This is a genomic window from Synergistaceae bacterium (assembly GCA_021372895.1).
In the GTDB taxonomy this organism is placed as follows: domain Bacteria; phylum Synergistota; class Synergistia; order Synergistales; family Synergistaceae; genus JAJFTP01.
The window spans coordinates 1-57671 of the sequence record JAJFTP010000078.1 but is presented as its reverse complement, the minus strand read 5'-3'; the positions used below and the strand labels follow the sequence as shown (position 1 = coordinate 57671).

The window sequence follows — 57671 nt, the reverse complement described above, 5'->3', positions numbered from 1 at the left end:
CATATAGCAGCCAAGCAACATGGACTCCACAGTGATAGTCCCGCTCGCTCCTATCGCACACTTCGCAGCCGCCATCATATCGCGGCCGGGGCCTTCATAGTAGTCGGTCCCATTCTTTTCAAAATGCTCAATCATTTCCTCACGTATACTTGGATCCAGCCCCGGTGCTACGGAAAACACCGGATGCCAGCCATGCGAAGCAAGAACTATAGAAGCTTCTTCCATAATTGGAAGCAGCTTCCTGATTTCACTTGCGCGGCTCCCGGGAAGAAACGCCACCAGACGGCTTTCTTCAGCGAGTTGCGCAGGGACGCCAGCATTACCGCCTTTGGTCCCTGAAAACTCCTCAAGCAGAGGATGCCCCTTCCAGCTGCTTATACATCCGCTTGCCAGCAGATATTCATGCTCAAATCCATACAGCGGCAGACACTCATCGACAAACGCCCTCAGGTCTTTAACTCGGCTGCTCCTCCACGCCCAGACTGTGGGAGGAGAAATATAGAATATTCTGCCTTTATATCCGCGCTTGCGGAGTTTGGCTATGAGACGCATGTGATAGTCGGGGCTGTCCGCGACTATCACTGCCTCTGGGTTATTTTCCAGTATATAAGTTACCACATCACGCATCAGCGCCAATATGGATGGAATTGCAGAAAAAACTTCAGTGAGACCCAAAAGCTGCAGCCGTTCACCGCGCCATTCTATGCGGACACCAGCGTTGCGGGATTCTATCCCGCCCATTCCCCAGAGATCACCGGTGTAGCCCACATTTCTGAGCGCCTCTGCAAGCTTTGCCGTGTAATGGTCGCCTGATGCTTCTCCCGAGCTTAAAAAGAGCGACAAAGTTCTATCCCTATGACCGCAATGTTCACTTTTTCCGCAACAGCCATAAACTCCTCAGGCTCCATTATCAGTGTCCATCCTGCATGAAGTGCAAGACAGTTAAGCTTTGCCTGAGCCATATGCTTCAGGGTATTAGGGCCGACTGTCGGGATATCGTAGCGCTCATCCTGATCAAACCTCATCATTTTGACGACTGTTCCCCCTTTGCAGAGCGAACCTGCGCGAAGCAGCGTCGCATCAGTGCCCTCCATAGCCTCGACAGCAACGACGGAACGTTTATTGACGATTACAGTCTGGCCAAACGAAAGCGGTGCAAGTACCTTACATATCGAAAAACCATACTCCGCATCGTCAAGTTCCTCTTTAGTCGCACGTCGCCCGGCTATGAAGCCTGCCTTCGCAATAAGATCCGGGATTATATCCTTATAGCTGAGGACTTTAAATCCAGCCTTCTCAAGAAAATCAACTACGGCACCTAGAATCGAATGGTCATCGCGAAATATCAGGCCTGCAAGAAATTTCTGTGTTGTAAAATCAAAAAGTGACGGTTTAAAAATCAAAGTTTTAGATACAGTTCCCGCCATAATAATACGCTTGACACCACGCTTTTTCATATCGCTTATCGTATAGCCGAAATCAGGCTTTGTGAGATTTACTATGTCAAGCGAGTATTTGGAAAGTTCTCCGACATTCTCCCTTATGGAATAAACTATCGGCGGGCTTCCCATGTCTGTAAGCCTGCTTGCTATCACAACGGGAAGCGATCCCTCTCCGGCGATCAGAGCAATATGGTCATCCACAAAAAATTCCTCCCCGCGTCAATAGGGCATATCGTAATTTATATAATAATTGTCACGCCGAAAACAGCATTTAGTCTCAGCTGATGAACTGATAACGCAAGAGAAAGTATAACATATTCGCAGTATCGGCCGATGCACGGCAAAACGTCATCTCTTGTACGGACAAATTCCATTGGGTTAAGGCTGAACAGCCTTAACCAAGTGCAACATCAAGGACCATCATCAGGGCAAAACCGACAAGCACACCCATGGTAGCCAGATCTCCGTGCCCGCTGGACTGGGATTCAGGCACAACCTCCTCAACTACAACAAATATCATAGCTCCGGCAGCAAACGACAGTGCATAAGGCAGCAGCGGACGCGCGATCTGCACAAGCAGCGCGCCAAGAAAGGCAAACACCGGCTCCACAACAGCCGAGAGCTGCCCATATTGAAAAGCTCTGCCGGGGCTCAACCCTTCGCGGCGCAAAGGCATGGATACCGCAAGTCCTTCCGGAAAATTCTGTAGGCCTATGCCAAGTGCAAGCGCAAGCGCACTTGCGAGCGTCGCTTCAGGAATCAGTCCTATCGCACCAAAAGCGACCCCGACCGCAAGACCTTCAGGTATATTGTGCAGCGTTATCGCAAGTACCAGAAGAGTTGTCCTCCTCAAAGTTGAAGGTGGGCCTTCGGGAGTTGTCTCCGCCATAGACGGATGAAGATGCGGCATTATCATATCAAGGATCCGAAGACATATCCCTCCGAGAAGGAATCCTATAACCGGAGGCAGCCAGCCCGGATAACCAAGTGATCCGGATATCAGGATAGCCGGGGCAAGAAGCGACCAGAAACTGGCGGCGATCATAACTCCCGCAGCAAAGCCGAGCATCACATCAAGGACCTTCTGGTTAGGTTTTGCGGCGAGAAAAACCCCCGAAGCACCGAACGCAGTCACACTCCAGGTAAAAATACCTGCTATGAGCGCCTGGGCCGGCGCGGATAAAGCTGCGAACCACTCCATAATATAATCACCACCGATATTTTCTGATCAAAGCTCTTCCGGATCAAATTTAACGGATCCCGACGTTCGCAGAGTGATATAATTTTCTCTGTTGCAGGGAGGGGACGCCAGTGTTTTCTACTGAAAATGTTACTCAATGGTTTGAAAATTATACAGAGAAATTCAAAATTTCGGGAAAACTTCCGCCAATGCTCGACATGAAAAAAAGTCACAGCCGGCGTGTTTCCGAGTTTTGCACCATGCTCGCCGACGCGATGGAATGGCACGAGGAGGAAGACGCATGGATCGCATATACTATCGGGCTTCTGCACGACGTAGGGCGTTTCCCTCAATATAAAAAATACGGGACCTTTCTGGACAGCGCGAGCATCGACCACGGGGATCTGGCCAAAGAAATACTGGATAAAGAATTCTGCTGGAATAACCTGCCGGATAAGACGAAGTGCTGCATCCTGACATCAGTCAAATATCACAACAAAAAAGACGTACCGGCAAGCATTTCTCTTATGGCATACCGTTGGTGTTCGCTTATCCGCGATGCGGATAAGATGGACATATTCCATATGGTGCAGGACCGCATCGACAACGGCACGATATTCGAAATGCTTCCGAGACACAAACCCGCCGATGGACTCTCTCCATCTCTTATTGAAGAGATATCGCAAACCGGCAAAGGGTCATACTCTAACGCACACTCACTGCAGGACTACAGGCTCATACAGCTCACATGGGGCTGCGATCTCAACTTTCAGGTATCGGTAGCAACACTGCTGGAGGAGGGCATTTTTGACAGGATCGTCAAAGACCTTAGGCCGTACGGCATAGATGGCCTGATAGATACCCTGATCCAAAAAATTCACGCTATGCGATGATAAATACACAGAGAGGCTCCGAAGACGTTTTTCATACGCCAGAGAACCTCTCTTAAATGCAGTAAAGTTAAGGAAACGCTCTTTACCGGCCCTTGTCAGGCGCGCAACAGCCGGCGTAATTCTTCGTGCATGCGCATTTAATTATTGAGCGTCCCCTTAATGGTTACTACCGTCCATGTCCGTTTCTACTGAGCTTCGAACATATCCTTGGCCACTCCGCATACCGGGCAGACCCAGTCATCAGGGATCTCTTCAAACGCCGTTCCCGGCGCAACTCCTGAATCGGGATCCCCTGCTGCCGGATCATAAACATAACCGCATACTGTGCAGACATATTTCTTCATTAATTTTCCTCCTTTTTTAATAGGAGCCTGAATTTATGCTCCTTTATATTATATTATCAGGGTCAGCAAACAAACTATACCCGGTAAAAACACTGATAAAGCTTATCTGTCAGTCTTTGTGCTCCCGTCTTAGTGACCAGATAGTCGTCCTCAAGCCTTAGGCCGCCCCAGCCTTCTATATATACTCCCGGTTCTACGGTCACTACGTCTCCGGCTTTAAGTATATCATCGCGCCTCGATGAAAGATACGGGGCTTCGTGAATTTCAAGACCGAATCCGTGGCCGAGCCCGTGCGTAAAATATTGTCCCACGGAAGCTTCTTCAAGAACTTTTAATGCTGCGTTGTGGACATCCGTGCCGCTGGTACCCTCACGAATTTTATCTGCCGCAGTTTTGTGGGTTTTGAGCAGAAGCTCATGAATCTCAGCGGCACGGGCATCAGGCTCTCCTATGGAAAAATTCCTCGTTATGTCGCAGAAGTATCCGTTCCACCTGGCCCCGAAGTCAACGGTCACCCATTCTCCGACGCACATCTTCTTATCGCCGGCACGTCCGTGCGGCATTGCACTGCGTGTTCCGGAGGCAACTATCATATCGAATCCGACCTCTCCTCCAGCAAGTGTTATTTTATAGTTTAGCAGGGCCTCGAATTCTTTTTCCGTCATGCCAGGCTTCACATGTCCCAACGTGTCAAGGAAAGCGGATGCGCCAATCTCGGCGGCCCTGCGGACAGACTCGATCTCCCCCGCGTCTTTTGTGCGGCGCAATTCTTTTATATATTTAGCTCCGTCCCGGCAGTCAATAACGCCGGCAGCCAGTTTTTCCCATGTTGAATGATTTGTTTTTCCCGCTTCGCAAAGTATATGCGTCACTTTGTGCTTCAAGAGCCTCTCTCTGACCTCTTCAACAAGGTCCGTGCGCTGTTCCGTAACAGTGAGGGGGGACTGTTCACGCCCCTGCTGTGCGTAACGCGAGTCCAGCATGAGTTCCGCAGAGTCCTTGAACACTATAAGGGCTCCGGCCGTACCGCGGAAACCGCTCATGTAGTAAAGACTTTCCCAGTTCGAGCCCTCTTCGTTAATTATAACAAACGCACCTGCGCCTTCGGATTCAATTGCGATTCTAAGTTTTTCGGTGCGTTTGAGCGCATCTTCGTTCATTTAACAGCCTCCATCTTCAGCAGACGCCAGAGTTCTTCCTTAGGTTCCGGCAGAGGCCGTTCCAGCTTTTCGCCCATGCATCCCGCAATGACAGATTCAAATCCAGCCTTTGCAAGGACCGCCTGCGCTTTTTCTGCATCCCCCGGCGGAATTACAGCAAGAAGGCTTCCTGATGCGATGAGACGGAGCGGGTCAAACCCGAGATTTTCAGCCGCACGTCTGGTCAGGGGATGCATAGGGATCAAATCACGGTAAAGTTCGGCTGTAAGTCCGCTGAGGGATGAGATCTCATCAACCCCGCCGATAAAACCTCCCTCTGTAGGATCATGCATAAATTTCGCCATGCTTCTCACTTCTTTTGATTCTCCAAGCACTGAGGTCATCTCAGACCACGAAACGATCTCTTGTATCTCCGCATCTGACATGAAGGGTTTCAGAAGGTCCGGCCTGTCCATCGCCAGTATAGACATTCCCTCGATACCTATGTGTTTCGTAACAAGAAGCAGGTCGCCGGGGCTGATGTCGGTCGCCCGCAGCACCATGTCCGCCGTTCCTATAAGAGCACCCATTATTACGGGGCGCTCATATCTGTCGTTAAACTCCGTGTGACCGCCCGCAACAGCAATGCCCTGAGCGAGACACTCTTCGTGTATATCGCTCATGATGCGTGCCGCCCCCTCCTCACCCCATGACGGGGGAAGTATGAGTGTTACGGCAAGATATGCGGGATCACCGCCTTTAGCTGCGATATCGTTTGAGTTTATCCTAACCAGCAGACGTCCGGCGCCCTTATCTGCCCCCACGATCGGGTCGGACGAGAATATCAGGTATTTACCCTCCGGCCATCTGATAACTGCCGCATCCTCCCCTACAGCCGGCCCTATGAGAAGTTCGGGCCTGGGGGATCCGACATGGCTCAGCACATTCCGCCTCAGTGCGTCCGGCGACAGTTTGCCTGATAGGATTATTTTATTTCTCTGTTCCATAGTTCGATGTCCTTTCTGAATAAATACAGCCGCAATAGTTCTGCCTGTATAGTCCAAGCCTCCTGCTCTCGGATACAGAACGCTTGAAACCGTCATTTTTGCGCCACACTCTCTCTATCCATACCAGCCCATGCTGTTCCGATGCTTCTCTGCCAAGCCTGTTAATAAGCACCGGGTCTTTGTGCGGGCTTATCGTAAGCGTTGTAGAGAGATGAGTAAAGCCGTTGTCTCGTGCATATTCCGCCGCTGCTTTCAGCTGCAGGGCAAAACAGACGGCGCATCTTTTGCCGCATTCAGGCTCATCTGCGAACTTTGCTGTCACATCGTGCCAGGATTGCGGGTCATAAGTCTGAATGACCGCCTTCATTGCCAATATTAAGCTGAGTGCTTTGACCGCCTCTGCTCTTTTCAGGAACTCTCCTTCGGGATGTATATTACTGCCATAGAAAAACCCAACAGTAAACCAGCCTTCGTTCTGGAGCTCGCTCCATGGAACGGTGGCATCCGGGGCACAGCATATATGCAGAAGAAGTCTTTCTTCAGTCAATAAAAATCCGCTCCCCAGCGCCGCCATCTACATCTGCCGCCGCGATGTCAACAGCGGATGTCTCTGCAGATCCGGTCTCCGGCAACGGCAGCGTCTTGACAGCGAATATAAGAAAACCGGTGTGTCCTGTCATTATATCCTCGGGCCTTATTCTCTTCGGGTCAGTCTTATAGTAGCGCAGCATCAACTCAACAACCTGCACATCGGCAAACCCAAACTCGGCCAGTTTTTCAAGCGTAGCCGAGACCTGATTCGTCGTCGGCACAAGTATGCCTATATGGTTGCCTGGTGCGAGTGCCTCGTGGGCCTTGCCGATGTAATCCCACGGCGTCGGCACATCAAGGAACACGGCATCTGCATTCCGCTCCTTGAATCCATCGTCAAGAGAGCGGACGTTAAACTCTATCCTGTGTTCAACCCCCCACTTTACAGCGTTCTTTCTTGCCAGCGCAGAGAAATCTTCCCTCCTGTCGTAGGTGCACACCTTTCCGTTATCGCCTACAAAGTGTGCAAAAGTACAGCACAGGCTTCCCGATCCCGTACCGCACTCCACAACAGTGCATCCCGGGTATATGTTGAGGTGTTGGAGTATAAAACCGGCGTCCTTAGGGAATACTATCTGGGTCTGTCTTTTCAGCCGCCGTGTATACTCTGCAAGCGATGGCCGGAGCAGATAGTAGGTTTCACCCTTAGGCGTGGTGATCCCCTCCCCGAATTCATGCTCCATGAGCTCTGTGTGCTTTATCTGTCCGAAATGCGTCCCCTGGGACTGCCCGGGCGTGACCTTTACAAGAAAACTGTCCCCTCTTTTATCCGGATGCCAGATCAAAACAAGATCTCCTGCCTGGATCATCTACTTCAGCAGACCTTTGACAGTTTCGGCTATATCTTCCGGGGTAAGATCCATCTCGGCCATTACATCGCTGCTCGGGCCGGAGCAGCCATAATGAGTAACACCCATGTTCACCATTTTTACCGCCCTCCCCGATCGCGCCGCCATCATAGCTGCAATTGAACCGATGCCGGTGTCTGCGTTGTGATCTTCGCATGTTACGAGCGGCATATCCCCTATAAGGCCAAAGAGATCTTCAGAGTCCATTCCGAGAGGTGCGGCGCAGTGGAGTACTTTCACACTGAGCCCGTCTGCCGCAAGAATATCGCGCGCGGCTACCGCGCGTCCAGCAAAGTGCCCCATAGCAAGGATGGCAGCGTCTTTCCCGTTGCGAAGCACATCTATCGCACCATAGCAAAATTTATAAGCATCACCATAGAACGGTGTGCCGTCTTCCTTGAGGATGACAGGCAGAACGTTTCTCCCCATCGCAAGGCATACATTGCCGGGCTCGGTGAGCATCCAGCGTGTTGCTCTGTCGGTCTGGTTAGGGTCGGCGGGAACAACCACCTTCCAGCCGTAGACGTTGCGCAGAAGCCCGACATAATCGATGCACTGGTGGGTCTTGCCGTCTTCTCCGACATCAAGGCCGACATGGGTGAGTACGGTCTTCGTCCCGGTGCTGTTGATGTCATTGAGTCTCTGCTGGTTATACACCTCGTCACATGCAAAAACACCGAAGTCTGCCCATACCGATACCACACCGGCCACAGACGCGGCACCGGCGACTGTGGCCGTTGCGTGTTCCTGGATACCGGCCTCGATAAAATTATCCGGGCATGCCTTGGCAAAACCGTCTACCTTAACAGATCCTGCCAAGTCACAGTCGAATACGAGTATAGGTGTACGATCTGCTTTTTTATAGTTCAGTGCTCCTATTTCAGCCAGCGCCCTTCCAAAAGCGCTGCGGTTGTCCTTTTTATCGTCTATCGTGTATGTGGCCGGCGTGCCGGGATCCAGTACCGCATGTTCGGCGGCGACATGGCGTCCGGCAGGCAAAGTCCCTGACCTTGCTTCACGGGCCCTTTCGAACATCTCCATACTGCCTCCGAGCTCCTCGAGAGCTTTCGCTATGTCGTCCCCGGATGCCGCCTTACCATGATAGTCGGGAACATTTTCCATGAAGGAAACTCCCTTGCCTATTATAGTCCTGCAGAGAACGACCGACGGGGCACCAAAAAATGCGGACACCTTCATCGCGCGGTATATAGAATTGAAATCATGTCCGTCACACTCTGTCACGTGCCAGCCGTCAGCCTTCCATAGTGCAGGGATATCGACCGGCATAACGTCTTCGAGTCGTCCGCTTATCTGTATGTCATTCCAGTCAACGAGCACCGTAAGGTTCGCAAGTTTTTCCTTTGCTGCGATCCTGCGTGCCTCCGCGACCTGTCCCTTGACCTGTTCTCCGTCGCCGGTGACGACCCAGGTGTGTGCATTTGAACCTCTTGCACGCGCCGCAAGGGCAAATCCGACTCCGGCGGCAAGACCCTGTCCAAGGTTGCCTGTTCCCCAGTCAACCCCAGGGACTTCACGTTCCACGTGACCCTGGAATGGACTGCAGGCACGGCGAAAGTTCGGCATCATCTCCTCCGGCGAGAAGAATCCATAGGCAGCCAGGGCCGAATAAAAGCCCGCTGACGTGTGCCCATGGCTGACTACGATGCGATCCCTGTCAGGACAGTCGGACTTCTCAGGCGAAACGTCCGCAGCACCTAGAAGTGTCATATAGATATCCATTGACGAAAGCGCGCCGCCCGGATGCCCGCTTTTGGCTACAGATGTGGCGATCACGGACCAGATACGACCCATGCGCGCAGCCTCCTTTAATTCCTCGATCCCGGCTGAGCTGATCTTATCCGTCTTGAAACCTCGAATTTCTTCCGTTACTTTCACTGTAAAACTCCTCTCTATGTCAAAAGAAAAAAGGGTATTTTTGCAAGAATGCATACATTGTAATTGTAACCTTAAATTAGCAAATTTGCTAAAATTACAGCGATAAGAAAATTTGTTCTTCTGGCCTATATCTCTTTTTTGTGGTAAAAAGTAACGATACGAGGATAACATTACACAAACGGCTCAGCAGAGGGGGATTTTATTTGCGGATCGCAGTGCTTGTGAAACAGGTACCGGCAGTGGACACGGTAAAAATCGACGAAACAACAGGAACAATGCTCCGCGACGGAGTTGAGGCTGAGCTTAATCCGCTCGACCTTCATGCGGTAGAGGCAGCCATCAGGATAAAGGAAAGCCGCCATGATGGAGAAACTGAGATAACAGCCATCACAATGGGGCCCCCTCAGGCTAAAAAGGCTGCGGAGTATGCTATAGCCATGGGATGTGACCGGGGAGTCCTGTTATCTGATAAAAGGTTCGGAGGAGCCGACACACTCGCAACATCTCGTACGCTTGCAAAAATACTGGAAAAACTAGGCCCGTTCGACCTGATCTTCGCGGGAGAAAGGGCGACTGACGGAGAGACCGGACAGGTCGGACCGGCGACTGCCGAATTTTTAAAAATACCGGCGCTGACATACGTCAGTAAAATAGAAAATATAACAGAAGATACGATAAGAGTGGTCCGTTCCGTAGAAGGCGGGCATGAGACTGTCGGGACATCGCTCCCTGCATTCGTGATCGCAGTAAAAGAGATGAACGTCCCTCGCCTCTGCACACTTGGTGGGAAAATCCGCGCAAAGAATACTGAGATCCCGGTTTTTTCTGCGGATGACGTCGGACTTGCTGCCGGAGAGACCGGACTGAACGGATCTGCGACACAGGTCGTGAACATCATGTATCCAAAGGTAACAAGGCAGGGACGCAGGATCACGGCGGCAGGACACCTTGATGAAGCACTCGATGAAATCATCTCTCTGCTGCAAGAAAAAAACTGCATGGAGGTGTCCGGATGAAAAAAATCACCGGTGAAGTCTGGACACTTGCCGAGATCCGCCGCGGGAAAATCCATCCTGTATCAACGGAGCTGATGGCATGGGGACGCGAGCTTGCCGATGATCTCGGCGCCCCGCTTGCAAGCCTGCTCATAGGAGACGGCATAAAAGAATCCGCCAAAGAACTCATCCGGGCCGGAGCAGACCGAGTTTACGTCCTCGACAGTCCGGAGTTTGACAACTTCCACGCTGACATCATGGTAAATGCCATTGAAAAACTAGTAAATGAGTACCGTCCATCGATACTTATCGCCTCCGCTACGACACGCGGAAGGACAGTTATGCCGATGCTGAGCGCAAGGCTCTGCTGCGGACTGACCGCGGACTGCACCGAGCTATCCATAGACACTGGGACAAGGCGGCTTATACAGACGCGCCCCGCAATCGGGGGCAACGTCATGGCAGATATAAAGACCAGGGGTAACGATCCGCAGATGTGCACCGTGCGGCCGAAGTCTAAACGGCCCCTCACCCCTGACGCGTCGCGATACGGTGATATAATCACTGTCACTGCCCCGGAGGACGGCCTTGTTTCGATGCTTAAATATATAGGATTCGAAAAGGAACGCTCAGTCGGACTTCCGCTCCAGGAAGCGGAGATAATCATATCAGGCGGCAAAGGAATGAAAAATGCTAAGAATTTCGGAAAACTTGAGGAACTTGCACTGCTTCTCGGGGGCACTGTAGGCGCGTCGCGCATGGCAGTCGACCTTGGCTGGGCTCCCTACTCGGCGCAGGTGGGACTCAGCGGCAAATCCGTCACACCGCGCATCTACATGGCATTCGGCATATCCGGCGCCGTGCAGCACATCGCCGGCATGTCCGGTGCAGAGACCATCATAGCTATAAATCAGGATCCTGAAGCTCCGATATTCCGTGTCGCCGACCTCAGCATACAGGGAGATGCTATGGAGATACTGACAAACCTCATAAACACCATAAAAGAACGGAAGGGCATCCGATGATGGAGCCCTACGGAAAACTGACAGGCGAAATCTGCGAAGAGCTTAGGTCAGCTCTGGACTCCGGCGGATTTATAACAGACGATGCGGATGTTCTCGATAACTACGCATGGGACCAGGCAGGACGAATGTGGGGACACATGCCTGAGGCCGTGGTCCGTCCTGAAAACACCGGACAGGTCAGCGAAATCATGAAGATCGCAAGCCGTTACCGCATACCTGTCACTCCTCGCGGCGCAGGCAGCGGACTTAACGGAGGAGCTGTTCCGGTTGCCGGAGGTATCGTCCTGTCGCTTGAACGCATGAACAGGATTTTGGAGATCGACACTATCAACAGAGTGGCGGTCGCAGAACCGGGCGTCATAACGAATGACCTCTGCCGTGCGGCCGCTGAGAAGGGATTACTGTACGCAGGCTACCCTATGAGCACTGAGACAAGCTTCATAGGAGGCAACTTCGCAACGAACGCAGGCGGCGGCAAGGTCATCCGCTACGGCAACACCCGCCGCCACGTCCTTGGTGCGGAGGTCGTCCTGCCTTCCGGCGAGGTACTGGATCTCGGCGGACGCTTCAGAAAGGATACATGGGGCTACAGCATTCTCAACCTGCTTGCGGGAAGTGAGGGAACTCTCGCAATAACAACAAAGCTTATTGTCAATTTAGAACCCAAACCGGGCAGAACTGTGAACCTTCTCGCCTGTTACCCTGATATAGAGACGCTGGTCGAGAGTGTCGCAAAGGTCATAGGGTCAGGCAGAAAAATCATTTCATGTGAATTCATGGATAAAAACCTGGTGCGGCATACTACAGAATACCTCGGCTGCCGCCTGCCGGAACAGGAACAGAGCGAGGGCTACCTGCTCATACAGGTCGAGGGCGACACTGAGAAACAGCTGGAAGACGGATATGAAACAGTCGGGAAGATATGCCTGGACTGCGGTGCGTTTGAAGTCTTCGTCGCGGAGAACCGCACAGATTCGGCCGCTATGTGGAATGTACGTCAGAACGGGCTCGAAGGCATGAGAGCAAGTGATCCGTATGCATCCAGCTCAGGCGACCTTATGGTGCCTCTGTCGGAGGTGCCGGAAATGATCCGGCGCATAAAACGCATAGGAAGCGAATGGAAACTTGAGATGGGTATAATTGCCCACATAGGCGACGGCAACATCCACCCGATACCCATGAAACCGGAGGGCATGACTCCTGAGCAATGGGCGGTCTACTCGGAGGAATTTTTCACGGCGCTCATCCGCGAAGCTATTGCGCTCGGCGGCGTCGGAAGCGGGGAACACGGGGTGGGGTATGTCAAACAGCATATCCTCATGGAGAGCAAATCTCAGGCTGAACTGGAGGTTATGCAGGGGATCAAGAAAGCTTTTGATCCGCTCAATATTCTGAATCCGGGCAAAATGTTCTCTCCCCTTAAGTAATCACAGCAGACATGAACCCATGCGCCGTTAATTTGCAACCGCTGTGCGTTGGAACACTTCGATTCGCATTATGACGTCGTCCACATTCGATTGACATTTAGCCGATCAAAGGATAATATCTCAGCAGCTTAATAAAAAAACCGGCTCAAAGGGAAGGAGGAAACACCATGAACAATGCCTGTATATTCGAAATGATGTCTATGATAATGTGCGGCAAGGGTGGGTCCTCTCCTGGAACGGCCGGCGTTTGATCAGTCTGTGCCGCATCAGGACCGGGCCCGGTCTTTTGGGCTCGGTCTTTTTTTATCTTTCTGCACATGGGAGGCAGAAGTTTTTCAAATCTTAATATGGTATGCAGTTTTTATCAAAAAATATATCTTATATCTGAGGAGGAAAATACAATGAAAAAAGCAATTATGATCGCAATTCTCGCAGCACTCCTGATTCCGGCCTGTGCCACAGCCGCAGACAAAAAAATCGTGCTTGGAGTAACGCCATTCCCCGCAAAGAACATAGCGCTTGTTGCAAAAGAGGGGCTTAAGAAAGAGGGCTATGAACTTGTAATAAAGGAGTTCACTGACTTCGTGCAGCCCAACTACGCACTGCAGAACAAGGAGCTCGATGCAAACTTCTTCCAGCACATACCGTATCTTGAGTACATGAAGAAAGAAAAGAAACTTGATATCATTCCGCTTATAAAAGTACACATGCTTCCGATAGGTATCTACTCAAAGAAGATAACATCGCTGAAGGACATCAAAAAGGGCGCTGTCGTCGCAGTACCCAACGATCCGACTAACGGTTTCCGCGCCTACAAACTGCTTGAGCGTGAGGGCCTGCTCAAGATGAAGCCGGGCAATCAGCTCACAGCCCGTGACATAGTTGAAAACCCGCTCAAACTGAAAATAATAGAACTTGAAGCGCCGCAGCTGCCGCGCAGCCTTCCCGATACGACGATCTCCGTGATCAACATGAACTTCGCGGTAGATGCCGGCCTTGACCCGGCAAAAGAGGCCCTGGCGCTTGAAGATAAGGATTCTCCTTATGCGGTGGTCCTGGCAGTAAGAAGCGGAGACAAGGACAGTCCAAAAATCAAAGCTCTTGCGAAAGCGTTTAACTCGCCGGAAGTCAAGAAGTACATAAAAGACAATTTATCTTCGAAGGGTGTAGTTCCTGCGTTCTAGACAGTGGCAGATGATTTGCTGTTATTCTCTAATCGAGTTGAGGGCGGTCATTGACCGCCCTCGGTTATTTGAACGTTTTTATACTGCAACTTTATGGCAGCCGTTTGCCGGTCAAAAAGGACTCCGCGTTATTCACAGCAAACCGGCGCACGTTTGACATTTTACTACAGGTATCCGTTCTCTCTGAGTAAAGCTTCAGCTCTTTCAACGTTCTTTGCTGCCATCTTTATTACCGGGCCGGTGCAGCCCATTGAGGACTCTGCATAGATACCGGCTTTCCAGAGGAACCTGACGGCGGTCTCTATCTCAAGGACATCTATGCCGTGGAGTTCCTCGTCGGTGGGCTCTGCGGGAGGAGCTTTGACATCCTCCGCCTCATCCTCTTTTTTAGGCTGCAGCGATTCGATAATTTCAACGAGCCCCGCTTTTTTTGCTGACTCAAGCTCGGCGACAACTATTGCGGGCAGGTTGTTCCTGACACACCTCGCGTTCAGCGAAAGCGCGCCTGCTATGACAGGAGCTCCGGATGCACGGGATATGATCGAGACGACCTTGTCCCAGCCCTCGCCCGCCGACGGACCGTAGCCCCAGCCAAGAGCTTCATAGTCTCCGCCGGTATTCCATGCCGCGAAGAGTTTCATCAGCACGTTGCCGGTAAGCGTGTCGGTCACGCAGACGTCGACCGCACCGGCCAGCAGGTCGTTCCCCCGCAGTATCGCTCCCCCGTCCTTGCGGATGCTGGTTCCAAAGTTGATTTTGTAGCCGCCCGCACTGAGTTTCTGCAGCGCACGGATGACTGTCTGCGCCCCGTCGAGGTTAAGTATCCCGACTGTGGGGTCAGCAATTCCGTCTGCCTTGGCGGCAGCAATCCCGTATATTGCATTGCGCAGCATAGCATCGACGCGATTTGCCGATGACGCCCCGGTAGACGAGGCGATAAAGCAGGGCTTTGCCCTTGCCGGCGTAAGCACCTTGCCTATGGTCGTCACGCCGAGCGGGAATGGGTAGTGAAGGGCCACAGCACCGGCTATCATGCCATTATCAAGCGCTTTTTCCATCGCGTGTGCGATGTCGGCATCGCAGGCCGGCGTTTCTATCCACTCCATGTCATCATAGCCGCCAACCTTAGGGCCTATTAGCACAACCCTGAGGTAAGGGTCATTATTCATTGCAAGACACGCACCCCTCAGCAGTTCTTCGCTGCCGAGCTCGCTGCCGTACGCCATGAGTCCGACCCTGATCTTTTTACCTCCGCCGCCCTTTGCCTCTTCTATTATCTCGGAGAGTACTTCTCCTATGATCCGCTTAGTCTCTGTTTTGTCTGCCATGGCAATCACCCGTTACTGCTTCAGACCGCCGGCAAGTTCTCCGAGGGCATCAAGTATGAGTTCGCGGACCTCTTCGCGTGTAACTCCGCCGGCAGCTTCCGCCTTTATGGGCGCAGGCTTCTCAATGAGGAAAGATGCTCCGTCGGCAAGGTTCGTAAGTCTTCCGAGGAACAGGCTTCCCTTGCCAATGATCATGGCCCTGTTCATTTTACCTGCCATTATGGCGTCGGCAGCGTGTCCCATAAATGGAACGCCTGAGGGAATATGCCCCTGTGTATGGGCAAAACCGATCATTCCGTGTTTTTTGATGAAACTCATCATATCGGTCTTTTCTATCTGCTTCTTCATGACAGCCAGAGCCGCTATCATTTTGTAGTTTGCTTCAGGAACATTGCCCGCCCCGGCCGGAAGTGTTATCTCCGGATTGTGTAGTTCGGGTGCGTATTTGTCAACGTCTGTGAAGGTAAGCCCAACTTTCTGGAGCGGCTCCCATGTAAGGACGCTTGTCACTGTCTGCGGGGAAGCTCCGGCACCGACAGTATGCTTGCCTATGGTGTCAAGGCGTATCACAGGAAGGGTCCCGTCATCAGGAACTATGAGCACGCCGAAAGAACCAAGGCAGTTTTCAAGCGCGGGAAGGCCTTTTTTAACATGGTCCCGGCTGTTCATGTAGAGCTTGGGGATCGCTCCTCCGGCTATGATCGCTACGTTCTTCCTTGCACCGGCAGCCACCATGGACGCTCCGGCAAGCACAGCATTAACTGGCCCCGCACAGAAGCCGCGGATATCGCATCCTGACGAGTTAACACAACCTGCTATCTCAGCGATCGCTTTCGCGAAATTGCCGCCTCCGCGCTGGTTCATGTCGCCGGCTGCCTCTTCGGAGCATTCTATTACAAAATCAATGTCCTCCGGTTTTAATCCGCTGTTTTTTATGAGGTGCAGCAGTGAAAGGACCGCGCTTGCCTTGGATGTCATATTGACAAGAAGTTCGTAGGCGGTAAGGTTGGGGTCAAATTCATGGCCGCGTCTGCTGCATCCTGAAATTTTGCCGTCAACATACAGGGGAAGCGCCCCTGATTCTGCGACTTCATGCTCTATCTCCGCCATGTCGTGGCCGGCTTCAAGACGCACAAGTATATCATCTCTCATGAGTGGGTGCCCGGCCAGCTTTTCCCTGACAGATGCTGCGAAGCTTTTCTCAAGCCACACAAGGTCAAACACATCGCATATATCGATAAATCCTATCGTTTCATCCTCAGGCATGATTTCACCGTATCTGCCGTAGCGCTTCGCCTCGGGTTCAAGGTTGACATACCATGGATGCTGTCTGGCTTCAAATTCATCGATCTCCATAGCTCCTATGTATGTGAGGTTCGGCGCATACCTCGCCGCTGAATCATAGTCCTGTACATATTTCGGCAACTCAGCAAGATAGTCTGAATCAGGGTGCGTCTCCCGCTCAATAAACGGGGTATTCCCGTAACGGAGTGCAAGTTCCGTGGTATGGTTCAACGAATAAGCTGTAGCTTTGATTGCTGCATTGGGCATTGTGGTCGTCCTCTCTGTATTTAATTAATATCATGCCTGATACAGGCCGTTGTTTCCAATTTTATTATCCCATTAAAGTAAATGCCGAGCAATTATGCAAGGGCAGGTTATCCATCAGCATTTGAATAAATTTTAATGGGTCAGCGGACAAAAATTCCCTCGTAACAGGTTATCGCTCCCCGCTGAATAATACATAGGGTGCCGCATATCTGGATTAAAAAAAGACCGCCGGGCGACCGCCAAGCCATAACCCAGCGATCGCCCTGTTTTTTATTCCTTAGAACACTGTCTGTTCGGATATAGGGGTCTGCAGCGCCTTAAGTGCCTTTTCAAGAATTGCACGGCGGATAACTTTCTCCTCCTCCGGTGTCTTCGTAGGATCACCGAGGGGATGCGGTATTGCCACTGCCGGAACTATTCTGTTTGCTCCGACTGTCTGTGAGATAGGTACTATTGTGCAAATGTGCACCACTGGGATCCCAAAGCTTTCTATTGACTTCACCATCGTTGCTCCGCAACGAGTGCAGGTTCCTCAGGTGGAGGTCAGTATCACGCCGTCAACCCCGTCTTTTTTCATTTTCTCCCCGATCTCGGTCCCGAACTTCTTCGCATTCGCAACGGGGGTCCCGTTTCCTACGGTAGTTGAGAAATAGTCGTAAAGTTTTTTGAATTCCCCTGCTTTTTCCATATCTCTGAGCACATCTATCGGAAGGACTCTGTTTGGATCTATGTTGGCATACGTCGGGTCATATCCGCCGTGCGCAGTGGCATAGGCTACCGCGTCAGCACTCTGAACTCCGGCGATGCTGTAAGTGCCAAACTTCGTCGCGCTTGAGGCCTCGATATGGTCGGGGTTGCCCTTTGGAACGATCCCGCCGGATGTGACAAGCGCTATTGTAGCGTTCTTCATATCCTTTATCGGCTCCGCAGGGGCGACCCTGTCGAAGTGCGGCATCGGGTATTCCGTCTTGAACGTCTCGCCCTTAAGCTTCTTGACAAGCATATCAACGGCACGTTCAGCACCGGGAACATCATAGAAGCAGTTTACACGCACCCCGCGCTCCATATAGCCGTCTTCGGCGGGACTGCCGATTGATCCGGTCTTGAGCGCCTTCAGAAGAAATTTTGCCATGGCGGACACAGCGTCTTTAATGCCGCGAGCACTGTCCGAAGTCTCAATGATGTAAACTGTCTTGCGGAACATATCAACGCCTGGGTTCTCATGATACATTCCCGTTACCACAGGTATACCAAGAATCTTCGTTACGGCATCGCAAACCCCTCCGCAGGCCGTTCCGTAACGTCCGGCGTTGAAAGCAGGCCCGGCGATAACGGCATCCGGCTTGAACTCCGATATCATTTTGATCACGGTATCAGTAGCCTTATCCATGTTCTCGGCAAAATATCCGTCACCGCAGATAACTGTCCCGACAATTTCGGCATCCTTGCCGAAAACGGCTTTAAATGCCATGCCGGGCCCCAGGGGACCTGGACGTGACTCAGGCCTGATGCCGGCCTTTTCCTCTCCGCCTATGCCGGCGAAGAACTGGTTGATGTAATGAACTACTCTGTATGTCATAGGTATATCCCTCCTACCAGGTTTCCGCACCGAGCTTATTAAAACCAAGCTCGCATGTAGATCCTGTGATTGCCTGGAGTTCTACTTCGATTGAACCGTCTGCCTTCAGGGAACCGTCGAATCCTCCGGCAATGATGTCAACATAGTCCGTGAAACCGATAATTTTCTCCATCTTAGGGAGATTTATTATCATGTTAGCGTTGCCGACAGAGACCACGGCATCCGCCTCTACCGCCGCATCCGCAAGTGACTGGCTCGCGCCGTCGCGTCCCGCGTACTCATCTGTAATAAGAGTTGTCTTGATTCCGGACTGTTCTGCTATACGGCAGTTCATAATCAAATCCGCGTCAGGGTTGCCAAAACCTTCTTCGCTTATCACCAGACCATCCACGCCGAACATCTTAGCTATTTTGATAGCGTAAGCCGCGCTGCGGCGCTTGTCTGCAAGGGTCACGTTCTCGTTCGTGATTATTGCGCCCACAAAGTTGATATCCTTGCCATGACGCTCATAGAGCGAACGGATGACAGGGTTGTTCTGGTGGGTATACGTGCTGTTTTTGTCACAGGCAGAAACGCAGTTGCCGGAGACTATCGCGCCGTCCATCGTCTCGTTCGGATGGATAATCGTCGGCAGGATCCTTTTCGCGTCTATTCCGTAAACATAAGTGTCATGCAGAAGTCCCTGCGACTGAAGCATGTAGAGATACGCAACCTTGGGAAGCCCGGGGTATGCCTTCATGCTCTCGGCAAATGGGGGGATTTCATAGCTCTTGACCTCATCCGCCGCCGCACCTGCTTCGTATGCGCACTTCGCAAGATAGAGCGCTGTCTTCAGCCCAGCAAGACGGCACGCTTTTTCATAGGCATATACCTCGATGCCTTCCTTGGCCTCAAATACAAGAACGACATTCATTGTCTTAGAGAACGGAGTGTACTCCGAACCCTTGCCGCTCATGTCGACAATGCCCTCCTGGAAACCGACTATGCGGCCGCAGGTTACAACGGCGGCACCATCGAGGACAAAAGTCTTTCCCGAACCGACGGATTCAACGTCGCTTATCATCCCGGGGAATACCTCTCCGCCGCCCTCAACCTTGCAGCGCGGCTCAATGACATCCTTGACGGGAACTATTCTTGTACTCTCTCCCGGACGAGCCATATCCGCATTGACGCTTTTGAATAACTCCGGGTCGTTGACTTGAGACAACAGCTCTTCTTTGGAAACCTGCAGTGTGCCATCCTTCAGAAGCACGGTCCTGTCGCCCCATGCTATGTTCTTTACATGTGCCTTAAGCAGTTCCAGTTTCATGGAATTCCTCCCTTCAAACAGTGTTTCATCTCTGGCATATAACATCCTGGGTCTTATATTCCAGCTACGGGTTTGGTTTTTTTCGACACCTCACCTCCCCGCAGTTCTTTCCATGACAGAACTGAGCATTCCGCACTGGCGGAATGTCTCTTCCATAAGAGTAAAATCAATATATCTGAAATCTCCGTCGATGCGCTCGGAAAACTCCCCAGGCAGCCGCAGAACAGCGGAGTTGCTGTAGGCGGCCATAGCATCCTCTATAAGTTTGAGTGATCCAAACTCGACAGACACTTTATCAGCGCACCTGTCTCTGTATAGGACCAGAGTCCTGTACGGTTGCTGGTTTGGTTTAAAATTTCCATAAAAAGGATTTGAGGCAAGACGCCACCCGGAATGAATCTTGTCCCGCGATACGGTAAGCACTGCAAGAACACTGCCGTCAACCAGTTCCAAATGGCTGACGCATCCCGTCAGACCGGGGTTATTACTGATACAGGAATATGAAAAAGAAGACAAGACCACAGGAACCCCGCCCTTCGGCAAGATACCTCTGTCTTCGTCCTCTTAAAAACGCCCAGCAGCAAATACAGGCCAGAGTCGGTTTCAGAGTACTGTCCGGCAGCAATCCTTATGCCTGAGAGTTTCAACCCTTACGGCCTTGCCCCTTCGGCGTCCTGACGTTCCAACGGCAGGAACTCTCTTGCTGCTTTCATCCAGATGATTATGACAAGTATAACAAGAGCCGCAGTCTTGTCAACTGCGGCCCTAGATCGTTATAGTTAATTCCGGGGATCGATCCTGCAGGTTACCACCTAAGCCCTGTTATGAATATAGCAGCAATACAGACAGGAGCAACTACGCGGCAGATCCAGAGCCATACCATGTACATCGGGAATACTCTCTTCCCGTTATCTGTAATCTCGGCCTTTGCTCCATCAGCCCAGAACCAACCGACAAAAACAGCAATAAAGAGTCCCCCGAGCGGCATGACTACGTTGTTCGTTATAAAGTCAGCAACGTCGAGGAAATCTTTGCCTGCGATCTGCGGGATATGTCCGCCAACTGAAAGTGCCGATGGAATACCAAGGATGGTGATCGCAATTCCCATAACAAGGGCTGACTTTGCACGGCTGAGCTTAAGCTGGTCGATTCCATAGGTAACAACAACTTCAAGAAGGGAGATAGCAGAAGTAAGCGCAGCTATAAAGAGCAACAGAAAGAATGCAAATGAGAAAAGGGCTCCCATCGGCATCTTGGCAAAGACGCTGGGAAGGGTCACAAAGGTAAGTCCTGGTCCCGAACCAGGCTCTATGCCAAACGCAAATGCAGCAGGGAATATCACTAAACCGGCAAGAATCGCTACCGTAGTGTCGAGAAGCACAACCGAACGAGCCGCCGTAGGCAGATATTCCTTATTATCGAGATAACTGCCGTACGTAATCATGCAGCCCATGCCGAGCGACAGAGAGAAGAATCCCTGTCCCAATGCAGCAAGGAGCGCTTCTGCCGTCAGCTTCGAAAAGTCCGGTTTCAGGTAGAATTCGAGACCTGCGCCCGCACCGGGAAGTGTCACAGAACGGACTATAAGAATGAGCAAAATGACAAAAAGAGCCGGCATCAAAACCTTGCAGCTCTTTTCTATCCCTCCGCTGATGCCCTTATATACAATGCCGACAACTATAGCCATTACAAGAATGTGATAGGCGATAGGCTGTATAGGGTCAGATACGAAGGAGCCGAATACATCCCCGGCCTTGCCTGCGCCGGCCAATTCCATGAGACCGCCAAACGATTTGAACATATATGCAACTGCCCATCCTGTAATAACAGCGTAGTATGAAAGAATTACAAAGCCGCAAAAGACTCCCATCCAGCCGACAATAGGCCATGCCCCGCCTCCAAGTTTCCTGAATGACCCCACTGCGTCAAGTTTTGCCTTACGTCCTATTGAAAATTCAGCAATCATAACTGACATCCCAATTACTAAAACAACCGCAAGATATACAAGAACAAAGGCCGCGCCGCCATATTTTCCCGTTATATACGGAAAACGCCAGATGTTGCCAAGGCCAACTGCAGAACCGGCCGCAGCCATTATGAAGCCAAATCTGCTGCCCCATTGATCTCTCTTTTCTGCCATAAAAACCACTCCTCTCAAAATTTGAAACAACAAAAAACAGCAACACCCTAATCATTTAGTGCTTACGTTGTATATCATATCTGCTTTAGAATAACAAGTGTCAGACAAATTTATTTTTAATCGTATTTTATTGGATATACTTTGATTATAAAACGATATTCGCATAATTTTCATTTAAAATATTTATAAAAAACGTAAATACAATCGATAAATATTTTAAAAATAATAAAAATTTACGGGAGATACCATAAGCAGGCATCCCCCGTAACATACTGATTGTTTAAAAAGAACCGTTTCTACCGACAAGGGATATTGACCCGACGAATGTCCATTCCCCGCCCGGTTTCTTCATCGATATCAACAACCACTGCCTGGAACCTTACATCTTCATCGCATATTTCGAACTTGCCCGGGATCCCGTACAGAAATTTCGGAAGTACAGAATCAAGTGTCATGCCTATTATGCCTGCGTGTCCTCCAGTCATCCCCACATCGGAGATGAATGCCGTGCCCTGCGGCAGAACTTCCTCATCTGCCGTCTGAACATGTGTGTGTGTGCCTGCAACCGCTGAAACCTTCCCATCAAGCCAGCATGCAAGTGCACGCTTCTCTGATGATGCCTCCGCATGAAAGTCCACGAATACAGCAGGAACTTCCGACTCAGATATAAGCCTCTCCGCCCTGCGAAACGGACAGTCCAGCGGCGGCATGAATGTCCTTCCCTGAAGACACATTACGGACAGGCGTTTCCCGTTTTTTTCATAGACGGCAAAACCTCTCCCCACCGTCCCCTCCGGGTGGTTCGCGGGACGCAGCACTCTCGGTTCACTGCTCAGAAACGGGATAAATTCTTTTTTATCCCAGACATGGTTGCCGTTTGTCAGGATATCTATACCCATGGAAAAGAGCTCATTCATCACACGCTCCGTAAGACCAAAGCCGGCAGCGCTGTTTTCTCCGTTTGCTATGATGAAATCGAAATTCCCAAACTCCTGACGCACAACAGGAAGAGTCCGCGCTACCGCATTCCGCCCCGGACTGCCCATTATGTCCCCTATAAAAAGAATGCGCACCGCGCGTCACCTACTTTGCGTAATCCACGACCCTTGTCTCCTTTATAAGCGTTACCTTGATCTGTCCGGGATACCGCATTTCTTCTTCTATCTTCCGTGCAATGTCATAAGCAAGCTTCTGCATAGCTCCTTCGTCCGTAACAGAAGGGGCTACCGCGACACGGACCTCGCGGCCCGCCTGAATAGCGAACGCCTTGCTCACGCCGCTGAACGTTTTTGCAACTTCTTCAAGTTTCTCAAGCCTTTTTACATAAGCATCAAGGCTCTCGCGACGCGCACCTGGGCGCGATGCGCTTACCGCATCTGCGGCAGCGACAAGCACAGCATAGATAGTCTGCGGTTCCTCATCTTCATGGTGCGCCGCAATTGCGTTGACAATATCAGGAGCTTCTCCGTACCTCTTTGCGATATCGGCACCTATCTTTGCATGAGGCCCCTCTATCTGATGGTCGACAGCCTTGCCTATATCGTGAAGGAGTCCTGCCCTGCGAGCTTTGATCTCATCAAGTCCAAGCTCCGCTGCCATTATGCCGGAGAGGTGCGCGACTTCAAGGCTGTGTGCCAATGCATTCTGACCGTAGCTTGTACGGTAGCGCAACTGTCCGATTATATTCGTAAGTTCGCCATGCATATTCTTGATACCGGTCTCAAGCAACGCCTGTTCCGCCGTTTCAAGAATCTGTATCTGCACATCCTTCTCGGCACGCTCTATTATTTCCTCAATGCGGGCCGGATGGATGCGGCCATCTACGACAAGTCTTTCAAGCGAAAGACGTGCAACCTCGCGCCGTACAGGATCAAAACTGCTTAAAGTTACGGCCTCGGGGGTATCGTCAACAATCAAATCCACACCGGTGAGAGTTTCAAAGGTCCTTATGTTGCGTCCTTCGCGTCCGATGATGCGCCCCTTCATCTCATCAGACGGCAGGTTTACTACACTGACAACAACGTCGGAAGTAAATTCTACACTGCAGCGCTGTATCGCCGTAGCTATTATCTCCTGCGCCTTGCGGTCAGCCTCACGTTTCGCCCTCTCTTCAAGCTCCTTGAGTCTGAGCCCTATAAGGTGATTCGCGTCAGCCTCGACCTCAGCAAGCAACAGATCCCTTGCCTGTTCGCGCGTCAGCTGTGCTATCTGCTCAAGCTTCGTGATAAGTTCCTGCTCACGCTCGGCAAGCTGATCCAGCTTTTCCTGTGCCTGCTCGTGGCGTGCCCTTAGTTCTTCTTCCTTGCGGCTGATATTTTCAATCTTTTTATCCAGGTTCTCTTCCTTCTGTTCCAGGCGACGCTCCGAGCGCTGAAGCTCGTTGCGGCGTTCCTTTGTATCCCGATCCAGTTCCTGTCTCAGTCTATGGATCTCTTCCTTGCCCTCAGAAATTATATCGCGCTTTATCTGTTCTGCTTTTTTTGCAGCTTCTGAGAGAATGCGCTCAGATTCGGAAAGAGCCCCCTGATACTTCTTCTCTGAACTATTTTTGTGGTACACAAATCCGATCAAGGCTCCGACCGCAAGCCCTGTTATTACACATAACAGTACTGTTATCATCACTCTTTATCACCTCAGTTTCAATTGTCATGGTTCGGTTGATCTCTTGCATGTACAGGTAAAACTCTGAAGCTCTATTGACATCTTCCGCATTTAATCATTGCCTGTTGCTTTGTGTTTCACACCGATCCCATGTATTGTACATAAAAAATGCCGGATTCACAAGTGGTCACACAGTGGAACAGACAAATCCGATTATCCTATGCCAAGTGTTCCCCCGAGGTCCGTCCGCAGCTTATCCATAAACAGGCGGCCTTCAGAAAGCTCATGGTCCCTTGCGACCCATTCGTACGCGTCCTCCCTTGCTTCAAGAAGAAGCTGCATGTCCCTGGCCGGATCTGCCACCTTGAATTCGGTCATTCCGTGCTGTGATGCACCGCTAAGTTCCCCCGCTCCGCGAAAGGCAAGGTCGGCCTCTGCGATTTCAAAACCGTCATCAGTCTTCAGCATTACAGCAAGGCGCTCCGGTATCTCGCCATCAAGGCTCCGCACAAGCAATACACATACTCCGCGCCTGTCACCGCGCCCCACCCGCCCACGAAGCTGATGCAGCTGCGACAGTCCAAACTGTTCGGGCGATTCAATCACTATCACTGTGGCTTCGGGCACATCTACGCCAACTTCGACTACGGTAGTACCTATAAGTATCTTTATTTCACCGCTGCGAAATTTATTTAAAACCGCATCTTTCTCTGCGCTGTCCATGCGTCCATGCAGCAGCCCTACACCAAGAGGCCCCAAATATCTGGCAATAAACGAATATCTATCTTCTGCTGAAGCGACATCAGGCGTTCCGTCGCATTCAACCCTCGGGCATATCCAGTAAATATGTCCTCCGGCACACGCTTCGTCCGCAATGAACCGCAACAGGATCCTCATCTTCTTAGCATCTATGATACGCGTCTCTGTCTTAAAACGCCCCTTTGGTTTTTCTTTCAGTACAGAAACATCAAGGTCTCCGAAAACACAAAGTGCGAGTGTGCGCGGTATGGGCGTAGCACTCATCATGAGCACATGCGGAGCAGGGTAACGGTCCAGCATGACCGCACGCTGCATTACGCCGAATCGCTGCTGTTCGTCTATTATCACGACCCCAAGATTTTTAAATCCAACGCCGCCCTCAAGCAGCGCCTGTGTGCCGACTATCACAATTGCTTTTCCGTCGGAGACCGATCCAAGAACAGCACGGCGTACAGGCACGCTCTGACCTCCCTTCAGCATAACGCAACTGACCCCTAAAGGAGAAAGCCATTTAACGCACTGAGAATAAAGCTGCTCCGCCAGAGCCTCTGTGGGAGCCATCAACGCAGTCTGTACCCCTGTATCTGCGGCAGCTGCAGCAAGTCCTATGGCCACAAGCGTCTTGCCGGCGCCAACATCCCCCTGCAGCATACGCGACATTGGAGAATTCACCGATGTGTCCGCAAAAATTTCATCCAGCGCATTTTCCTGCGATTTAGTCAGTTCAAACGGTATTGAAGCACGGAATTTTCTGTAAATATCTCCGTTCGGCAATATTATGGGTGATGGATGCCCATTTTTTAATGACTCCCTGCGAAGTGCCAGTCCTGTCTGTACCAGTAAAAACTCTTCGTAAGCCAGCCTGCGTCTCGCCTCTTTCCATTCCGCTCCCGAGCATGGACGGTGCATTGCCCGGAGCGCATCGCGAAGCGGCATAAGGTTACGCTTTTTCATGATGAACGGCGGCAGAGTCTCCTGCACAGAAGGGATCATCCCATCCAGCAGATCTTCCATAAAATGCCTGAACCACCTGACAGGAAGCCCTGCAGTCGAAGGATAGATGGGGATTATACCTGTAAAGCTCCTGCCCTCCGCTTCATTTTTAAGGACCTCAAACTCAGGATTCGACATCTCAAGTCCGCCTGAACGCAAAGAGGGGACTCCGTATAGTGCTGCAAAGGTCCCCTTTTTCAGAATATATTCCATGCCTTTTCTGTTGAACCACGATGCCGACAGTACTCCGGTTTCGTCGTGAAACCGACATACTACCAACTCAAGCCCCGGCTTCTGCAGACTTCTGCGTTCAATCTCGTCCACTATCGCAAAGACTGCCGCCGCCCTGCCGGGTACAAGCCCGCTGATTTTAGAGACGCTGCGCCTGTCTTCATAACGCCTCGGAAAAAGCCAAAGCAAATCCTTTGCCGTTGCAGCGCCAAGAACGGATAGAAGCTTAGCGCGCTTCGGCCCTACCCCGCGCAGTGAGTTCAGCGGGACGGAGAGAATATCGTTCTCGGACGGATCAGCCGTTCTCCGTGCCGTCCTGTCCATTCAGCACAATTTTAGGGTCTATGCCAAGCATATTGTATGCGGTTTCCAGATCTCGCCTGCCTGCCTCTGGTGCAAACCCAACAGGCTTCTCAAACCCGACAGACTTCTCAGGCTCATCTTCGTCCATTATGCCTTCAAGAACACTTTCGACCGCCCCTGCAAGTGGAGAGCCTGATACGCACTGGTTAAGGAGATTTTCATACTTTGCGAGTATCCCTCTGATCTCCTGCTCATAAAGAGATCTGATGTTGCGTATCTGAAGTATCCCGTCGCGGAGTTTATCAGCCTCGCAGACGGCATCGCGGCATATCTCCTCCGCGCGGGCCTCCGCGTCTGAGATTATCTTGGCTGCCTGATCCTTTGCACTTCTGACCCTTTCATCTGCGCTCTTCTGCGCCATAAGAAGAGCTTCATGAAGCACGTCCTTCATTTTTTCGTATTCGGCAAGGCTCTCCTGCTTAGTAAGCAACTCGCGTTCAAGATCCTTGTTCCTCTGCATATAAACCTGAAGGGTCTCGGCTATATGATCAAGGAATTCATCAACTTCCGCCGCATCATAACCTCTTATACTCTTCTTGAATGACTGATTGACCACATCAAGAGATGTCAAAAGTTCCGCCACACACCCCACCGTCCTTTTTCATAAGCGGATACATTCCGTCCGTAGATCCCATGGTGAGAAATAATTTGCCCCGTTGATCATACTAGACGATACATGTCAGTATACTTTCAAAATCATCCGCGGCTATGCAATATCTCTCTTGCCTGCTTCTTCCAATATCCGTTCTGACATTTCCCCGAAAAAAGGCCCGGTACAAAATTGTATATTAATTCCGGGGTTTTTGAGATTATATTCTATCAATACAGGTTCGCTGTCTCTATCCACGGTAAAATCCCAGGCAATGATTCCAAAATGCGGGAATCTGGGATGAAGTTTTTTGATAGTATCAACGATCTTGCTATATGCAGGTATTGTTATAACGTCCTTTTCTGCCACATCTGACTTACAATTGTGTATGAGCCGTCCATGTCCGTCATATCCGCCGGGTCTGACTGTCCCATCATATCCAATTTTGAATCCAATACCGCCGGACGACAAGTTGTCAACTACTGAACCTTCTTTGCCTATCCGTAATATAGAGGCGAATATATTAACCTCTCCGTCAAAATACCAGCTCATAATCCTTATTGTGTTCACCGAAGTCATATTGAATGCCGACAATATCGGGTGCTGCCGGACTACTCTCTGCACTACAAAATTTCTGCCATAGATACTAAATATTTTGTCTGCATCCACATTCTTCTCATATAACCTTACGTTATGCCCGCCGGATGAATTAATAGAGGGTTTAACAATAACTTTTTCTTCATTGTGTAAAATATCTGCAGCAATTCGAGGGGTTATCAATTGAAAATCATGGTCATAAAACATACCGTTGATATTACGCAATACCGTGTGCGGCATTTTCACCCCTTTACAAAATAAATCGTAATATGATTTATCATCCCATCCATCTGAAAGCCCTATATTATTAAAACGTGCCACTATCTGGTTTCGAAGATAAATGTCAACAAAATATGGAGATTTGATACCGGTAGTCGCATAAAGCAGATGATGCCAACGATAATATTTATCGACTACATTAAAACCGTGCTTAGCATACAATGCGTCTATTTCCTTCTTTTGTCCCGGCGTCAACCTTGGGATTTGCAAACCGATCTCTTTTTCATATTTCCGTAAAATTACTTCAGTTCTGTATACACGGTAAACTTTTTTTATATGCATACAGCATTTACTTAAAAATCTTGTCAGACCGGACATTTCATTTCCCCCCCCCTTGGTCTGTCTCTCCTATTGCAATATTATATCGCAAATCATGTCAACATCACTCAGGTCCAAATCAGCATAAATAGGTAAAATAAGCACTCTTTCAGATATATAGCGGGCAACGGGAGTAATTTTTGAGTCAAATCTTCCCCTGTAGCATTCAAAATTGCTTGTAAGAGGATAAAAATATTTTCTTGTAAATATATTCTCTGACTTCAGTTTGTCATAAACCTCATCGCGGCTAAATTTAAATCCATCAAAAAGCACGGGAAGATACGCGTAGTTGCTTTTCACCCCTTTTTGCCGGCTAAAAAGCCTTATACCTTCCACACCACCAAGATGTTCTGTATATCTTTCTGAAACTTTTTTTCGTTTTGAAATTTCCTCATCTATATGCCTGAGGTTGCAAAGACCCATAGCCGCCTGAAATTCGTTCATTTTTGCGTTACCACCGACAAATTCGACAGACTCAGGCCCTGCAAACCCAAAATTCTTCTGACAATTCAGCCGTTTTTTCAGATTTGCATCCTTAAACACTACAGCCCCCCCTTCAATCGCATTAAAGACCTTCGTTGCATGGAAACTGAATATTGACGCATCCCCAAAATTCGCTACCCCAACCCCATCCGACATCACACCAAAGGCATGAGCGGCATCATAGATCACTTTCAGCCCATGTTTTTTTGCAATACGTTCGATATCATGCACATTGCAGATATTGCCGTATATATGCACGGGGATTATCGCAGTGGTTTTTTCTGTGATAAGAGATTCCAGCTTTGTAACGTCCATCGTAAAATCATCGGGACTAATATCACAGAATACCGGCATCAAGCCGCTGCGTACTATAGCGTGGGTAGTTGAGACAAACGTAAACGGTGTCGTTATGACTTCACCGGCAAGTTCAAACGCAGCGATCGCATTCTCAAGCGCGAGATGCCCGTTGACAAAGAGCTCTATATTCCCGGCACCGAGATACCGCAAAAGCTCAGCCTCAAAGCGCTTGTGCTTTATTCCCATGTTAGTCAGCCAATGGCTCTCCCAAAGATCTCTTATTTCTTCGACATATTCCTCCATCGGTGGCATAGACGAGCGGGTTACGAGTATCCGGGGTCTCATATATTTATACCAGTTTTTTTATCATGTATATGTTGCCATCTACCAAATATTCGCTGACAGTATATCCATTTTTCCCATAAAAAGCTATTGCCGTAGTGTTAAAATTATGTGTACTCAATTTGACATACTTCATACCATTAGTCCTTGATATTTCCTCGACTTTAGTCAAAAGCAACTTACCGATACCGTGTCTTTGGACTGATTCATCAACGGCTATAATTGTTAAATAAGCAATATAATTCATGGTATCATTTGCATAAAATGAAGCAAAGGCCCTTATATTATCATTAACATCTGTAATTCTAAGAACAATTGCATTATTTTGTAGTTTATTAACATAATTATCAAGATTTTCGATTTTATCAAGCAATGTAGGATAAAAATAATTATTAAATTTAAGCAATAAGTTAGATATATCATATTGTGATTTTACTATTTTAACATTATATTTATCACCCAAATAGCATTTTCCATGTGAAGAAATTTGTATGACATTCAAGTTTTTATGCGATACTATTCCAAAATTTTCATGTAAAATTGTTTTGGATATTTGTTCATTATTAAGCCATTTTATGATAGCCAGCGGCAAATTCACCCCGGCCAAGTGGCTGAACGGATATCCTCCTCCGAACCTGGCATTCATTTCCAGCAAATACGGGGTATCGCCTACCATAAATAAATCCACATCCAAAATTGCAATATGTTTCAGCCTCTGACTTAAAATACAACCAAGATTTTTCAGAATAATATTGTCAACTGTTTCTGCACAATCAGTTTCTCCTGAGCGCATAGAATACTTTTTTTTTACTATCGTATTCTGATAACGGCCATTAAGGTCATTAATCACATCCATGCCGTATTCCTGCCCATTAAGTTTCTCCTGAATCAATACACCTTTATCCAATCTATTATGGGTCTCATATTTCAAATATGACGATATGATTTTTTTTTGAGCTTTGCGATATAACACCCTGAGCTCTGACTCGTCATCGGCTTCGAAGACAGCGATAGATCCCATTCCCCAGCGGGGCTTGATTATCACAGGAAAAGAAATTTTTCCCTGCGCAACATCACATAAGGCATCTTCAAGGGAAAGATACGTTTTGGGGACTGCAATATTATTCTCACGACAAAAATTGTATGTGTGCCACTTATCGTTGCATATCCCAATGGCCTCTTCACCTGAAAGTATCAATCGTACTCCGATATTTTCGAAAAGGTGCCTGTTCGTCGAAAGTATAGGGAGATCGATATCAAACAACGGGATCAATGCATCAATATTATTGAAAAGGCAATAATCCAACATGAACTGAATATAAGATTTATCATAAATTATTGGTGTCACTACATTTCTGTCGGCATATTCAAATGCTGGCGAATGTGGCTCGCTGTTGGCAGCATGGATGATGCCCTCTCCGTTCAGAGCTTCTTTAAAATATTGGATCAGGTAACTGCGTCTCCCAACAGACGTAAACAATAAATTCATCTCTGATCATTCCTTGTATTGCGGTGCTTCCTGAATGACACTCTTGCGTTTACCGGAGGCAAGCACCGGGATCTCATCAACATATTCAACATTAATTACAGCATCATGCCCGATAAAATCCCTTTGCATATCCAGGCACTTCGCTAATATATTTTCTGCCGGAGAACCGTTTATTTTTAAAATATATTCACTTAAACCTGTTTGTATAAATTGAAATTGTCTTACATTATTACATATTCTAAGATTTCTGGCAATAATATGAGGCGATACCGGTCTTTTAGATGTATCGTATATCATATCTATCCGTCTTCCGTACAATTCGCTCAATATAGGCCAGCCATTGCTTGCCTTATTACCGGGAATCATTATACCTACATCGCCAGTATCATACCTGATCATTGGATTGGCATAATTAAACAGATCTGTAACCACTATTCTGCCTAATTCACCAAAATTTGCACTATGGTCATTATCTAATCTGAGTATCTCAAAGACATAACTTCCATGATTCAAATAATACTTTTTATCGCCCGGCATTTGCTGCCCCAGGACACCATTCTCCTGGTTAGAATAACGTTCCACTATGCTGCATCTAAATATTTTTTCCAGGCTGGATCTGGTTGCATCGTCCAAAGCTTCCGCGCCGGTTATAATAGTCTTAACATAAAAATGATCATCAGTATCTATATTATACTCAAGCCATTTTACAAAAACGTTAAGTGTTGTTGCATATGCAAGAATAGTGCTTATTCTTTTTTTTATAAGCATTTTTTTAATCTCGTACATCTCTTTGTCTGTCATTGTTGATATTTCTACACACAATATATTTTGCATAAAAGATTCAAATCTAGATTTTTTATCTTTTTGCCAAATTCTAAATTGTGCCATTCTTTCATGACTATTATAACCACAACGTTTACCAAATAACTTCAATTCAGCAATTACACGATTGCGTTTTCGTATATCCTGCACAACTGAAAATGGAATTCCGGTGGAACCACTAGTTATTTGAACATGATAATCTTTATTAAAACATTTTGACATAACAGCAGCCTTATTTTCTAATAATAATGCCCTATTCATTACAGGATAGACAGATAAACTACACCCATCGTATCCCTTATAAAAATCAGTGTCTGTTACGACATGGGATAACAAATCATTCAGGTATTGCCTGATTCGGCGTTCTCCTTTTTCTTTATCGTCCAATATATATTCTATATCCTGATATTGTTCACGGACTTGCGATCCGTGGAAAAAATCGTTCAACCAATAAAGATTTCTGCGTATAGTCCCACCTATGCTCATTATGTCATTCTTCCTTCTTAATATTACCCATCATTCACTATCAGAATAATCGAATAATATTTTCTGCATTGTATCGAAAAAAATCGGAAGTCCTCCGGAATGCAAAAATAATATATTCTTATTTTGTACATTATTTTCCTTCAGATAATTTATCATTCCGTTAAAAGCTTTTCCTGTATATATAGGATCAAGTGCTATCCCATCCAGACGAAATACATCTTTGACAGTTTGTATAATTTTTATGGAATATTTCCCATATCCCCCATACAAATATTTATCCTCAAAATATATTTTATTTATAATTTTACCGGTATATCCTGAAATATATTTAAAAATTTTTTCTCTACCTTGTTCTTTACTGTGGGCAATGGAAATCCCGACAATATTTTTATTGCATCCATTTGCCAAATCTCCACATATTATCGCGGACTGCGTCAATCCAGTCCCGCTTGCCAAAAAAATATAATCAAAAAATACATGGTTTTCCGATTCGTATCTCACGATATCGGCATATGCCTCCACGTATGCTTGTATGGCTATATTTTCATTGCCATTCCCATATATATCACCATAAACATAATATGGTTCCATCCCCAATTTTCTGGAATCATAGAGTACCTGTGCGATCGTTAAGGCTACATTGTCCTTTGAGCAGAAAATAATTTTTGCCCCTGTCATCCTAACCATTGCCTCGTTGTTTGTTTCATTTTCTTTATCTATGTGCTCAATTGAAGAAACTATATAGCAGGGGATCCCTCTTGACGCACTCAAATTTGACACTGCTCTGCATAAATTTGACTGCCTGTTTCCATATGCTATTATACAGTCACAATGTTTCCGTTCCATATCCTCAAAGTATTTTAGGGCAATCCTGACTTTGTTCCCTCCGAACGAGAAAGGGATCAAATCATCACGCATAATATAATAGTTATTCCTGCTATCATAACTATGTATCTGATGAATAATCGTATTGATCTTTATTTTTTTCACCTGCTTAATTAGTATAACTTTTTTAAAATATTTATTATCAATAAAGCAATATTATTTATAATATATATATTATTACTGCTGTCCGAAATATACAAAAACAGATCCGGTTGCAGCAAAGTTTTTCTGTAGTATTTTTTACAAATTTGAAATCAGGTTGCCGACGCGGCATAATAGCTGATTTTTCTTGATATAGCTACTGGGGTCGACCTTCGTAAAAATTTATCTTGGACACGTGTGGATATTATAATTTATATTTACTTATGTGTCATCTTACGCCAGCAGCGATAGATATGAATCGACAGTTTTGACTTGATATATGCCAGCTCGCTGCATACAGCGATAAATATATTCGTTCCCGATATTCCAAGCTTTCGCTTGATACGAAAAGCATGTATTTCGCACTTAGCCGCCATGAACTGTACGATCCTGTGGTATTTATGTTCTGTAAATTCATCGAAACTTTTATACATATCCACCATTGCCTCTTGGTGTTTCAGTTGGGTTTCCAAGGGGCCGTCTCCGACTCTTGATGTCCATGAATCTGGAACTCCGGCCCGATAGTTTGACATGTTGTCGTGAAAATAATAAGTCTCACCTTTGCTGGCCAGAAATATGTGCAGCGGTACATCACCGACGGGAGATTTTGCAAAATACGGAGGCCTCTCAAAAGCAAACACGGAAGGGTATACTGTAGATGCCGTTGCACAGAAACCGCCGCCGTAGAAAATGATATCCTCCGCCGGGACACTGCGGTCATATTTATACCTGCGCCGTTCCTTGATGAATTCCCCAGTCCTGCTTATATCGCTAGAGGCGTGGATACACAAAGTACACTTCGGGTTCTTTTCCATATAGCCGATCTGTTTCTGTAATTTTCTCGGATCCGTCCAGAAGTCATCGCCTTCACAGAGAGCTATGTATTTCCCGCGTATAATAGGATATATGAAAGTTGATGATATTTTTACACCTTTGGAATATTGATTTTCTTTTTGAAGAATGGGAATAATATTTGGATTTTTTTCAGCGTAGCCTCTGATTATAGCTACTGTACCATCCGTTGATGCGTCGTCATGAATGATAATTTCATAAGGGAAATCTGTCTCCTGCATCAGAAACCCTTCGATTGCGTCTTTTATATATTTTGCATGGTTGTAAGTCGTGCAGCAAATGCTGACAAGCGGCTGAGTTTCCATTTTATTTACCTTTATTGTCTCGGTCCAAAGATAGCGGTGCCTATTCTTACGATAGTGCTGCCTTCCTCGATTGCAATCTCATAATCACCGCTCATCCCCATTGAAAGTTCCTTAAGAGACAACCCGAATGAACGGCTAAGCGCGTCCCTCATTATGCGCAGGCCCTCAAATGATTTGCGTATCGCAGCAGTATCATCTGTATTCGGCCCTATCGTCATAAGTCCCTCTACGGAAATCCTCGGACAGTATTTCAGTATGCGCTCAAGCAGATACTCAGCCTCTGATGGTTCGACCCCCTCCTTGGAGAGTTCTCCCGACATGTTCACCTCAATATAGACAGGGTAGGATGGGGTGTCGGTCTCTGCGAGTATCCTGTCAAGCACGCGGGCAAGATCCAGTGTGTCCACTGTCTCTATCACACTGAAAATCTCAAGAGCTTTACGCGCCTTGTTCCTCTGCAGATGCCCTATTAGATGCCATTGGGTGCCGTTGCCTTCCGGCCAGCCTTGGTGCTTGCGTATCGCTTCCTGTATGCGGTTTTCACCCAGCAGGTCAACAAAAGCAGAGGCAGAGAGCATCATCTCAAGCGGATGGAATTTTGAGACTGCCATCAGTTTTATGTCCTCCGGCCTGCGCCCGCTGCCCCTTGCCGCAGAGGCGATCCGTTCGCGTATAACTTCTATATTATGTTTTATAAAATCTACCACAGCTGTATCCTTCCCTCTCTCGCCATTTTCGCGTCTTCAACGACAGCATCGCCGACTGACACTCCTTTTGTAATGAGGAATTTACCATTCTCCACAGGTTTTCCCTCAACAAGGCTGAATACTACCCTCGAGCCCCTGACCAGATAGACGCCTTTTATGCCATCTTTCTCAAGCAGTGCGCTGTCAGGTACCACAGCCCCCTCTGTTCTGCCCGCTTCGATCACAAGCGTATATTTTCTTGAAAGCAGGTTTTCAGGACGGAACCACGGCAATGTGACATATAATTTGACCTTATGCCCCATCTTCATGCTTACCCTTATATCAGCCGTCGAACCGGTATCTCCCTCATCCATCTTTACTTTCAGCTTTTTATTTTTTATCTGATCCGACATATTGCCCACAACATCGGAATAACCTACGAAGCGCAGCTCCTGCGGCTGCTCTATAAGTTTTCCGACAGGCTGTCCTTTGCCGATCAATATCCCGTCTTTCATTTTGACAAGCCCACGGGGTTCCGGAAGGTTATCCGTACCGGGCCATATCTCAGAATAACGCCATGAGGATTCCAGTCCGTCTATACCTGCTATAAAATAACCCTGCTGATACGCCTTGAGATATTTGACTTTCGATCCGTATGCGATTTTCGCTATAACCGCACCGCGCGGCACACGTACCGGCCCCGTTCCCTGAGGGTATGAGACGATTCCTGCAACTTCAGCAAGTATAGGTACTTCTTTCCACAAGAGCACCCCCCCGATCTTTACCAGCTGGGTGTCGATACCAGGCACAGCCCAAGTGATCTCCGGGTGCAGATATTCATAGCGGTCAAAGTATAGTTTGAACGCCAAGACCCACAGAGCTATGACTGTAATCACAGCGATCCAGTAAAGCGGCCTTAAAGATCTGCGTTCCTCTGCTTCGAAACGTCTTACCATGCCAGATTTTACCTTTATCTATTCCGATGTCAGCGAAAGTAGATCCCTGAGGTCGTCGAATATCTTCCACGCACCCGCATCTTTCAGAGCTTTGCCGCTGAAGTTGCCCGTTGTCATCCCGATCCCTCTTGTGCACGCCGCAACAGATGTCTTCATGTCAATATCTGTATCACCGACATAGAGGCCGTTTTCAGTTTTAATCCCAAGGATGCTGAAACCTTTGAGCAGCGAATCCGGCTCCGGCTTGGCACGCTCTACATCCTCCAGCCCGACTACGACATCCATTAACGGCAGCAGCCCCGTAGATTCCACGGGACGGCGTGCATAACGCCTGTTTGAGACAACTCCGACCTTTATCCCCCGTGAGCGTAAAACCGAAAGCGTCTCGACCGTTCCCGGGAAAAGGCGCAGGTCAGCCTGTTCTTCTTCACGGTAGTTCGACCTGTAATAGTCGATCCACTCCTGCTTGAAATCGCCCCAGTAAGCACGCCAGCTGTCTTCTATCGTAAGTCCTATAGAAGCAAGGACTTCTTCCCGCGAGACCTCGCGAAACCCGAGATGTTTGGCAAGCATATTCGTGCAGCGATGTATTGCATAACTGCTGTCGACTAGAGTCATGTCAAAGTCGAACAGGACAGCCATTATTTCTTTTTCAGCCTCGTTCATTACTTCCGGACTCCCATGACAAAACCCTTAAGATAATCTGTTTCAGGGACCCCTGAGAGTGCCGGATGATCCTGAGGCTGATGGATCTCATGCGCTATGCGGCACGATGTGCACTCATCCTTTGCCGCCTCGTTCAGCGTGTCAAGCAGCATTTCACGCGTGAATGCATGGCTGCAGGAGATAAACACGAGATACCCGCCCTCGCGGAGGCGTTTAAGTCCGCGCACTGCAAGTTCCTTGTACCCGCGTCTGGCAGAGTCGATCTGTGCCTTGCCGGGAGAGAACGGGGGAGGATCCATTATGACTATGTCAAATCTCTCGCGGGCTGCGTCCATATCCCTCATAATATCAAATGCATTACCGCATAACCAGCTCATCTTCTCCGGAAGTCCGTTGAGAGAAAGACTCCTTTGGGCTGCATCGATCGCGTTATGAGACTGCTCGACAGCTACGACTTCGGACGCCCCGCCCGCAAGGGCATGCAGTCCAAAGTGCCCCTGATAGCTGAAACAGTCGAGCACCCTTGCATCCTTATAGAGCGGCTGCAGCATGGCTGGTACCCGCCTTACATCAAGATATGCCCCGGTCTTCTGTCCGCCTGCGATATCCACAAGCTCATAAAGGGAGCCTATCTTTACTTTCAGAGGTTCCGCTGGCATCTCCCCAAAAAGCGCCTTTATTTCATGGGGTATGCCCTCTTTTTCAAGGTGTTTGGATTCGTTTCGCAAGACAATGGCGGAGAGCTTCCTCACCTTGCGAAAAGTCGCCGCCACTTCATCTATATGGCGATACCATCCGGCGACCGAAACCTGCAAAGAAAGCACATCCCCATAAAGATCCGCGATTATTCCTGGAAGACCGTCCGCCTCGCCATGCACCCATCGAAAAGCCTCTTCGCCGGCACACCAGGTTTTACGCCATTCAAGCGCAAGCGTCAGCCGCTCACGCAGCAGCGCCATCTGGTCCGGTTCTTTTGTTCCGTAGCTGAGGACGCGGATAGAAAGAGCGCTCTCGCTCCATAACCCCCAGCCCTTTACTATCCCGCTTCTGTCGGTAAAGGCGATAAGGTCTCCCTGGCTGCAATGCGGGATCTGGCGCAGATTGCCCCTGAATATCCACGGGTGCAGCGCCCTGACCCTTTCAAGACCGGAATCATCAAGCACTGCCCTGCGCATAATTTTTTTCTCTGACGGCATTATTTTTTGCTCCTCTCAACACTCGCAAAAGCGTCGTGGTTGTGGATGCTCTCATGGCTCGTTACGGAGACGCGAAACCAAGTGATGCGTCTGTCGTTCTCCATGGCAAGCGCCAGGTCACGCACGGAATCCTCGACAAATCTTGGATTACTGTATGCCCGCTCTGTAACCGCCTTTTCGTCTTCACGTTTAAGCAGGCTGTAAACAGGAGCGGAAGCACATGCATCCGCTATTTCGGCAAGCTCTTCTATCCATATGAATGTTTTCATACGCGCGGCGATCCTGGCATGCGCGCGCTGATTATGCGCGCCGAAAGCCGATATTTCCTTCGAACATGGGCACAGTGTCTGGATCGGAGCAATCAGCTCCGTAACAAGATCAAATTTGTCACCTGTCAGCGCGGCACTGAAGCGGACATCGTAGCGCATACGTCCCTTAGAGCCGCTGACCGGAGCTGATTTGGTTATAAAATAAGGAAATTCAAAATCGGCGTGGGCCTCATCAGCATTGAGTCGCACCTGCAGCGAACGCAGAAGATCCTCCATGTTGTGGAACGTGACCTGCTTCTCCTGCTCGCTAAGCACTTCGACAAAACGGCTCATATGGGTCCCGCGGTAGTCCCTAGGCAGAAAGACTGAGAGACTGACATCGGCTATCGTGTCCTGCGTTCCGTGCTTGCGGTCAAGCACCTGTATAGGCCAGGAGATATTGCTTATGCCAACGCGGTCTATAGGAATGTTTCTGGCATCGTGCTCACTCTGGACATCGCGCACGGCTACACATCCTTCCTGCGGCATATCGCCGAGGAGCTCTCGGTTTCCCAGACGCGCACCTCAAAAAGCTCGCAATTATCGCGTTTTAGAGCAGCATCAAGGGTGCGGAAGATCCACTGGGATATACACTCCGCAGTCGGCTGCCGGATCACATCGTTGATATATGCGTGGTCCAGCTTAGAAAGAACAAGTTCATTGACAGCCGCCTTAAGCTCCGCAAAGTCAAAAACCATGCCCTCCGGATCGGGCTCGCCTTCAAGTGTCACAGCAAGCCCGTATGTATGCCCGTGAAGCCGCTCGCACTTGCCGTGATAATTTACAAGATTATGAGCCGCGTCAAATTTAAATTTCCTGCAAAGAAACATAGACAGCCCTCCAAAAACAACATAATATACGAGCAAATTGTACCATTACACTGCGAATTATGCTGTATAATTTAGCAGATAGCTGGGAGTGTTGCACATGAAATTGACTGGTATCTTTGCTCCTGTCCCGACGCCGTTCAATGAAGACGGCTCGATAGATGAAACCGGATGGAGGAACAACCTCCGGATATGGAGCCGTTCATCTCTTGACGGCATCGTAATATGCGGCTCAAACGGCGAACTGCCGTTCATGACGCTGGAGGAGCGCGTGCTGCTCACAAAGATAGCGGCAGAAGAGACCCGCGGCAGACTTTACCTGATGGCGGGAACGCACTTTCCCTCTACGAGGGAGACTATAGCTTGTGCAAAAGCTCTCGGCGAGGCCGGGGCTCAGAGCCTGTTGCTCCTTCCGCCCCACTACTTCAAAGTGAGTCAAAGCGAGATACTCAAATACTTTGAGGATATAGCAGATGGATCGCCGGTACCTATATTTATGTACAATATGCCTGCCAACACCGGCGTAGACATGGAGCTGGACACTATACTCGCGGCGTCGAAACATCCGAATATAAGGGGCATAAAGGATACGTCAGGAAACATGACCAGGTTAGGCTATCTCGCAGCCGCCGCAGATGAAGATTTTGCAGTATTCGGCGGCACGGGCAATTGGTTCCTTGCCGCGCTGGCAATGGGTGCTTGCGGGGGTACAATGGCCGCATCCATACTGTATCCGGATACATGCCGGAGGATCTTCTCGGCGTTCAAAGAGAATAAAATGACAGAGGCAATGGAACTTCAGGCAAAACTATTACCGGTCAGCGATGCGATAACAAGCCGTTACGGAGTTCCCGGGCTCAAAGCGGCACTCGAGACCCGCGGCATGGTCGGCGGTCCGTGCAGGGCGCCTCTGTCGCATGTATCGGAACAAGTCAGGAAAGAGATACTCGACATACTTGAGAAATCCGGCCTTGATAAATATGAGACATGGAGACAATAAAGCTGAGACGATAATATCCGGGGAGGAATAACTGATGGAAGACAACAAAGTACTGACTCTGCTGCTTGGAAGCCCAAGAATAGGGGGCAACACGGAGAAACTGGCCGATGCTTTGGCAGAAGGGGCTAGGGAAAAGGGCTACGAGATCCGCAAGGTCCGCCTTGCCTCACTTGAACTCAAAGGCTGCATTGATTGCCGAAAATGCTGGAGCACAGGCGACCCGTGCATACAAAACGACGACATGGACAAGGTCTATGCGGACATTGAGGCCGCTTCCGTCATCGCTTTCGTATCACCTCTCTACTTCTACTCATGGTCGTCGCAGATCAAGCCGGTATGGGATCGCCTTCTGCCATACTACATGCCGGGCGCGCTCAGAACGACCCCCGCTAAAAAAGTCATACTTCTTGCGGCTGCGGGAGATAAAGATGAGGGCGTATTTGAAGGAATGACCGCGGCGTTTAAAAACGCTACAAACTTCCTAGGATGGAAAGTACTCGGCCAAATCTGCGCATTGGATATCTACGCCCGCGGCGATATGGAGACAAAAGGCCAAAAGTGGCTTGAAAAAGCAAAGGAGCTCGGCAGGTCATTATAGTTTTAAAACATGCCGGGCAGGATCGAGCGGAACATCGCCGCCCGGCTGTTTTGTGTTGTCTGTGAGATGTATTGGATGTATTGCTGGAGTAAGGATAATTCCCTGTTAACAGCAACTAACACCTAACTCATGTCAAATAAACAAGACCATTACAGGAGAGATTACAGTGTTGCCTTTGATCAGCGTTATTATTCCTGTTTATAACCTTGAAACACGCATAAGAGCGACATTGGAATGCGTCCTTAACCAGGATCATAAAAATATCGAGTTAATCGTTGTAGATGATGCTTCCTGTGACAACACGGTTGAAATTGTACGCGAAACACTGTCCGGAGCAAAAATAACCTCACATATCATATCGCACCGCTTTAATTCAGGTGTCTCTGCCGCCAGAAATTCAGGCATGAAAGCGGCAAATGGTGTATTTCTGCTTTTCTGGGACGGAGACGACTTAGCTGACAGTGATTTTATTTCAACACTTTTTAGGGCGATATCCGGCACGAAAGACCAGAATGATATCGCTTTTTGCGGATATCGTACGCGTGAGGAACCAAACGGGACAGAAAAAAAGTATTCCATTCCTGTATCGATCGCTTCAGGCAAAACTCCTCAACAAATTGCGGCGTTATACATGGTAAATAAAATTACACTGATATGTGTGGGGGCTCTTTACCGAACAGAGTATTTAAAATCAATTGATTTGAATTTTTTTGATGGATGTACGGGCGGTGAAGACATCGAATTTGTCATTAAATCGCTTGTATTATGCAGACAACTTGCATTTTCACCAAATTGCCCCTATATATATATGCAACATAATGATATGGGAAGCAGGAAAAATGCCGATACGAGCCAAAAAAAGCTCTTGCGCTACAAACACAACACGGAAGCCCATGCCAGAACGGCAGGCTATCTGTTGCGGTATGCCACGGATACAGAGTTAAGGAAAATAACAAATGTCTTGCTGATACCACAGATAATTTTACGGGAACTATCTATATATGCTGCTGAAAACAATAATCAGCGATTCAATAAAATCCGAACAAATACCGGCATCAGGAACATCCTATGGAAAAGCCGCAGGTCTTTTTTACAAAAACCTGATGTGTTTTTAAAATCACTGATGTTACTGTTGCTGCCGAATATCTTTTGGAGGCATTATCAAAAATATTTTTAATCATTTCTTTTTTAATACATTTCGATAAATCTCAATAGTTTCTTTTGCGATTTTGGAAACATTAAAATCTCCGGCACGCCTGACAGCTTCTTTAGCAATCTGGGCCCATTTGTTTTTGTCGGAAATAAGCATGCCCAGTTTTTCCGCCATTGCCATCTTGTCACCGATTTCCACGAGCCACCCGCTGACACCGTCTTCAATAATATCCAAAGGCCCGCCCCCTCTTGTTGCAATAGGGACAAGTCCTGCCGCCATAGCCTCTATGAGGATTATCCCAAACGGTTCAGGGGTTTTCGAAGGAATAACAAAAATATCCGACGCCCAAAGATAAGGGCGGATATCATCAACAAACCCAGGCATAATAACTTTTTCTTCGATGCCTAAGCAGCGTGTCATGGCGGTCAGCTTGTCTTTTTCTTCTCCGTCGCCTATGAGGAGCAATGATGTTTTTTCAGATATCACAGGCATAGAGGAAATTATTCCGGCATACGCCTGCAGCAAAATATCAAATCCCTTCCACTCCACAAACCTGCCGGCAGCGAGGATAACCGTCTGTTCTTCACTTATTCCCAGTTTTCTTCTAAGAGAATCCCTTACGGTAATATCTATTTTATATCTGCAGACATCTAAAGAATTGGGGACAACGAGCATATTCTCACCAGAAAAACCCAACGACAGCATGTGTTTTTTTATAGATTCTGAACATGGTATGAGAAAATCCGCATCTTTATGGTAATAAGCCTTAGGATATTTGTCCACTGTTTGAACAACTGTCAACCCTTTGCGTTTGCCCCAATAGCCGCCGATCCGGGCCGCTGCCGAAAGCCTTGTGTGTAAAATATCCGGAGAAAAATCATCTATGATCCTGCCAAGCTTCAGCCCAGTCCACGGCAGCCATGATACAGGCACATCGAAAGTGTCAAACGATAATCCCTCATCCTTCAGCCTTCCTGCCAAAGTCCCGCCGGATTTGCAGACGACGTGATTTTCTGTCCCCTGAGAGTTCAGTTCCTTTATCAGCCGGATCCATGTTTCACCCCAGGCCAGACAGTTTTCGTCGACATAATGGAGGATCCTGATCGGCCGCGAGTCTAAACCGGCCTTTATTTCTTTTATCAATTCAATCCCCATCCCTCTCAGAGAGGATCACTCTGTTTTCGACTATCTCACATATGGCATGCCCGACCAAAATGTGCATCTCCTGGATCCTGGGAGTAGAATCGGACGGAACGGCGATAAGTGCATCAACCGCACTCCTCAGCTTGCCTCCGTCAGCGCCAGTCATCCCGATCGTAAAAATCCCGATCTCTTTTGCTGTCTCCGCAGCCCTGATAATATCCATGCTGTTTCCACTTGTGGAGATCGCGACAAGGACATCCCCTCTTCGTCCGTGTGCAAGAAGCTGACGTGCGAAAATCTCGCTGAATGAATAGTCATTGCCTATGGCTGTAAGTGCCGACGCATTGCAGTGCAGGGCTATTCCGTCAAACGGCCTGCGCTCTTTCAGATAACGTCCCGAGAATTCTGCCGCCAGATGCTGGGCATCTGATGCAGAGCCGCCGTTCCCGCAGAAAAAAATCCTCCCTCCTGAGAGAATGGCGCCGGCTATTATATTGCCTGCATTTGAGATGATATCAGCGACCGCATCCATCCTTTGGAGGACATTCCCGTGCTCCGTCAGATTTTTGAAGAATATGTCATTATTCCCCATTACATCAGCCTCCATCGACATTCAAGACAATCTCTGCTGCTTCGTTTAAATTTTGTACCGTATGTAAAGCGCATACACCCTCAGCATATTCCTCCGCACCATAACCGGTCTTTACAAGGATAGACGGAACACCGAGGTTCCGGGCAAGTTCGACATCGCATCTTTTGTCACCGATGACACATGCAATTTCAACAAGGTCAAAACCAAGTTCATTTGCAGCTTCGCCCGCAAGGCCGGTCTTAGGCTTCCTGCATCCACATCCGTCATCGGGCGTGTGCGGACAGTGATAGTACCCGGCAATTTCTATCCCCTGCTCCGACAACAGAGCCGAGATCCTGGAATGCACGGCTTCCATGTCGTTTTCACTGTAATAACCGCGTCCGATTCCTGATTGATTCGTAAGAACGATAAGTTTATAACCTGCTTCTTTTAGTTTAGTCAAACCCTCGATCACACCGGGTAATATCTCTACTTCGTCCGGATCGTGCAGATAACCCTTCTCGGCAATTATTGTCCCGTCCCGATCAAGGATTATCCACTTTTTGCCTTCCCTCACTTTGTATAGCCCATCTTTTCGATAGTCTCCGTCGTCGAATATCCCTGCGTAAGCGGTAATATAACCACCTCGTCGGAATACTCGCGTCCGGCGACATCTTCCTTTCTATAGTCCCCGCCTTTGACTATTACGTGCGGGCGAAGTTGCGAAAGCAATTCCGCGGGAGTATCTTCGTCGAACATAACAACGAGATCCACCGCCTCAAGCGCGGCAAGGACCTTCGCACGTGCATGGCCGGGATTGACAGGCCTTCCGGCTCCCTTCAGCCTGCGGACCGAATCATCCGAATTAACAGCTATCACAAGACGGTCCCCCAGTTTTTTAGCATCAACCAAAAGGTCAATATGCCCAACGTGCAGTATATCGAAACATCCGTTTGTGAATATGACTCTTCTGCCTTCTTTTTTCCATTTGTCACATATAGATTTCGCCTGGCTCCGGCTTGCAATTTTATCCTCAGGACTTACCCTGGTATAATATCCGTTTTTTTCTTCTGCGGAGAAATCAGGTTCCAGCACTGCCTGCAATAAGTCCTCCGATTTGATTGGGTATGTGCCGATCTTGCCCACCACTATCTGCGATGCGATGTTTGCTATCGATACACACTCCGGCAGAGGCAGACCTGCTGTAAAAAAGGCCGCGACAGTTGCTATCATCGTATCCCCGGCGCCGGAGACGTCATATACTTCGACGGCGCTGGCCCTCTCATGCCTGGACCCCGAGCTGTTGATCAAGGTCGCCCCCTTGTCGGAACGGGTAACAAGCAGGTTGTCTAATCTAAATTTACGCATAATTTCAGTTCCGTAATAAACTATTTCTTCATCCTCATTCGCTATATCCGCTCCGGCAATAAGTCTGAGCTCCTTCATATTAGGCGTTACCAAGAAAGCACCGCTGTAATGCAGCCAGTCTTTATCTTTAGGATCAACGAAAACGGGGATACTGTATCGGCGGCAAAGTTCTATGACACGATGACACAGTTCCGGGGTACAGAACCCCTTCCCATAATCAGAAATCACCACACTCTTTAACCCTGAGCGAATGAGTTCTCCCAGACTATGTAATATTTTTTCTATTTCTGCCTCGCTGGGAGAAACTATCTCTTCCTGATCAAGCCTCAGCATCTGCTGATGCCCGCCACCAAGGATCCTTGTTTTTACGATAGTACCGCCGGATATCAGTATTGAAGAAACTTCAGCCCGCATCAAAGAAGAAAGAATCTTAATAAGAGCCTCTCCATACAAATCATTGCCAACTCTGCCTATGGCGGTCACCGAGAGCCCCATCCCGATAAGGTTTGCAACGACATTCCCAGCGCCGCCAGGAACAATTTTTTCCTCGGAAAATTTTACAACGGGAACCGGGGCCTCCGGAGAGATCCGGTAAGCATCGCCATATATATACCGGTCAAGCATATAGTCTCCTATTACGGCAACGTGTAACTGACTTAACCCTCCGGAACAGAACTTGCGGATGTTTTCTTTAACTGACATCTCAGTTTTTTTTATAAACAAAATATTACCGTTATCCCTCATTTTTATACCACTCACCTGCAAATATTTTTATAATGGATTTATCCCGGAGGCTGTATCATTAATTTTCATTTGCAATTGTCAGTAAACCATGAATTCCTTCTCGAGATAGTTTTGCACATAATCCTTGATTCCATGCTTGAGCGAATGAAACGGACGATCATAGCCAACAGCTGCCAACTTGCTGATATCAGCTTGGGTAAAATACTGATATTTTTCTCGAATAGACTCCGGCATATCAATATATTCTATGACCGGGGCCTTTCCCAGTGCATCAAACACAGCAAGTGCCAGATCGTTAAATGTCTCCGCATTTCCAGTCCCCACGTTGAACAGTCCGCTTATTGCCGGATTTTCAATAAAGAATCTTATTACATTACACAAATCTTTTACATATAGAAAATCTCTTTTTTGCTCCCCATCGGCATATTCTTCACGATACGATCTAAAAAGGCGGATCTTTCCTTCCTGTCTGATTTCGCAATAAGCATGATATATAACACTTGCCATACCGCACTTACAATATTCGTTCGGGCCGTACACGTTGAAAAATTTCATCCCGACATGCTGCCTGGGATGCCTGTCCTGTTTATGCGTCCAGAGGTCAAATAGCTGCTTGGAGTACCCATAGCCATTTAACGGCAACAACCGACGGATATCCATATTGTCGCTGAATCCGGATGCCCCATTGCCATATGTTGCCGCGCTGCTCGCATATAAGAAAGAAATTCCTTTTTCGGTACTATAATCCCAAAGCCGTCTGGAATACTCAAAGTTATTTGTGTAGAGGTAATCAAAATTTTTCTCTGTTGTCGACGAACAGGCACCCATATGTATCACGTGCGTGACATCACATAGTGTCGGCAAGATATCCAGAAACTTATCCTTATGGATATAGTCGCAAAAGTGCTTGTTTCTGATGTTCTTCCATTTATCAGTAGAGTCGATATTGTCAACTATGATAATGTCTTCGTATCCCATATCATTCAAGGTGCGAACGACACAGCTGCCAATAAAACCGGCTCCCCCTGTTACGACAAATTTCATATTTTATTTACCTCTTTTCATGATCTCATTGACACCGTCAAGTACTTCGGAATATTGTATGGTTTCAAGGCATGCCTTGTCACACTGCCAGTTTTTACATCCCAAATCAGGACATTTACAGTAAAAAACCTTAGATAAACTACTTATGTAATTATGATCCGAAACATTCGGGCCGAAAAGCCCGACAACGGGTCTGCCCAATGCCCGTGCGATGTGCAAAGCGCCGGTGTCCCCTGATATTGTCCCATCCGTTTCATTGATCACCTGGACAAGTTCTGAAATTGAAAGCTTCCCAACAAGATTCACCAGCCTGTCGGATCTAACGGCAGTGGTTATATCTTCCGCACTCTTTACCTCATCCTTGCCATCACCGACAAGATACAAAAAATATCCGGCTCTTGATGCTCCCATGCAAAATCCTATCCAGCTCTTTACCGGCCAGCGCTTTATTGCATAGCTTGCCCCTATGGCAAGTACCAAGGAACGTCCGTCCGTCCCCCGCTTCAGCAGGTTCCTTATTCTGTCAGATGTGGGCGGAGAGTATAAGAACCTTGAACAAGAGGATAACTTTTGCCCGACATCCCAGATATCGTCAAAAGAATAACGGTTATGAGCAAATGGGAACCTTCTCCGGCCGCTGTATCTCAGTGGGATACCGGATAACAATGAAAAAAGACTGCTTCTGTCGCTATGATGCATATCCAACAGGATATCAAATCTGCGTAGCCTGACTTCTTTCAGGACTTTTAAAAAACCAATATTACCATCTTTTCTTCTATCCCATTCAATCACATCATCGACCCACGGCTGATATTTCACCAGGCCCGCATAAGCAGAATCAACAAGCCACGTAATATTCCAATCAGGATGTCTATCTTTGAGCTTCATCGCGCTAAAATTGGAAATAATCACATCCCCCAGAGATGAAAACCTCAGGAACAGCACACGTTTTTGTCTCTCACTCATAAAAGACTCTCCCTGCATCTGATGAACGATCTGTCTGTTACCGCTCAGCCAGCAACTCTCTGTATATCAACTCATCCGCATCGACCATTTTATCAAGGGTGGGGATGTTCGACACCGGAATATTTATCTTTGTATTGTCTGTTTCAATAAAGTCGACTATCGCGTTCCTCCATGCAGCCACATCCCCGGCCGGCAACAATCCCTCGGAAGAACCGGCCATTTCTGCCACTGGAGCAATATCGGATGCTATGACAGGAATGCCGATCTGTACGGCCCTGGCAAGAGTAAGCGGCATGCCTTCAATATATGACGGAAATAAAAGGCATGACGAGTTCGCCATAAACATGTCGGCCTGATCAGAATAGCCATGGAATATAACTTTGTCAGACAAGCCAAGGGATTTCGTCAGTTCTTCCAGTTCGCCCCTCATCGGCCCGTCTCCAAGAACATCCAGTGTCCAGCCGCAAACGCCTGGCATAGCCTTCAATACATCCTGAAGCCCCTTTCCAGGAGACAACCTGCCGACAAAAAGAAATTTCACTGGCGGCTTCTGTGGTTTAGACCATTTGTATTTAGGCTCATCAAGTCCGTTCAGCACTACCTGGGTATTTTCATAAAAACAGTCCTTCATCTCTTCTCTTACAGCATTACTGACACAGATGACCCTTGAAGCTCTGCGATATGGCCTGTATATCCAAAGTTTTTTGTTCCCGAAATACCCATGCGCAGTTACAATGAACGGGACTCCAGCCATTGATGACGCCCAGTCCGCTATCCAGGCAGGAACTCTGGAGTGTGCGTGTATGATCTGCCAGTCCTCGTCTTTTATCCATCCTGAAATTTTACGGGCGCACATCCATCCGGTGAATGGATTTTTCTTATGTACAGGTAACTTCCTATGCTCAACTTTATCGGACAACTGAGCTTGCATCTGTCCGCCGGCAGAGACGACCATCACATTATGACCCCTCTTTACAAGCTCGTTCGAGAGATCTATCACATGGCGCTCGACCCCGCCTATGTCAAGTTCAGGCAGTATCTCAATTATATTCATATCTACTACCCCCGCGTATTGCCGTTCCTCTTACTTATGATCAGATAAACTGTACCTCCGTCGGAACTTTTAAAAAATATTACCCTAAAATTCCAAGCCTGGAAATCGCATCCCTTAAGCTTGATACAATTTTAGCTACTTATTCACCAGTGTCGATAGATCAAATATCGGAAGCAATACGGCTATGACAACGAAACCTACGAGGAAACCCATGACAAGTATGATCATAGGCTCGGCAAGCGTTGCCCATCTCTGCATTGACGACTGGGCGTAATCCCAGCAGTTGTTCCCAAGCCGTATGAGGCAATCGGGCAGGTTGCCCCCGCTTTCTCCGACACGGACAATAGTAACTATTTCCTCCGGGAAAGAGCCCTCTTTTTCCAGCCCCTGAGAAAAGCGGTACCCCTGTCTTATATGATCAGCAACTACCCCGAGGCGTCCTTTGACCGGGTCAAGGGGGGATGTGAGCTTCAGTGCCTGGACAAGCGGGATCCCGGCTCTTATGAGCGTTCCGGTCTGGGAGAATATCATGGCAAATGCAATGTTGTTCCGCACGTCCTGAAACATTGGAAGCTGTATTTTTTTGTTGCTTCTGCGGCACCAGAAGATGGCTGCCGCCACAATGCATAAGAACGGGATAAAGCCGACGCGCACCGCATGCGATATGAGGATGAGCAGTCTCGTAACAAACGGAAGCTCTGCGCCTGAGTCTACTACGAGTTCTGTGAGCCGCGGGACTACAAAGCTGAGCAGGAATATCACAACAGCAATACCAACGCAAAGCATCAGTATCGGGTAGGTAAGCGATGACTGTATTTTTCTGCGGAGTTTTATTTCATTCTGGATGAGTTCTCCTGCCTTTTCGAGTATATCTGCAAGCGAAGCGGATTTTTCTCCTGATTCCACCATTCCCACAAGGCTCTGCCTGAACACTCCGAGTGACTGCATGGACGACGCAAGAGAACGTCCCGACTCCACCGATTCCCGAAGCTGTGTGAAGATGGGCTTGAGTCTTTTGTCGCGGGTCTGTCTCTGGAGAAGTTTAAGTACTTCTGTTATAGAAAGCCCGCTTCTCATGAACGAGCAGAGGGTCGTACAGAAGAGGTACTGTTCTTCAAGTTTCAGCGGCCTGGTTTTGCCCTTGCCTCCAAATGACCGCACCGACCAGCTGCGGGAAGTTTCTTCTTTTACGTTCATGACTGTGAAGCCTTGGGCGAGAAGGTCGCGCAGCAGGTCATTTTCATTGGCAGCCTCCTTGCGGAGCTGTTTTTTTTCTCCTTTACGCGTATATACCTCAGCTCTGTAAAGAGGCAACCGTTACACCTCTCCTACGACACGGAGCATCTCTTCCGGCGTAGTTTCACCGTTTTCCACGGCCTTGAGTCCCAGTTCAAGCAGAGTGTAAAAGCCGGAGAGCCCGGCAAGCCTGCGAAGCTCCGCCGATGGAGCCCCCGCCGCTATAGCTTCCTGTATTTCGGGAGTAACGTTGAACTGCTCATAGAGGCCAAAGCGCCCCCTGTAACCGGTATGACCGCACTTTTCACAGCCGCGTCCGCGCCGGGCCTTAGTCACGCCGTTTCTCAGTACAACTCCGGATGTGGGGACCTCCTCGGAGCAGTGTGGACATACCCGGCGTACAAGACGCTGCGCGACAACACCGAGCAGGGAACCCGCGATGAGATACGATTCTATGCCCATGTCCGAAAGCCGCGTCACAGCGCTTATGGAGTCGTTGGTATGGAGCGTCGAAAGCACAAGGTGACCCGTCAGAGACGACTGTATTCCTATGTGTGCCGTATCGAAGTCACGCATTTCCCCGATCATTATTATGTCCGGATCCTGACGAAGTATGGAGCGAAGCGACGAGGCAAATGTCAGCCCTGCTTTTTCATTGACCTGGACCTGGCCTACTCCCGGAAGGTCATATTCTATCGGGTCTTCTACCGTTATTATGTTCACTTCGGGACGCGCAAGAGCCTGAAGGATCGCGTAAAGGCTTGTGCTCTTGCCTGAACCTGTCGGTCCGGTGAAGAGTATCATCCCGTTCGGCCTGCGTATAAGCGTCTCTAGCCGCTCCCGCTCGTCAGCCTTCATGCCGAGATCTTCGAGCGTAAGAAGACCGCGGGCCTTGTCAAGAAGCCTCAGAACCAAGCGCTCCCCGTGCTGCGTCGGGAGGGAGCTGACTCGTATGTCCACCATACGCTCGCCGAGGCTTATTCCGATCCTGCCGTCCTGCGGCACAAAGCGTTCCGCAATATCCATGTTTGCCATGACCTTTATTCGGCTCGTTACCGGCGACTGATGTCCTTTAGATAGGCTGTAGCGGTTCTCAAGGACCCCGTCGATCCGGTATCGCACAACGACCCTATCCTCATACGGCTCTATATGTATATCTGTGGCGCGCTCACGCAGCGACTCCATCATTATGCCGTTTACAAGGCGCACTACAGGGGCATCCACGGTATCGCTCATTACTTCCTGGCGGACAAGCTCGGAGAGGTCATCGATCTCTTCTATCGCGTTCAGCGTATCCTGGCCGACGCCGCTCTTTATGTCATAGAGGCGTCGTATGAGGTTCTGTATCTCTTCCGCAGGGCAGAGTTCTATGCTGACGCTGCAGCCCATACCAGCCGCAAGAATCTGCGCATCCGGCACCGCGGATAAGTCGGACATCACGACAGTGAGGACGTCATCTTCCCTACGCACAGGCAGGAAGCCCTTATCCCTCAGGACGTCAATGCTTATTCCTGCCGGTATGAGCTCAAGGATACCTTCGGCTGTAGCCTCGGCCAGATAGGAAATAGACGTCTGTCTGTCTTCTGCCTGATTATCCTGTGGCGACATGCTCCCATTCATCGGTCGATCTTCACCTCAACCGGCCCCGACTGCTTTCCCTGCTCTTTTTTCTGTCCCCCGGACTGCTCTTCCATACTGTTCTGATCAAGCAGCTCTTTCGTAATATCCTGCTTTTCGATCGATTTCTGATAATTACTGTGGTTGCGCATCAGAAGCTCTCTTTCCGCTTCGCTCATTTGCTGCCCATCGCCGATGATCTCTCTTGTTATCTTCGATGCCTGCTGCGGCGTCTCAAGGATATACGGGGTGAGGAATATCATGAGATCTATTTTTTCGCGCTGTTTTTCATTTGATCTGAAGAGGTTCCCGACAAGCGGAATGTATGAGAAGAATGGGACCCTGTTCTTCAAGGACTTTTCCGCCTCTTTGATAAGTCCTCCGAGGACTACCGTTTCACCGTTCGCCACAAGCACGTTCGTCTTTATCTCGCGCTTGGAGGTCACAGGCGTCGTTGAACCTGCTGTGGTGAGCAGATCTTCTACCCTTTGCTCTATCTCAAGGGCGACAAGGTTGCCGCTGCGCACGTGGGGCGTGACCGTAAGTATCAGGCCGACATCCTTGTACTCATAGCTGTTTTGAACTGCACCCGGGTTAGTCGTATCCGTAAGGCTCCCCTTCATTTGAGGTATGACCTGACCGACCTGAAGATAGCTCTGAAGGTTATCGGTGCACATAAGCCTCGGCATTGAAAGGACGTTTATCGCATCGTATTTGTTGAGAAGCTTTACATAAGCATACATCAGGCCTTTTCCTTGAGTGTTTGTCACCGAATAAGTGCTGCCATTTCTGTCAACCAGTTCTTCCTTCGTAATCAGGCTCTGGTACAGACTGAGCACATCTTCAGGCACTCCTGTCGTACCAAGCTGGGCACTGCCTGCAACTACCGCGTCTCCGACTACTGAGCCTCCCCATGCCGCCCAGTCTATTCCGGCGCTGTTGAGCTTATTGAGGTTGACCTCGGCGATGAGTCCGCGCAGGAGCACCTGTTTCGGCTGCGTGTCAAGCTGGGCAAGTATGTCCTTGAGGGAATCGAACTGTTCCTGATTTGCGGTGAAGACAAGGCTGTTCGTCGGCAGGTCGGGAACGACGGTTGACGGCATCGCGCCCTTTGGATCAGGCGACAGCTTCGCCGCCACCGCGAGTATCTGGCTCAGCTGTTCGGCTACGGTTTTCGCATCCGCATTCACAAGCTTATACACGTGAAAATTCTCTGTGCGAGATCGGACATCGAGCCCCTTCATGAGACGTTCTGCTTCCCTGAGGTTCTGGCTGCTGCCGATGAGTATTATGCGGCGCGTACGCTCGTCGCCTATAGCAAAAAGTCCTGCAAGTTTCGAAGAGGAGTCCTTCGACATTGCGTTCATATGTCCTTCGAGGAGCTTGGCGTCTGCATAGGCAAGCGAGAATATCTTTATCGTCCTTATGCTGTCGGGCGCATCAAGAGCTCGTATGATGCTGACCGCGCGGTTGAGGAACGCCGCCTTGCCGACCAGCATGACGGAATTGCCGCTTCCCAGAAGAGTTACCTGCACCGCGGGCAATGCCGACTTAAGCGGCGCAACGACGTACCCGACCTTGACATAGCTCAGCGGGACGACCTGCACGGTAAGCGCCTCGCCCGGCTGGATGCTCATATCCCCCTTTATAACAGTGTTGCTCGCGGTAGGGCCCGCACTTAATGGAAGGACCTTGGAATATCCGCCCATGTCCTGCATTGCAAGGTTGTTCATTTCCAGCACGGATAGCAATACCTGTCTGGACTCTTTGATCGATATAGGCTTCGGGGAAACCACCGAGACTTTGCCGCCTACCGCAGGATCCACAAGTATATTCTCGCCGAGGAGCTCCGACATAAAACGTATGAATTTCGACATCTCCAGATCCTTGAAATTCAGCTGAATGCGCCCGGTACTGCGCATCTGGCGCGCGGCCTGAACAAGGTTCTGTTCATCCTGTACATCTTCCGGCGTCTGCGCACGGGCTGACCCTGTAGCTGATATAACAAGCAATAAAATAATAATATAAAGCAGTTTATTCTTTCCAAACATTGACGACCACTCCTTAGGTTAGACCTGAAACAGAATCTGATCATTTATGGAAACGGGAGTTATTTTTGCTTTTACTGCCTGGATCTGCTGCCGTATCGCCGGAGGCTTCTTCATCCTTCCACTTAATGTTATCCGTTCCTGAGGGAATATAAAGTATTATTTTTTCTCCGTCTTTATACTTGACGGTGAGTTCCCTCCATCGTACGTCGCCGAAATCTGTCTCGTTTCTTTTATCTCCGCTTTTGTCGAAATCAAGTTTTCCAAAATTTTCCCCGAGAATATCCTGCTTTTTTTCAACTGTATCCCATGTGATATCCCCGCTCACTCCGAACGATTCAGCTTTCCCAAGTTTTATTTCGGTCTGCAGTGATTGGGCTTCATCCAGTATCATCCGCTTTTTTCTTGCCTCGCCAAGTCCGTTTTGCGCCAAAATAACAAGCTTCAGCGCTGCGACTGCGGTAAAAGCCAGAATTACGACCGCGACCAGAACTTCAATCAGAGTAAAAGCTCCCCGCGCCGAGCGGCGCCTTACAACGCTCATTTTACCTGGTACTTGAGGGACAGAGGTTTCCCATCTCTCTCCACCGTAACGTCAAATCTTGTACCGGACATCAGGGAGTTGACTGCGTTCGCCGCATCGCTGAGGTTTGATATATTCACGCCGTTTATCGCCTTTATGACATCACCCTGTGATACGCCTACAACCCCAAGCACGCTGTCTGGTGCTATTCTCTGAAGCTGCATCCCGCCGCCTTCTGCGGGAACCATCCTCATCTTGCTCAGCTCGTCATAAGGGTCCATAACAAGTTTGTCGACAAGCTCCCTTGGTACAACTCCCTCCTGCCCCTCCGACGCAGGCTTGATCTCCGAGAGATCCGCCCCGCTGCCCTGTTTTCCGCCAGCGGCCGGAGGCGGGGGCGGGGGAGAAGCTGCTTTGCCGCCTGAGAGAGTCAGATAGAGTGGATAGATGTTTCCATTCTGCGACAACAGGACCCGTCCGTAACTTATATCCTCAAGTCTGCTTCCACGGATAACCTGTCCCTTCAGGACCAGGTGTGTTCCTGCGTCGTCTCTTATCCACGCGCCGATCTGCGGCAGAGTGCCTGCGAGAACCAGGGAAGCGGCAGAGTAAGAGCTCTCCTTATCAGCCGCCTGACGCCGGGACGCCCCAAAGGGATTCAATTCAGTGAAGCTATCCATGCCTCTGCCTGTTTTTGCGTTTGCAAACGACGGAGGACGATTTGCAATATCCTCAGCAAGAGAAAATCTTGCGGCAAGCGAAAGCGACATTATTGCCGTCTCTGCCATCAAACATAAGCAGAAAGCTGCCAGCAGTGCCGAAATAAACACAGTGAGCGCAAGGGGGAAAGAACTCGCGCGACCCTCTCTGACATCAGCTTTTTGGCTGAAAAGAGCGATGGCGCGCCTTTGAAGCTTACCGCCGGATCCTTGCACTGCAGGATCTCCGTGCAGTCCGAAAAAATACTTCTTTATGGAAAAGTAAGAAACTTCATGTCTTCCGGCAGACATTATTTTTCCACCTTCCATTCGCCCTCTTTGATCCTGCTTATGGGGATCATTCCTCCGCTGCCGAGCATCTGCAGCGCCCGGTCCATCTCGCCGGGCACTTTTATCATGAGATTTGCATGCTCCATGACGCCTGTCGCTGCTGAAAATTCTATAAAACCCCTTACTGAAAAATTCCCATTTAACTCTATATTACTAATTGATACTTTGTCATCGTCAACTGCGACGTCGGCTTTGCCTTCGGTCCATTCCAGCTTCTGCCTCATAACTGATACCATATCGCCTCTGCCCGTAGAAACAGTGCAGATACGAGATCCGGATAATAAGCTTCGGATAAAGGACGGGGCAATTCGCACCTCGCTTGACGAAAACCTGAACACAGGAAAGTCCGCCTGGATTCCCCTGCAGACAAACTCTTTGTTGAAGATGCCCTCCGCAGAATGGTACTGTACTGAAGCATAGATACCGTTTTCAGCGGCGCGGCCCAGCACCTTGACCATAAGATAGTCACAGACTGCATCAAAAGGAAGGAATATCAGCAGTCCCACGAAAAAGCCGAGGATCCCGCATAGGATAAGAATAGATCTCCTGAATGGCTTCATTGAGCCGCGGCCTCCAGCGCGACCGTCACATTTATAAGCCGTCCCTCTTTGCCGGAAGACATTGCCCTTATTTCAGCAGTCTTAATGGAGAGCCTGTTGCGCAATATAGCCTCAATGAAGTTCGTAAGCTCGTCGGGATAAATGCCGTTCACCTGCAGCACGATTCCGGACGTTCCTGAATTCATCTGGCCAACCCTGTCTTTCAGGCCGAGGGAGTCTATTATGGACGATACAGCCGTAAGAGGTTCTCTTCCAGGTGATGTATCCTGTTTTGGGTATGATTTGATTGTAACTGCCGCGTTCATAATGCTGTCAGTTTCGCCAAGCCGCTCTTTGTTCTGACGGGATATGCCTTTGGCATTCAACAGAAGGATCAAACCAAGAAGCCAGACCAGCAGAGCAAACAAAACAAGTTTCCACAGCCTGTTCGCCTCGGGCATGCTTTTCAGTTCCTGAAAGCTGATCATTGTTTTGCACCCGTAAGCGAGATCGAAAATCGCATGCCTGAGCCCGGGACCTGCTGTACTTCACCGACCTTGGCGGTAAATCCGTTCCTGTTCAGCAAATCACGAAGGGACTGTATTGAGTCCATTGAGCCCGCGAGTCCCTGTATCTCAGTACGCTCTGCGCCATAACGCAATGAGTCCAGCTTCATGCCGGCAGATGAAGGATTATCCTTCCATGCTGCAGAAAAGTTGCTGAGCGTCTGTTCCAGTGTCATCTGTGTGCCGTTGCCCGTCAGCATCTTAAGCTTTCTGTTTACAGACATCAGAGGGCTTCCGCTCTCCTCGCCGAATATCCTCCTGTATATCTGTGCCGGGGCCCTGTCGAAGGATCCTTTATAAATTAAACCCTGAATAAGAGGCATGGCGGAAAACACTACGAACATAACTCCCAGTATAGAAAGAGTCTTAGCGGTCTTAAAGGCGGTATTGAAGAAAGCCTCGGTCTGTTCTGCCATATCAGCGCCGCGACTTGAGAGATCCAGCATGTCAAGGCCTTTTAATGATGCGATGGCAGCCTCCCCGCAAAATTGAACGTCCTTCTGCGAGACATCTCCGTCCCTGAATATCTTTACGGAGTCTATCTTCCTGCCATTAGATTCAGCATACTTCAATACCCACTCTGCAAGCTGTGCCGCACCGCCCTCGCTGTCCGGCATCCAATGGTAGAATATCGGTTCGCCGTCATCAAACCAGATCGCTGACGAGCCCTCGTCGTCACACCAGACTACTATACCGGAGCCGTTGACTTCTGAGACAAAGGCAATAGGGGCAGGCCAGAAGACAGCGGCGGTGCCGATCCTGGATTCCCATTCCGCTATCTCAGATTTCGCAGCTAACCATGCAACGCCCCTTGTAAGATCTGATGTCTGTTCTGTAACCTGCGGGACAAGTATAAGAGAAGTATCACTGTTTCCCAGTACAGGGCGTAAATTTAGCGTCAATGCATCGCGGATACTGCCCTTTTTTCCGAAAGGGAATGAGAATGGATAGGACACAAGAGTTTTAAACGGAATGAGGACTATGGGCGTCTCATTGGAGACATCGGGCTCCGTTCTTACATTTTCAATAGATGACAGCGGATAGATACGGAATTTTCTCACGACCTTTGAACGGTCGTGAGATTTCAAATTGGGATCCATCTC

54 protein-coding genes and 1 riboswitch (1 of these 55 running past the window's edge) are annotated in these 57671 nt (G+C 48.8%); of the genes, 8 read left to right on the top strand and 46 right to left on the bottom strand.

The annotated features are described in order from the left end of the window. The 3 genes from LLF78_07170 to LLF78_07160 all read right to left on the bottom strand — a co-directional run. Positions 1-843, bottom strand: the 5' portion of a protein-coding gene (locus LLF78_07170; GenBank protein MCE5202275.1) for a lipid-A-disaccharide synthase. 288 nt of this gene lie to the left of the window's left edge; only the first 843 of its 1131 coding nucleotides appear in the window; the start codon lies at positions 841-843; its stop codon lies off the left edge, out of view. Further along, positions 828-1643 (bottom strand): UDP-2,3-diacylglucosamine diphosphatase LpxI, encoded by an 816-nt coding sequence (gene lpxI / locus LLF78_07165; GenBank protein ID MCE5202274.1) that lies wholly within the window; start codon positions 1641-1643, stop codon positions 828-830. Before lpxI ends, LLF78_07170 begins: the two co-directional genes overlap by 16 nt. A gap of 193 nt (positions 1644-1836) precedes the next feature. After that, positions 1837-2643 carry a ZIP family metal transporter gene (locus tag LLF78_07160; GenBank protein MCE5202273.1) on the bottom strand — a complete coding sequence of 269 codons (807 nt, stop codon included), beginning with the start codon at positions 2641-2643 and terminating at the stop codon, positions 1837-1839. 110 nt (positions 2644-2753) lie between these two features. Between LLF78_07160 and LLF78_07155 the strand changes: the two genes are divergently transcribed. Further along, the gene (locus tag LLF78_07155; protein MCE5202272.1) at positions 2754-3515 is read left to right on the top strand and encodes an HD domain-containing protein; all 762 of its coding nucleotides are present in this window, start codon (positions 2754-2756) and stop codon (positions 3513-3515) included. A 185-nt stretch (positions 3516-3700) separates the two neighbouring features. On the opposite strand, the gene LLF78_07150 is transcribed toward LLF78_07155, so the two are convergent. From LLF78_07150 to LLF78_07125, 6 genes are all read right to left on the bottom strand, one after another. Continuing rightward, entirely contained in the window at positions 3701-3859 is a 159-nt protein-coding gene (locus LLF78_07150) for a rubredoxin (protein ID MCE5202271.1), read from the bottom strand. A gap of 74 nt (positions 3860-3933) precedes the next feature. Further along, a complete protein-coding gene (locus LLF78_07145; GenBank protein MCE5202270.1) occupies positions 3934-5019 on the bottom strand; it encodes an aminopeptidase P family protein in 1086 nt (361 codons plus the stop codon). Further along, entirely contained in the window at positions 5016-6005 is a 990-nt protein-coding gene (locus LLF78_07140) for a hydrogenase expression protein (GenBank protein ID MCE5202269.1), read from the bottom strand. Before LLF78_07140 ends, LLF78_07145 begins: the two co-directional genes overlap by 4 nt. Beyond that, complete coding sequence (locus tag LLF78_07135; protein MCE5202268.1) at positions 5989-6552, bottom strand: epoxyqueuosine reductase QueH; 564 nt, start codon at positions 6550-6552, stop codon at positions 5989-5991. Before LLF78_07135 ends, LLF78_07140 begins: the two co-directional genes overlap by 17 nt. After that, the gene (locus LLF78_07130) at positions 6545-7405 is read right to left on the bottom strand and encodes a tRNA (adenine-N1)-methyltransferase (GenBank protein MCE5202267.1); all 861 of its coding nucleotides are present in this window, start codon (positions 7403-7405) and stop codon (positions 6545-6547) included. The genes LLF78_07135 and LLF78_07130 overlap by 8 nt, the downstream gene beginning before the upstream one ends. Then, a complete protein-coding gene (locus LLF78_07125) occupies positions 7406-9340 on the bottom strand; it encodes a transketolase (GenBank protein ID MCE5202266.1) in 1935 nt (644 codons plus the stop codon). Between the two features lie 203 nt (positions 9341-9543). On the opposite strand from LLF78_07125, the gene LLF78_07120 reads away from it, so the two are divergent. The 4 genes from LLF78_07120 (at position 9544) to LLF78_07105 (ending at position 13971) form a co-directional block, all read left to right on the top strand. Next, entirely contained in the window at positions 9544-10356 is an 813-nt protein-coding gene (locus tag LLF78_07120; protein MCE5202265.1) for an electron transfer flavoprotein subunit beta/FixA family protein, read from the top strand. After that, the gene (locus LLF78_07115) at positions 10353-11360 is read left to right on the top strand and encodes an electron transfer flavoprotein subunit alpha/FixB family protein (protein MCE5202264.1); all 1008 of its coding nucleotides are present in this window, start codon (positions 10353-10355) and stop codon (positions 11358-11360) included. The genes LLF78_07120 and LLF78_07115 overlap by 4 nt, the downstream gene beginning before the upstream one ends. Continuing rightward, positions 11357-12787, top strand: a complete 1431-nt coding sequence (locus LLF78_07110) for an FAD-binding oxidoreductase (GenBank protein ID MCE5202263.1) — start codon at positions 11357-11359, stop codon at positions 12785-12787. The genes LLF78_07115 and LLF78_07110 overlap by 4 nt, the downstream gene beginning before the upstream one ends. 401 nt (positions 12788-13188) lie before the next feature. Continuing rightward, entirely contained in the window at positions 13189-13971 is a 783-nt protein-coding gene (locus tag LLF78_07105) for a MetQ/NlpA family ABC transporter substrate-binding protein (GenBank protein ID MCE5202262.1), read from the top strand. A 164-nt stretch (positions 13972-14135) separates the two neighbouring features. Here the strand turns inward: LLF78_07105 and LLF78_07100 are convergent, their stop codons facing one another. The 22 genes from LLF78_07100 to queD all read right to left on the bottom strand — a co-directional run bounded on the left by LLF78_07100 (position 14136) and on the right by queD (position 39352). Then, a complete protein-coding gene (locus LLF78_07100) occupies positions 14136-15299 on the bottom strand; it encodes a glycine reductase (protein MCE5202261.1) in 1164 nt (387 codons plus the stop codon). Positions 15300-15311: 12 nt separating this feature from the next. Further along, complete coding sequence (locus tag LLF78_07095; protein ID MCE5202260.1) at positions 15312-16850, bottom strand: DUF5940 domain-containing protein; 1539 nt, start codon at positions 16848-16850, stop codon at positions 15312-15314. Positions 16851-17127: 277 nt separating this feature from the next. Continuing rightward, positions 17128-18429 (bottom strand): glycine reductase complex selenoprotein B, encoded by a 1302-nt coding sequence (gene grdB / locus LLF78_07090; GenBank protein MCE5202259.1) that lies wholly within the window; start codon positions 18427-18429, stop codon positions 17128-17130. 13 nt (positions 18430-18442) lie between these two features. After that, positions 18443-19738, bottom strand: a complete 1296-nt coding sequence (locus tag LLF78_07085; protein MCE5202258.1) for a glycine/sarcosine/betaine reductase component B subunit — start codon at positions 19736-19738, stop codon at positions 18443-18445. Positions 19739-19828: 90 nt separating this feature from the next. Further along, complete coding sequence (locus LLF78_07080; GenBank protein ID MCE5202257.1) at positions 19829-20260, bottom strand: GrdX family protein; 432 nt, start codon at positions 20258-20260, stop codon at positions 19829-19831. Between the two features lie 90 nt (positions 20261-20350). Further along, positions 20351-20451, bottom strand: a riboswitch (glycine riboswitch). A gap of 92 nt (positions 20452-20543) precedes the next feature. After that, on the bottom strand, positions 20544-21878 hold the full coding sequence (locus LLF78_07075; protein ID MCE5202256.1) for a sodium-dependent transporter: 1335 nt from the start codon (positions 21876-21878) through the stop codon (positions 20544-20546). 296 nt (positions 21879-22174) lie between these two features. Continuing rightward, positions 22175-22951, bottom strand: coding sequence for a TIGR00282 family metallophosphoesterase (locus LLF78_07070; GenBank protein ID MCE5202255.1), 777 nt, complete (start codon positions 22949-22951; stop codon positions 22175-22177). A gap of 10 nt (positions 22952-22961) precedes the next feature. Continuing rightward, positions 22962-24497 carry a ribonuclease Y gene (gene rny, locus LLF78_07065; GenBank protein MCE5202254.1) on the bottom strand — a complete coding sequence of 512 codons (1536 nt, stop codon included), beginning with the start codon at positions 24495-24497 and terminating at the stop codon, positions 22962-22964. A 195-nt stretch (positions 24498-24692) separates the two neighbouring features. After that, positions 24693-26786, bottom strand: coding sequence for an ATP-dependent DNA helicase RecG (gene recG / locus LLF78_07060; GenBank protein ID MCE5202253.1), 2094 nt, complete (start codon positions 26784-26786; stop codon positions 24693-24695). Next, a complete protein-coding gene (locus tag LLF78_07055; GenBank protein ID MCE5202252.1) occupies positions 26758-27408 on the bottom strand; it encodes a DivIVA domain-containing protein in 651 nt (216 codons plus the stop codon). The genes recG and LLF78_07055 overlap by 29 nt, the downstream gene beginning before the upstream one ends. Positions 27409-27531: 123 nt before the next feature. Beyond that, on the bottom strand, positions 27532-28608 hold the full coding sequence (locus LLF78_07050; GenBank protein ID MCE5202251.1) for a hypothetical protein: 1077 nt from the start codon (positions 28606-28608) through the stop codon (positions 27532-27534). Between the two features lie 30 nt (positions 28609-28638). Continuing rightward, positions 28639-29733 (bottom strand): DegT/DnrJ/EryC1/StrS family aminotransferase, encoded by a 1095-nt coding sequence (locus tag LLF78_07045; protein MCE5202250.1) that lies wholly within the window; start codon positions 29731-29733, stop codon positions 28639-28641. Positions 29734-29737: 4 nt separating this feature from the next. Then, positions 29738-31219: an ATP-grasp domain-containing protein gene (locus tag LLF78_07040; protein MCE5202249.1), complete on the bottom strand. Its 1482-nt coding sequence runs from the start codon at positions 31217-31219 to the stop codon at positions 29738-29740. Between the two features lie 6 nt (positions 31220-31225). Then, positions 31226-32527, bottom strand: a complete 1302-nt coding sequence (locus tag LLF78_07035; GenBank protein MCE5202248.1) for a hypothetical protein — start codon at positions 32525-32527, stop codon at positions 31226-31228. A 30-nt stretch (positions 32528-32557) separates the two neighbouring features. After that, a complete protein-coding gene (locus LLF78_07030) occupies positions 32558-33445 on the bottom strand; it encodes a pyridoxal-phosphate dependent enzyme (protein ID MCE5202247.1) in 888 nt (295 codons plus the stop codon). Between the two features lie 326 nt (positions 33446-33771). Continuing rightward, entirely contained in the window at positions 33772-34710 is a 939-nt protein-coding gene (locus LLF78_07025; GenBank protein ID MCE5202246.1) for a glycosyltransferase, read from the bottom strand. An 11-nt stretch (positions 34711-34721) separates the two neighbouring features. Then, complete coding sequence (locus tag LLF78_07020) at positions 34722-35417, bottom strand: YggS family pyridoxal phosphate-dependent enzyme (GenBank protein MCE5202245.1); 696 nt, start codon at positions 35415-35417, stop codon at positions 34722-34724. After that, positions 35411-36352: an efflux RND transporter periplasmic adaptor subunit gene (locus LLF78_07015; GenBank protein ID MCE5202244.1), complete on the bottom strand. Its 942-nt coding sequence runs from the start codon at positions 36350-36352 to the stop codon at positions 35411-35413. Before LLF78_07015 ends, LLF78_07020 begins: the two co-directional genes overlap by 7 nt. 18 nt (positions 36353-36370) lie before the next feature. Beyond that, complete coding sequence (locus LLF78_07010; protein ID MCE5202243.1) at positions 36371-37018, bottom strand: HAD-IA family hydrolase; 648 nt, start codon at positions 37016-37018, stop codon at positions 36371-36373. Further along, positions 37018-38214 (bottom strand): class I SAM-dependent rRNA methyltransferase, encoded by a 1197-nt coding sequence (locus LLF78_07005; protein MCE5202242.1) that lies wholly within the window; start codon positions 38212-38214, stop codon positions 37018-37020. The genes LLF78_07010 and LLF78_07005 overlap by 1 nt, the downstream gene beginning before the upstream one ends. Beyond that, a complete protein-coding gene (folE2, locus tag LLF78_07000; GenBank protein ID MCE5202241.1) occupies positions 38214-38987 on the bottom strand; it encodes a GTP cyclohydrolase FolE2 in 774 nt (257 codons plus the stop codon). Before folE2 ends, LLF78_07005 begins: the two co-directional genes overlap by 1 nt. A 2-nt stretch (positions 38988-38989) precedes the next feature. Continuing rightward, positions 38990-39352 (bottom strand): 6-carboxytetrahydropterin synthase QueD, encoded by a 363-nt coding sequence (gene queD / locus LLF78_06995; protein MCE5202240.1) that lies wholly within the window; start codon positions 39350-39352, stop codon positions 38990-38992. Positions 39353-39449: 97 nt separating this feature from the next. Here queD and LLF78_06990 point away from each other — a divergent pair, with 97 nt between their 5' ends. From LLF78_06990 to LLF78_06980, 3 genes are all read left to right on the top strand, one after another. Then, positions 39450-40349, top strand: a complete 900-nt coding sequence (locus tag LLF78_06990; GenBank protein ID MCE5202239.1) for a dihydrodipicolinate synthase family protein — start codon at positions 39450-39452, stop codon at positions 40347-40349. A gap of 34 nt (positions 40350-40383) precedes the next feature. After that, complete coding sequence (locus LLF78_06985; protein MCE5202238.1) at positions 40384-40947, top strand: flavodoxin family protein; 564 nt, start codon at positions 40384-40386, stop codon at positions 40945-40947. A gap of 166 nt (positions 40948-41113) precedes the next feature. Next, positions 41114-42124, top strand: a complete 1011-nt coding sequence (locus LLF78_06980) for a glycosyltransferase (GenBank protein ID MCE5202237.1) — start codon at positions 41114-41116, stop codon at positions 42122-42124. Here the strand turns inward: LLF78_06980 and LLF78_06975 are convergent, their stop codons facing one another. The 15 genes from LLF78_06975 to LLF78_06905 all read right to left on the bottom strand — a co-directional run. Next, positions 42125-43243, bottom strand: a complete 1119-nt coding sequence (locus tag LLF78_06975) for a glycosyltransferase family 4 protein (protein MCE5202236.1) — start codon at positions 43241-43243, stop codon at positions 42125-42127. It lies immediately after the preceding gene. 1 nt (position 43244) lies between these two features. Further along, the gene (locus LLF78_06970; protein ID MCE5202235.1) at positions 43245-43835 is read right to left on the bottom strand and encodes an SIS domain-containing protein; all 591 of its coding nucleotides are present in this window, start codon (positions 43833-43835) and stop codon (positions 43245-43247) included. Between the two features lie 4 nt (positions 43836-43839). Further along, positions 43840-44391 carry an HAD family hydrolase gene (locus LLF78_06965; GenBank protein ID MCE5202234.1) on the bottom strand — a complete coding sequence of 184 codons (552 nt, stop codon included), beginning with the start codon at positions 44389-44391 and terminating at the stop codon, positions 43840-43842. After that, on the bottom strand, positions 44388-45905 hold the full coding sequence (locus LLF78_06960) for a bifunctional heptose 7-phosphate kinase/heptose 1-phosphate adenyltransferase (GenBank protein ID MCE5202233.1): 1518 nt from the start codon (positions 45903-45905) through the stop codon (positions 44388-44390). Before LLF78_06960 ends, LLF78_06965 begins: the two co-directional genes overlap by 4 nt. A gap of 99 nt (positions 45906-46004) precedes the next feature. Continuing rightward, a complete protein-coding gene (rfaD, locus tag LLF78_06955) occupies positions 46005-46970 on the bottom strand; it encodes an ADP-glyceromanno-heptose 6-epimerase (GenBank protein ID MCE5202232.1) in 966 nt (321 codons plus the stop codon). Positions 46971-46973: 3 nt separating this feature from the next. Continuing rightward, positions 46974-47936, bottom strand: a complete 963-nt coding sequence (locus LLF78_06950; GenBank protein ID MCE5202231.1) for a glycosyltransferase family 9 protein — start codon at positions 47934-47936, stop codon at positions 46974-46976. Between the two features lie 37 nt (positions 47937-47973). Further along, positions 47974-48990, bottom strand: a complete 1017-nt coding sequence (locus LLF78_06945; GenBank protein ID MCE5202230.1) for a glycosyltransferase family 4 protein — start codon at positions 48988-48990, stop codon at positions 47974-47976. Positions 48991-49125: 135 nt separating this feature from the next. Then, positions 49126-50304 (bottom strand): type II secretion system F family protein, encoded by a 1179-nt coding sequence (locus LLF78_06940; protein ID MCE5202229.1) that lies wholly within the window; start codon positions 50302-50304, stop codon positions 49126-49128. Positions 50305-50307: 3 nt separating this feature from the next. Next, entirely contained in the window at positions 50308-51834 is a 1527-nt protein-coding gene (locus LLF78_06935) for a GspE/PulE family protein (GenBank protein ID MCE5202228.1), read from the bottom strand. 8 nt (positions 51835-51842) lie between these two features. Continuing rightward, positions 51843-53894 (bottom strand): type II secretion system secretin GspD, encoded by a 2052-nt coding sequence (gene gspD / locus LLF78_06930; GenBank protein MCE5202227.1) that lies wholly within the window; start codon positions 53892-53894, stop codon positions 51843-51845. A 40-nt stretch (positions 53895-53934) separates the two neighbouring features. Continuing rightward, complete coding sequence (locus LLF78_06925; GenBank protein ID MCE5202226.1) at positions 53935-54435, bottom strand: type II secretion system GspH family protein; 501 nt, start codon at positions 54433-54435, stop codon at positions 53935-53937. Then, the gene (locus LLF78_06920; protein MCE5202225.1) at positions 54432-55424 is read right to left on the bottom strand and encodes a PDZ domain-containing protein; all 993 of its coding nucleotides are present in this window, start codon (positions 55422-55424) and stop codon (positions 54432-54434) included. Before LLF78_06920 ends, LLF78_06925 begins: the two co-directional genes overlap by 4 nt. Next, the gene (locus tag LLF78_06915; GenBank protein ID MCE5202224.1) at positions 55424-56023 is read right to left on the bottom strand and encodes a hypothetical protein; all 600 of its coding nucleotides are present in this window, start codon (positions 56021-56023) and stop codon (positions 55424-55426) included. Before LLF78_06915 ends, LLF78_06920 begins: the two co-directional genes overlap by 1 nt. Continuing rightward, the gene (locus tag LLF78_06910) at positions 56020-56490 is read right to left on the bottom strand and encodes a hypothetical protein (protein MCE5202223.1); all 471 of its coding nucleotides are present in this window, start codon (positions 56488-56490) and stop codon (positions 56020-56022) included. Before LLF78_06910 ends, LLF78_06915 begins: the two co-directional genes overlap by 4 nt. Beyond that, on the bottom strand, positions 56487-57671 hold a 1185-nt coding region (locus tag LLF78_06905), incomplete at its 5' end, for a hypothetical protein (GenBank protein ID MCE5202222.1). The genes LLF78_06905 and LLF78_06910, both read right to left, overlap by 4 nt.

Bases quoted from the DNA above. Each gene is read 5' to 3' on its own strand.
- LLF78_07160 (MCE5202273.1), bottom strand. From the start codon at position 2,643: ATGGAGTGGTTCGCAGCTTTATCCGCGCCGGCCCAGGCGCTCATAGCA.
- LLF78_07150 (MCE5202271.1), bottom strand. From the start codon at position 3,859: ATGAAGAAATATGTCTGCACAGTATGCGGTTATGTTTATGATCCGGCA.
- LLF78_07145 (MCE5202270.1), bottom strand. From the start codon at position 5,019: ATGAACGAAGATGCGCTCAAACGCACCGAAAAACTTAGAATCGCAATT.
- LLF78_07140 (MCE5202269.1), bottom strand. From the start codon at position 6,005: ATGGAACAGAGAAATAAAATAATCCTATCAGGCAAACTGTCGCCGGAC.
- LLF78_07130 (MCE5202267.1), bottom strand. From the start codon at position 7,405: ATGATCCAGGCAGGAGATCTTGTTTTGATCTGGCATCCGGATAAAAGA.
- LLF78_07115 (MCE5202264.1), top strand. From the start codon at position 10,353: ATGAAAAAAATCACCGGTGAAGTCTGGACACTTGCCGAGATCCGCCGC.
- LLF78_07110 (MCE5202263.1), top strand. From the start codon at position 11,357: ATGATGGAGCCCTACGGAAAACTGACAGGCGAAATCTGCGAAGAGCTT.
- LLF78_07105 (MCE5202262.1), top strand. From the start codon at position 13,189: ATGAAAAAAGCAATTATGATCGCAATTCTCGCAGCACTCCTGATTCCG.
- LLF78_07100 (MCE5202261.1), bottom strand. From the start codon at position 15,299: ATGGCAGACAAAACAGAGACTAAGCGGATCATAGGAGAAGTACTCTCC.
- LLF78_07095 (MCE5202260.1), bottom strand. From the start codon at position 16,850: ATGCCCAATGCAGCAATCAAAGCTACAGCTTATTCGTTGAACCATACC.
- LLF78_07085 (MCE5202258.1), bottom strand. From the start codon at position 19,738: ATGAAACTGGAACTGCTTAAGGCACATGTAAAGAACATAGCATGGGGC.
- LLF78_07075 (MCE5202256.1), bottom strand. From the start codon at position 21,878: ATGGCAGAAAAGAGAGATCAATGGGGCAGCAGATTTGGCTTCATAATG.
- rny (MCE5202254.1), bottom strand. From the start codon at position 24,497: ATGATAACAGTACTGTTATGTGTAATAACAGGGCTTGCGGTCGGAGCC.
- recG (MCE5202253.1), bottom strand. From the start codon at position 26,786: ATGGACAGGACGGCACGGAGAACGGCTGATCCGTCCGAGAACGATATT.
- LLF78_07050 (MCE5202251.1), bottom strand. From the start codon at position 28,608: ATGTCCGGTCTGACAAGATTTTTAAGTAAATGCTGTATGCATATAAAA.
- LLF78_07045 (MCE5202250.1), bottom strand. From the start codon at position 29,733: ATGAGACCCCGGATACTCGTAACCCGCTCGTCTATGCCACCGATGGAG.
- LLF78_07040 (MCE5202249.1), bottom strand. From the start codon at position 31,219: ATGAATTTATTGTTTACGTCTGTTGGGAGACGCAGTTACCTGATCCAA.
- LLF78_07035 (MCE5202248.1), bottom strand. From the start codon at position 32,527: ATGAGCATAGGTGGGACTATACGCAGAAATCTTTATTGGTTGAACGAT.
- LLF78_07030 (MCE5202247.1), bottom strand. From the start codon at position 33,445: ATGCGTGATGATTTGATCCCTTTCTCGTTCGGAGGGAACAAAGTCAGG.
- LLF78_07025 (MCE5202246.1), bottom strand. From the start codon at position 34,710: ATGGAAACTCAGCCGCTTGTCAGCATTTGCTGCACGACTTACAACCAT.
- LLF78_07015 (MCE5202244.1), bottom strand. From the start codon at position 36,352: ATGGTAAGACGTTTCGAAGCAGAGGAACGCAGATCTTTAAGGCCGCTT.
- LLF78_07010 (MCE5202243.1), bottom strand. From the start codon at position 37,018: ATGAACGAGGCTGAAAAAGAAATAATGGCTGTCCTGTTCGACTTTGAC.
- LLF78_07005 (MCE5202242.1), bottom strand. From the start codon at position 38,214: ATGCCGTCAGAGAAAAAAATTATGCGCAGGGCAGTGCTTGATGATTCC.
- queD (MCE5202240.1), bottom strand. From the start codon at position 39,352: ATGTTTCTTTGCAGGAAATTTAAATTTGACGCGGCTCATAATCTTGTA.
- LLF78_06990 (MCE5202239.1), top strand. From the start codon at position 39,450: ATGAAATTGACTGGTATCTTTGCTCCTGTCCCGACGCCGTTCAATGAA.
- LLF78_06985 (MCE5202238.1), top strand. From the start codon at position 40,384: ATGGAAGACAACAAAGTACTGACTCTGCTGCTTGGAAGCCCAAGAATA.
- LLF78_06970 (MCE5202235.1), bottom strand. From the start codon at position 43,835: ATGGGGAATAATGACATATTCTTCAAAAATCTGACGGAGCACGGGAAT.
- rfaD (MCE5202232.1), bottom strand. From the start codon at position 46,970: ATGAAATTTGTCGTAACAGGGGGAGCCGGTTTTATTGGCAGCTGTGTC.
- LLF78_06950 (MCE5202231.1), bottom strand. From the start codon at position 47,936: ATGAGTGAGAGACAAAAACGTGTGCTGTTCCTGAGGTTTTCATCTCTG.
- LLF78_06945 (MCE5202230.1), bottom strand. From the start codon at position 48,990: ATGAATATAATTGAGATACTGCCTGAACTTGACATAGGCGGGGTCGAG.
- LLF78_06935 (MCE5202228.1), bottom strand. From the start codon at position 51,834: ATGTCGCCACAGGATAATCAGGCAGAAGACAGACAGACGTCTATTTCC.
- gspD (MCE5202227.1), bottom strand. From the start codon at position 53,894: ATGTTTGGAAAGAATAAACTGCTTTATATTATTATTTTATTGCTTGTT.
- LLF78_06925 (MCE5202226.1), bottom strand. From the start codon at position 54,435: ATGAGCGTTGTAAGGCGCCGCTCGGCGCGGGGAGCTTTTACTCTGATT.
- LLF78_06920 (MCE5202225.1), bottom strand. From the start codon at position 55,424: ATGTCTGCCGGAAGACATGAAGTTTCTTACTTTTCCATAAAGAAGTAT.
- LLF78_06915 (MCE5202224.1), bottom strand. From the start codon at position 56,023: ATGAAGCCATTCAGGAGATCTATTCTTATCCTATGCGGGATCCTCGGC.
- LLF78_06910 (MCE5202223.1), bottom strand. From the start codon at position 56,490: ATGATCAGCTTTCAGGAACTGAAAAGCATGCCCGAGGCGAACAGGCTG.